Annotated in this window: 54 protein-coding genes, 1 tRNA gene and 1 pseudogene (2 of these 56 running past the window's edge); 29 read left to right on the forward strand and 27 right to left on the reverse strand. The window is 51.1% G+C overall.

The genetic code is table 11. The annotated features are described in order from the left end of the window. From C3708_RS12705 to nfsB, 3 genes are all read left to right on the forward strand, one after another. Nucleotides 1–147, forward strand: partial view of a TetR/AcrR family transcriptional regulator gene (locus C3708_RS12705; RefSeq protein WP_095281130.1) — the 3' end only. 444 nt of this gene lie to the left of the window's left edge; only the last 147 of its 591 coding nucleotides appear in the window; its start codon lies beyond the left edge, outside the window; it ends in the stop codon at nt 145–147. Then, nucleotides 137–505 carry an MmcQ/YjbR family DNA-binding protein gene (locus C3708_RS12710; protein WP_103949493.1) on the forward strand — a complete coding sequence of 123 codons (369 nt, stop codon included), beginning with the start codon at nt 137–139 and terminating at the stop codon, nt 503–505. The genes C3708_RS12705 and C3708_RS12710 overlap by 11 nt, the downstream gene beginning before the upstream one ends. A gap of 119 nt (nt 506–624) precedes the next feature. Next, nucleotides 625–1,278: an oxygen-insensitive NAD(P)H nitroreductase gene (gene nfsB / locus C3708_RS12715; RefSeq protein ID WP_095281128.1), complete on the forward strand. Its 654-nt coding sequence runs from the start codon at nt 625–627 to the stop codon at nt 1,276–1,278. A gap of 29 nt (nt 1,279–1,307) precedes the next feature. Here nfsB and C3708_RS12720 read toward each other — a convergent pair whose 3' ends face one another. The 3 genes from C3708_RS12720 to C3708_RS12730 form a co-directional block, all read right to left on the reverse strand. After that, a complete protein-coding gene (locus C3708_RS12720; RefSeq protein ID WP_095281127.1) occupies nt 1,308–1,937 on the reverse strand; it encodes a hypothetical protein in 630 nt (209 codons plus the stop codon). 90 nt (nt 1,938–2,027) lie between these two features. Next, a complete protein-coding gene (locus C3708_RS12725) occupies nt 2,028–3,080 on the reverse strand; it encodes a DUF2157 domain-containing protein (RefSeq protein WP_103949494.1) in 1,053 nt (350 codons plus the stop codon). A gap of 24 nt (nt 3,081–3,104) precedes the next feature. Further along, nucleotides 3,105–3,983: a helix-turn-helix transcriptional regulator gene (locus C3708_RS12730; protein WP_103949495.1), complete on the reverse strand. Its 879-nt coding sequence runs from the start codon at nt 3,981–3,983 to the stop codon at nt 3,105–3,107. Between the two features lie 107 nt (nt 3,984–4,090). On the opposite strand from C3708_RS12730, the gene C3708_RS12735 reads away from it, so the two are divergent. Together C3708_RS12735 and C3708_RS12740 are read left to right on the forward strand one after the other, a co-directional pair. After that, nucleotides 4,091–5,512, forward strand: coding sequence for an MFS transporter (locus C3708_RS12735; protein ID WP_103949496.1), 1,422 nt, complete (start codon nt 4,091–4,093; stop codon nt 5,510–5,512). Nucleotides 5,513–5,575: 63 nt separating this feature from the next. Continuing rightward, complete coding sequence (locus C3708_RS12740) at nt 5,576–6,820, forward strand: mechanosensitive ion channel family protein (RefSeq protein WP_103946737.1); 1,245 nt, start codon at nt 5,576–5,578, stop codon at nt 6,818–6,820. Nucleotides 6,821–6,823: 3 nt separating this feature from the next. On the opposite strand, the gene C3708_RS12745 is transcribed toward C3708_RS12740, so the two are convergent. The 4 genes from C3708_RS12745 to C3708_RS12760 all read right to left on the reverse strand — a co-directional run bounded on the left by C3708_RS12745 (nt 6,824) and on the right by C3708_RS12760 (nt 11,291). After that, the gene (locus tag C3708_RS12745; protein WP_103949497.1) at nt 6,824–7,801 is read right to left on the reverse strand and encodes a LacI family DNA-binding transcriptional regulator; all 978 of its coding nucleotides are present in this window, start codon (nt 7,799–7,801) and stop codon (nt 6,824–6,826) included. Between the two features lie 75 nt (nt 7,802–7,876). Then, on the reverse strand, nt 7,877–9,019 hold the full coding sequence (locus tag C3708_RS12750; protein ID WP_103949498.1) for a Gfo/Idh/MocA family protein: 1,143 nt from the start codon (nt 9,017–9,019) through the stop codon (nt 7,877–7,879). Beyond that, complete coding sequence (locus tag C3708_RS12755; protein WP_103949499.1) at nt 9,012–10,037, reverse strand: sugar phosphate isomerase/epimerase; 1,026 nt, start codon at nt 10,035–10,037, stop codon at nt 9,012–9,014. Before C3708_RS12755 ends, C3708_RS12750 begins: the two co-directional genes overlap by 8 nt. A gap of 15 nt (nt 10,038–10,052) precedes the next feature. Further along, complete coding sequence (locus C3708_RS12760) at nt 10,053–11,291, reverse strand: MFS transporter (RefSeq protein ID WP_103946741.1); 1,239 nt, start codon at nt 11,289–11,291, stop codon at nt 10,053–10,055. Nucleotides 11,292–11,766: 475 nt separating this feature from the next. Here C3708_RS12760 and C3708_RS12765 point away from each other — a divergent pair, with 475 nt between their 5' ends. From C3708_RS12765 to C3708_RS12825, 13 genes are all read left to right on the forward strand, one after another. After that, the gene (locus C3708_RS12765; RefSeq protein ID WP_095281118.1) at nt 11,767–12,423 is read left to right on the forward strand and encodes a helix-turn-helix domain-containing protein; all 657 of its coding nucleotides are present in this window, start codon (nt 11,767–11,769) and stop codon (nt 12,421–12,423) included. A 322-nt stretch (nt 12,424–12,745) separates the two neighbouring features. Next, a complete protein-coding gene (locus C3708_RS12770; RefSeq protein ID WP_103946743.1) occupies nt 12,746–13,270 on the forward strand; it encodes a fimbrial protein in 525 nt (174 codons plus the stop codon). A 56-nt stretch (nt 13,271–13,326) separates the two neighbouring features. Next, on the forward strand, nt 13,327–14,016 hold the full coding sequence (locus C3708_RS12775) for a molecular chaperone (protein WP_174348645.1): 690 nt from the start codon (nt 13,327–13,329) through the stop codon (nt 14,014–14,016). Between the two features lie 109 nt (nt 14,017–14,125). Continuing rightward, nucleotides 14,126–16,684, forward strand: coding sequence for a fimbria/pilus outer membrane usher protein (locus C3708_RS12780; protein ID WP_233210411.1), 2,559 nt, complete (start codon nt 14,126–14,128; stop codon nt 16,682–16,684). Nucleotides 16,685–16,690: 6 nt separating this feature from the next. Next, the gene (locus C3708_RS12785) at nt 16,691–17,683 is read left to right on the forward strand and encodes a fimbrial protein (protein ID WP_103949502.1); all 993 of its coding nucleotides are present in this window, start codon (nt 16,691–16,693) and stop codon (nt 17,681–17,683) included. A gap of 77 nt (nt 17,684–17,760) precedes the next feature. Continuing rightward, nucleotides 17,761–18,213 (forward strand): fimbrial protein, encoded by a 453-nt coding sequence (locus tag C3708_RS12790; RefSeq protein WP_103949503.1) that lies wholly within the window; start codon nt 17,761–17,763, stop codon nt 18,211–18,213. A gap of 18 nt (nt 18,214–18,231) precedes the next feature. Next, entirely contained in the window at nt 18,232–18,750 is a 519-nt protein-coding gene (locus tag C3708_RS12795; protein WP_103949504.1) for a fimbrial protein, read from the forward strand. A gap of 59 nt (nt 18,751–18,809) precedes the next feature. Continuing rightward, nucleotides 18,810–19,289 carry a fimbrial protein gene (locus C3708_RS12800; protein ID WP_103949505.1) on the forward strand — a complete coding sequence of 160 codons (480 nt, stop codon included), beginning with the start codon at nt 18,810–18,812 and terminating at the stop codon, nt 19,287–19,289. Nucleotides 19,290–19,367: 78 nt separating this feature from the next. After that, a complete protein-coding gene (locus C3708_RS12805; RefSeq protein WP_103946749.1) occupies nt 19,368–19,634 on the forward strand; it encodes a hypothetical protein in 267 nt (88 codons plus the stop codon). Between the two features lie 338 nt (nt 19,635–19,972). Next, on the forward strand, nt 19,973–20,524 hold the full coding sequence (locus C3708_RS12810) for a fimbrial protein (RefSeq protein WP_095281109.1): 552 nt from the start codon (nt 19,973–19,975) through the stop codon (nt 20,522–20,524). A gap of 169 nt (nt 20,525–20,693) precedes the next feature. After that, nucleotides 20,694–23,198 (forward strand): fimbria/pilus outer membrane usher protein, encoded by a 2,505-nt coding sequence (locus C3708_RS12815; RefSeq protein WP_233210415.1) that lies wholly within the window; start codon nt 20,694–20,696, stop codon nt 23,196–23,198. Beyond that, the gene (locus C3708_RS12820; protein ID WP_095281107.1) at nt 23,195–23,914 is read left to right on the forward strand and encodes a molecular chaperone; all 720 of its coding nucleotides are present in this window, start codon (nt 23,195–23,197) and stop codon (nt 23,912–23,914) included. Before C3708_RS12815 ends, C3708_RS12820 begins: the two co-directional genes overlap by 4 nt. A gap of 34 nt (nt 23,915–23,948) precedes the next feature. Continuing rightward, nucleotides 23,949–25,103, forward strand: a complete 1,155-nt coding sequence (locus C3708_RS12825) for a fimbrial protein (RefSeq protein ID WP_158251366.1) — start codon at nt 23,949–23,951, stop codon at nt 25,101–25,103. Between the two features lie 57 nt (nt 25,104–25,160). On the opposite strand, the gene pheP is transcribed toward C3708_RS12825, so the two are convergent. Next, complete coding sequence (gene pheP, locus C3708_RS12830) at nt 25,161–26,549, reverse strand: phenylalanine transporter (RefSeq protein WP_095281105.1); 1,389 nt, start codon at nt 26,547–26,549, stop codon at nt 25,161–25,163. Between the two features lie 149 nt (nt 26,550–26,698). Between pheP and C3708_RS12835 the strand changes: the two genes are divergently transcribed. Then, on the forward strand, nt 26,699–27,619 hold the full coding sequence (locus tag C3708_RS12835) for a M14 family metallocarboxypeptidase (protein ID WP_103949508.1): 921 nt from the start codon (nt 26,699–26,701) through the stop codon (nt 27,617–27,619). A 42-nt stretch (nt 27,620–27,661) separates the two neighbouring features. Here C3708_RS12835 and C3708_RS12840 read toward each other — a convergent pair whose 3' ends face one another. From C3708_RS12840 to C3708_RS12855, 4 genes are all read right to left on the reverse strand, one after another. Further along, the gene (locus C3708_RS12840; RefSeq protein ID WP_103949509.1) at nt 27,662–29,848 is read right to left on the reverse strand and encodes a TonB-dependent siderophore receptor; all 2,187 of its coding nucleotides are present in this window, start codon (nt 29,846–29,848) and stop codon (nt 27,662–27,664) included. 63 nt (nt 29,849–29,911) lie between these two features. Then, entirely contained in the window at nt 29,912–30,997 is a 1,086-nt protein-coding gene (locus tag C3708_RS12845; RefSeq protein WP_103949510.1) for a YncE family protein, read from the reverse strand. 288 nt (nt 30,998–31,285) lie between these two features. Continuing rightward, on the reverse strand, nt 31,286–31,747 hold the full coding sequence (locus tag C3708_RS12850; protein ID WP_103949511.1) for a hypothetical protein: 462 nt from the start codon (nt 31,745–31,747) through the stop codon (nt 31,286–31,288). Beyond that, nucleotides 31,737–32,564, reverse strand: a complete 828-nt coding sequence (locus tag C3708_RS12855) for a winged helix-turn-helix domain-containing protein (RefSeq protein ID WP_103949512.1) — start codon at nt 32,562–32,564, stop codon at nt 31,737–31,739. The genes C3708_RS12850 and C3708_RS12855 overlap by 11 nt, the downstream gene beginning before the upstream one ends. Nucleotides 32,565–33,076: 512 nt before the next feature. On the opposite strand from C3708_RS12855, the gene C3708_RS12860 reads away from it, so the two are divergent. The 4 genes from C3708_RS12860 (at nt 33,077) to C3708_RS12875 (ending at nt 37,810) form a co-directional block, all read left to right on the forward strand. Next, complete coding sequence (locus C3708_RS12860) at nt 33,077–33,517, forward strand: winged helix-turn-helix domain-containing protein (RefSeq protein WP_095281099.1); 441 nt, start codon at nt 33,077–33,079, stop codon at nt 33,515–33,517. Between the two features lie 153 nt (nt 33,518–33,670). Further along, the gene (locus tag C3708_RS12865; protein WP_103949538.1) at nt 33,671–35,599 is read left to right on the forward strand and encodes a methyl-accepting chemotaxis protein; all 1,929 of its coding nucleotides are present in this window, start codon (nt 33,671–33,673) and stop codon (nt 35,597–35,599) included. A 78-nt stretch (nt 35,600–35,677) separates the two neighbouring features. Beyond that, a complete protein-coding gene (locus C3708_RS12870) occupies nt 35,678–36,580 on the forward strand; it encodes an EAL domain-containing protein (RefSeq protein ID WP_233210412.1) in 903 nt (300 codons plus the stop codon). Between the two features lie 276 nt (nt 36,581–36,856). After that, nucleotides 36,857–37,810, forward strand: a complete 954-nt coding sequence (locus C3708_RS12875) for a LysR family transcriptional regulator (protein ID WP_158251367.1) — start codon at nt 36,857–36,859, stop codon at nt 37,808–37,810. A 73-nt stretch (nt 37,811–37,883) separates the two neighbouring features. On the opposite strand, the gene C3708_RS12880 is transcribed toward C3708_RS12875, so the two are convergent. From C3708_RS12880 to C3708_RS12915, 9 genes and pseudogenes are all read right to left on the reverse strand, one after another. Beyond that, the gene (locus tag C3708_RS12880; RefSeq protein WP_158251368.1) at nt 37,884–38,441 is read right to left on the reverse strand and encodes a fimbrial protein; all 558 of its coding nucleotides are present in this window, start codon (nt 38,439–38,441) and stop codon (nt 37,884–37,886) included. 18 nt (nt 38,442–38,459) lie between these two features. Continuing rightward, nucleotides 38,460–39,008: a fimbrial protein gene (locus C3708_RS12885; RefSeq protein WP_103949515.1), complete on the reverse strand. Its 549-nt coding sequence runs from the start codon at nt 39,006–39,008 to the stop codon at nt 38,460–38,462. Further along, entirely contained in the window at nt 39,008–39,580 is a 573-nt protein-coding gene (locus C3708_RS12890) for a fimbrial protein (protein ID WP_103949516.1), read from the reverse strand. The genes C3708_RS12885 and C3708_RS12890 overlap by 1 nt, the downstream gene beginning before the upstream one ends. 2 nt (nt 39,581–39,582) lie before the next feature. After that, nucleotides 39,583–40,581: a fimbrial protein gene (locus C3708_RS12895; protein WP_103949517.1), complete on the reverse strand. Its 999-nt coding sequence runs from the start codon at nt 40,579–40,581 to the stop codon at nt 39,583–39,585. Between the two features lie 2 nt (nt 40,582–40,583). After that, nucleotides 40,584–40,856, reverse strand: coding sequence for a FimD/PapC C-terminal domain-containing protein (locus C3708_RS23905; RefSeq protein WP_233210416.1), 273 nt, complete (start codon nt 40,854–40,856; stop codon nt 40,584–40,586). Nucleotides 40,857–40,895: 39 nt separating this feature from the next. After that, a pseudogene (locus tag C3708_RS12900) lies at nt 40,896–43,250 on the reverse strand (fimbria/pilus outer membrane usher protein); the annotation flags it as partial. Between the two features lie 33 nt (nt 43,251–43,283). After that, on the reverse strand, nt 43,284–43,973 hold the full coding sequence (locus tag C3708_RS12905; RefSeq protein ID WP_103949518.1) for a molecular chaperone: 690 nt from the start codon (nt 43,971–43,973) through the stop codon (nt 43,284–43,286). Nucleotides 43,974–44,066: 93 nt separating this feature from the next. Next, complete coding sequence (locus tag C3708_RS12910; protein ID WP_103949519.1) at nt 44,067–44,630, reverse strand: fimbrial protein; 564 nt, start codon at nt 44,628–44,630, stop codon at nt 44,067–44,069. A gap of 549 nt (nt 44,631–45,179) precedes the next feature. Next, nucleotides 45,180–45,256: transfer RNA gene (locus C3708_RS12915), tRNA-Arg, on the reverse strand. Nucleotides 45,257–45,539: 283 nt separating this feature from the next. Between C3708_RS12915 and C3708_RS12920 the strand changes: the two genes are divergently transcribed. The 3 genes from C3708_RS12920 (at nt 45,540) to fimZ (ending at nt 48,417) form a co-directional block, all read left to right on the forward strand. Continuing rightward, a complete protein-coding gene (locus C3708_RS12920; protein ID WP_233210413.1) occupies nt 45,540–46,256 on the forward strand; it encodes an EAL domain-containing protein in 717 nt (238 codons plus the stop codon). A gap of 10 nt (nt 46,257–46,266) precedes the next feature. Beyond that, the gene (locus C3708_RS12925) at nt 46,267–46,986 is read left to right on the forward strand and encodes a LuxR C-terminal-related transcriptional regulator (protein ID WP_103949520.1); all 720 of its coding nucleotides are present in this window, start codon (nt 46,267–46,269) and stop codon (nt 46,984–46,986) included. A gap of 798 nt (nt 46,987–47,784) precedes the next feature. Further along, nucleotides 47,785–48,417, forward strand: a complete 633-nt coding sequence (gene fimZ / locus C3708_RS12930) for a fimbria biosynthesis transcriptional regulator FimZ (RefSeq protein WP_095281084.1) — start codon at nt 47,785–47,787, stop codon at nt 48,415–48,417. A gap of 51 nt (nt 48,418–48,468) precedes the next feature. Here fimZ and sfmF read toward each other — a convergent pair whose 3' ends face one another. From sfmF to fimA, 6 genes are all read right to left on the reverse strand, one after another. Beyond that, nucleotides 48,469–48,993, reverse strand: a complete 525-nt coding sequence (sfmF, locus tag C3708_RS12935) for a fimbria assembly protein (protein WP_103949521.1) — start codon at nt 48,991–48,993, stop codon at nt 48,469–48,471. 9 nt (nt 48,994–49,002) lie between these two features. Continuing rightward, nucleotides 49,003–50,010 (reverse strand): type 1 fimbria D-mannose specific adhesin FimH, encoded by a 1,008-nt coding sequence (fimH, locus tag C3708_RS12940; protein WP_095281082.1) that lies wholly within the window; start codon nt 50,008–50,010, stop codon nt 49,003–49,005. After that, on the reverse strand, nt 50,003–52,570 hold the full coding sequence (locus tag C3708_RS12945) for a fimbrial biogenesis usher protein (RefSeq protein ID WP_103949522.1): 2,568 nt from the start codon (nt 52,568–52,570) through the stop codon (nt 50,003–50,005). Before C3708_RS12945 ends, fimH begins: the two co-directional genes overlap by 8 nt. A 14-nt stretch (nt 52,571–52,584) precedes the next feature. Then, on the reverse strand, nt 52,585–53,277 hold the full coding sequence (fimC, locus tag C3708_RS12950; protein ID WP_103949523.1) for a type 1 fimbria chaperone FimC: 693 nt from the start codon (nt 53,275–53,277) through the stop codon (nt 52,585–52,587). Between the two features lie 43 nt (nt 53,278–53,320). Then, a complete protein-coding gene (fimI, locus tag C3708_RS12955; protein ID WP_103949524.1) occupies nt 53,321–53,866 on the reverse strand; it encodes a type 1 fimbrial protein subunit FimI in 546 nt (181 codons plus the stop codon). Nucleotides 53,867–53,931: 65 nt separating this feature from the next. Next, nucleotides 53,932–54,495: a type 1 fimbrial major subunit FimA gene (fimA, locus tag C3708_RS12960; protein WP_095281078.1), complete on the reverse strand. Its 564-nt coding sequence runs from the start codon at nt 54,493–54,495 to the stop codon at nt 53,932–53,934. A gap of 306 nt (nt 54,496–54,801) precedes the next feature. Here fimA and folD point away from each other — a divergent pair, with 306 nt between their 5' ends. From folD to C3708_RS12975, 3 genes are all read left to right on the forward strand, one after another. Beyond that, nucleotides 54,802–55,668, forward strand: a complete 867-nt coding sequence (gene folD, locus C3708_RS12965; protein WP_095281077.1) for a bifunctional methylenetetrahydrofolate dehydrogenase/methenyltetrahydrofolate cyclohydrolase FolD — start codon at nt 54,802–54,804, stop codon at nt 55,666–55,668. Nucleotides 55,669–55,671: 3 nt separating this feature from the next. Further along, nucleotides 55,672–55,884 carry a ribosome-associated protein YbcJ gene (ybcJ, locus tag C3708_RS12970; protein WP_095281076.1) on the forward strand — a complete coding sequence of 71 codons (213 nt, stop codon included), beginning with the start codon at nt 55,672–55,674 and terminating at the stop codon, nt 55,882–55,884. A gap of 361 nt (nt 55,885–56,245) precedes the next feature. Further along, nucleotides 56,246–57,671: the 5' portion of a PTS transporter subunit EIIC gene (locus C3708_RS12975; RefSeq protein WP_095281075.1), read on the forward strand. It continues 74 nt past the right edge of the window; only the first 1,426 of its 1,500 coding nucleotides appear in the window; the start codon lies at nt 56,246–56,248; the stop codon falls past the right edge of the window.

The following is a 57,671-nucleotide window of genomic DNA, read 5'->3' on the forward strand; positions in this document are numbered from 1 at the left end:
ACCTTTGGTGATGCGATTTTCTTATCGCTGGCCGAAACGACGATGGAATTCGCCACCCGCGATCCTTCTCGCGCCGCAGATTTTAAATCTCTCGGCTTCGAATCCATGTGGCGCGCGCTCGCCATCGAGGACGTTAATGGACAGTAAATCATTGCAGGAGCACGCAAAAAGCGTCGCGCTGGAGTTGCCTTTCACCGAGCACTGCTGGCCGTTTGGCCCGGAGTACGACGTATTTAAGGTCAACGGTAAAATGTTCATGATCATGGCGGTCGCCCACGGGCGGGCGCACGTCAGCCTGAAATCCGAGCCGGAAAAATCACTGCTCAACCAGCAAATCTATCGCGGTATTGAACCCGGCTATCATCTGAATAAGAAGCACTGGATCTCCCTCTACGCCACCGACGATATCACGTCAGAACTGGTGGCCGATCTGGTTCTCGACTCGTGGAATCTGGTCGTCGATAAGCTGCCGAAAAAAGATCAAAAGCGCATTCGCCCGGCCTGATTGTTCGTCTCTGCCGAACGGTTTAAGCGCATTTATCGCACTTATCTTTTGTTGCTGGCCCTTGTAATCTGCTTTCCTTTCTCGCCTGTGAACGGCGATTTTTTTGACCAGGAGTCGTAATGGATATTATTGAAGTTGCCCTGAAGCGTCACTCGACCAAGGCATTCGATCCCGCTAAAAAGCTGACCGCTGAACAGGCAGAAAAAATCAAAACCCTGCTGCAATTCAGCCCGTCCAGCACCAACTCTCAGCCGTGGCATTTCATCGTTGCCAGCACCGAAGAGGGCAAAGCGCGCGTGGCAAAATCTGCCTCCGGTACTTTCGTGTTTAACGAACGTAAAATGCTGGATGCATCACACGTGGTGGTGTTCTGCGCCAAAACGGCGATGGACGATGCGTGGCTGGAACGCGTGGTGGATCAGGAAGAAGCCGACGGCCGTTTTGCCACACCAGAAGCAAAAGCCGCGAACCATAAAGGCCGCTGCTACTTTGCTGATATGCATCGTGTCGATCTGAAAGATGACGATCAGTGGATGGCGAAACAGGTTTACCTGAACGTCGGTAATTTCCTGCTCGGCGTGGGCGCGCTGGGTCTGGATGCGGTACCGATCGAAGGCTTTGACGCCGCCATTCTCGACGAAGAGTTCGGCCTTAAAGCACAAGGCTTCACCAGCCTGGTGGTAGTGCCAGTCGGCCATCACAGCGTGGAAGATTTCAACGCGTCCCTGCCTAAATCCCGTCTGCCGTTGAGCACGATTATTACTGAGTGCTAATTTGATGTGAGCCGCCGGAATCCGGCGGCTTAAGTTTCGTTGGTTTTTGAAGCAATTTTCGTTTTGCTGATCACCAGCCGACGATGCGGATGAACGTCACGATCGTAACCCCAGGCAAACGAAATCCAGCGCTCTTCAAGATCCGAATAAGAGTCTACCGGCGTCAGCTCCCAATCCTCCGCAATGGTGCCATCGGCCACGCTAATCTGATATTGCATGGTGTAGGCCCAGTCAATCATACGTAGCCAGAAACGCTGACCATCACCGGTTTGCTCGCTGTCTGAAACAACAATGTCGTACTCGCTTAAGATCCACTGGAAAAAATATTGTGGAAAACCCGAAACCACGCGCTGGTGGATGGTTCTTGGCGTACGCCAGACCATAATCTGCGTGGCCGCTCCGTCCGGATAGGTAATTTCGTGGTGGAACTGGAGCTTAACCGCGTAGGCAGTATAGGGTTTGCCATCATCCGTGGTGACGATTCGGTACTCATTCCCCTGACGGGACTTCAGCAGGCGATAGCCGGTAGGCAGAACAAAACCCGGCAGTTGAAATTCAGCCGTGCCGCGTGCAAGAAAGGTTTCCGTATGTTCCACATTTCGGGACATAAGGCCTAATTTCTGGCTGAAGTCTGCAGAATCGATCATCAAAGGTGACATCAGTGCGTTTCTCATAGCTTAACTGTAGTGCACTTTATCACCCTTCGAAAGGTCGGGCAATTTGCTGAAGCTCACTGAAACTCCCGGAGCTCATTGTTGATTATCAACCTGTTTCTGCTGGTTTCCGGCGTGCCAAATCCTCTCCGCATAACGCCCTATCACCGCCAGTGACGCCGCCAGAATCAGGAAGAAAATCACTTTATTCATGCCGTCCCAGAAGTATTCGAAATAGCGGGTGTAGAGGTTGATGGCGAGGAACGTCAGGCCAAAACCGCGCAGCATGCCGTCGTCGGTTTTCAGGCTGATGTAGATGCAGACAATGGCGGCGACCGCGAAAAACAACGCCCACGGCAGCAGCGCGGCGCGGGTGACGCCGTACCAGTTGTCGATATCGTAATTGCCAAAAATCGACATGATCCACAGGGCGACAAACAGGTAGGTCAGCCCCATCGCTTTACTGGTGGTGTACAGGTTGCGTTTGATGAGCATCGTGCGAAGCCACCAGCACAGCGCCAGCAGCGCCCCGCCGAAGAAGATAAAGCGCACCGGGTAGTTCATTCCCAGCCAGTATGCGCCCCAGCCGGACATATACCCGGTTTCAGCGCCAAACCAGTTGCCGAGCGAGAGCAGGAAAAAGAGCCATACCAGCCCCGAACGCCCGAAGAATCCTACCAGCCCGTAAACCGCGCAGCCCGCGAGGAACAGCGGCGCGATGTGTCCGCTGCCGTTATCCAGTCGTTCGCCCAGTTGCCACAGGGCAATGGCGGTGAACAGGACGCCCAAAAACAGGATCGCTTCGGTGCTGTAATGCCACTGGGTTTCCCGCCGCTGGCGGCTGAATCCCCACAGATAGAAGACCACCGCCAGCATCGCGGGCAACCCGATGCGGGCCACAGATGAAAAGGAGAAAAAGGCAATGATACGTTCCATCAATTCGCTGTCGGCGAACAGACTGCCGAACGCGATGATCACGCACACCAGCGCGGTCCAGAAGGCGTAACGGCTGAGCCGCTGCCAGTCCATTGGCACACGTTTTAAGCTGCCCGCCAGCCGCTGATGATCGTCGGCACTGAGCGCGCCTTCTTGTTCCCATTCGACGAGCGCCCGACGCAGCAGGCGTTCCTGTTTGCGAGTCACGTTCATGTTCTGTCCCTGAATGAGTGAAATTTAGTTGAGTATAACAGCCTGTTGCGCCAGCCAGCTGAGTGCGTGTTCACCCGCGTCGTCCACCGGGAGATAGACCAGCAGCCGCGAGCCGTTGCGCGGGGCCGAGTACCAGTACATCTGCTGAAGCTGAAAATCCCCCAGATCCGGGTGGCTAAAGAGTTTGAGCTGATTCTCGACGCCGCGCACGTCGTAGCGCTGATGCCACAGGGCTTCGAACTCTTCGGAGACGGCAAAAAAACGCGCCAGCTGCGCTTCCCACTGCGGATCGCCGCGATGCTCAGCCATTGCCGCACGGAAATAGGAGACAAAAATCGGCAGAACGTCATCGCGTTTGCCGAGCCTGCTGCGCCACGCCGGATGGGTGAGAAAGAGGTAAATGCAGTTACGATCTTCGGGCGGAATCGCATTAAAATCCACGCCCATCAAATGACCGAAACTGTCGTTCCACGCCACGATATCGAAGTTAGGTTTCTGAATGCTGGCCGGTTTCGGCATCAGGGTGTCGAGCAGACGCCGCGTCCCTTCGCTGATCCCCTCGCACGCCACCTGCTGCGGCGCTTCCCCCGGCGGCAGCCCCGCCAGCACAAACAGGTGCCGGGTTTCCGTTGCGGTGCATTGCAGGGCTTTCGCTACCGCCACCATCACCGCACTTGAAGGGTTCACGTCCCTGCCCTGCTCAAGCCAGGTGTACCAGGTCACGCCGACATCTGCCAGCATCGCCACCTCTTCGCGGCGCAAACCCGGCGTGCGACGGCGACCGCTGCGCGGCAGGCCGAGGCGCTGCGGGTCGAGGCTTTCGCGACGCGCACGTAAAAAGGCCCCGAGCTGCTTGCGGTTGTCGTCCTGTAATGCGGAAGTGGGTTCGGTCATCAGCGTCATACGGCCCCCTGCATGGTAGTGCCAGTACCAGTATAAGCAAGAACTGGTACCCGTTTTTGATATCAGTGATGCTACGTCCATCTGCTGAATGACGCAATGGAGTCACCATGAATACGTCTGTTGTTTCACCGGGTCGCGCAGGCCTGATATTGCTGCTCACGGGCCAGATGCTGCCGCTGATTGATACCTCAATCACCAACGTGGCGCTGGATTCGATCACCCACTCTTTACGCGCTTCCGCCACCGAACTGGAGCTGATTGTTGCCCTGTACGGCGTTGCCTTTGCTGTGTGCCTCGCTCTGGGGAGTAAGCTCGGCGATAACCTCGGTCGCCGCCGTCTGTTTATGTGGGGCGTAGCCGCGTTTGGTCTGGCGTCGCTGCTGTGCGGAATGGCCGGAAGCGTGGAACAATTGCTGGGTGCACGCGTGTTACAGGGCGCAGGGGCGGCGCTAATCGTGCCGCAAATCCTCGCCACGTTGCACATCACCCTGAAAGGGACGGCGCACGCCAAAGCCATCAGTCTGTTTGGCGGGATCGGTGGGATTGCCTTTATCGTCGGTCAGATGGGCGGCGGCTGGCTGGTGTCGGCGGATATCGCCGGGTTGGGCTGGCGAAACGCCTTCTTTATCAACGTGCCAATCTGCCTGCTGGTGCTGGCCCTGAGCCGTCATTACGTGCCGGAAACCCGCCGCGAAATGCCGTCGCGCATTGACTGGCAGGGCACCGCGCTGCTGGCCGTGATTCTTTGCTGCCTGCTGTTTCCGATGGCGCTCGGCCCAGAACTCCACTGGCCCATCACATTGCAACTGGCGCTGGTCGCCGTGATTCCGTTGATGCTGTGGATGCGCGCCAGCGCGATACGTAAGCAGCAGCGCGGCGAGCATCCCTTGCTGCCGCCGCGCTTGTTGAAGCTCACCAGCATCCGCTTTGGCATGGTGATCGCTCTGCTGTTCTTCAGCGCCTGGTCGGGCTTTATGTTCTGCATGGCGCTGACCATGCAGGCCGGGCTGGGGATGGCACCGTGGCAGTCGGGGAACAGTTTTATCGCCCTTGGCGTCTCTTATTTTGTCTCCGCCTGGTATGCGCCAAAACTGATTGCCCGCTATAGCATGGGGCGCATTCTGATGACCGGCCTGACGGTGCAAATCGCCGGTCTGCTGCTGTTGATCGCCACCTTCTGGCGCTTCGGGCAGGCCAATACTGCGCTGACGCTCGCCCCGGCGACCATTCTGATCGGCTACGGCCAGGCGTTGATCGTCAACAGCTTTTACCGGATTGGGATGCGTGATATCAGCAGCTGCGACGCGGGAGCCGGGAGCGCCATTCTGAGCACCTTGCAGCAGGCTACGCTCGGCCTTGGTCCGGCCATTTTGGGCACGCTGTTCCTGACTTTTGCGCGTCACAACGGCGGGCATTACCCGCAGGCGATGATCGGTTTTCTGAGCATCGAAGTGGCTATGATGCTGACGCTCGGCGGCATTGCTCTGTGGCTGCGCCATCGACTGGAGACTGGTCCGCTGCCTGCATAGCGTCGCGGGTTGCATAATAAAAGCACAGCCTGCATGATAAAAGGAGGATATTCAGGAGACGTTATGCAGGAATTAATTGCTCAGGTTGAAGAGCTAGGAATCGAAATTAATCACACCACTTCGCTGGTGTTAATCTTTGGCATCATTTTACTCACTGCCGTTATTGTCCATCTGATATTGCACAAAGTGGTGCTGCGCCTGTTTGAGAAACGGGCGCAGGCCAGTTCCCATTTGTGGCTGCAAATCATTACCCAGAATAAGTTATTTCACCGTCTGGCCTTTACCCTGCAAGGGATTATCGTCAACGTGCAGGCGGCGCTGTGGTTACAAAAAGGCAGCGAAGCGGCTGAGATATTAACCACCTGCGCCCGACTGTGGGTGATGGTGTATGCCCTGCTCTCGTTCTTCTCGTTATTAGACGTGATCTTCAATTTGTCGCAAAAGCTGGCTACCGCCTCTCAGCTTCCGCTTAAGGGAATATTCCAGGGCGTGAAGTTAGTGAGTGCGATCCTGGTTGGCATTCTGATGATCTCCCTGCTGATTGGGCAGTCACCGGCGATTCTGATCAGCGGCCTTGGCGCGATGGCCGCCGTGTTAATGTTGGTGTTTAAAGATCCCATTCTTGGGCTGGTCGCCGGTATTCAGCTTTCGGCGAACGATATGCTGAAGCTTGGCGACTGGCTGGAAATGCCGAAATACGGCGCGGATGGCGCAGTGACGGACATTGGCCTGACCACTGTGAAAGTGCGTAACTGGGACAATACCATCAGCACCATTCCCACCTGGGCGCTGGTGTCGGATTCGTTTAAAAACTGGAGCGGGATGTCGGCGTCAGGCGGGCGGCGAATTAAGCGCAGCCTGAGCATTGATACCACCAGCATTCACTTTCTCGATGACCATGAGCAGCAGCGCTTAATTCAGGCCAAACTGCTCAAGCCTTATATGGCGGCGCGTCATGAGGAAATTCATCTGTGGAATCAGGAAAATGGTGAAGGGGAATCGGTATTAAATCTGCGCAAAATGACCAATATTGGAACGTTTCGCGCGTATCTGAATGAATACCTGCGCAACCACCCGCGTATTCGTAAAGATATGACCCTGATGGTGCGCCAGCTGGCTCCCGACGCGAACGGTCTGCCCATTGAGATATATGCGTTCACCAATACGGTCATTTGGGCGGAATATGAAACCATTCAGGCGGATATTTTCGACCATATTTATGCCGTGGTCGAAGAGTTTGGACTGCGTATTCATCAATCGCCCACCGGGAACGATATTCGCTCCCTGGCGGATGCTTTCGCGAAATAAGCTTCAGGTACTGGCGCGGGCAACGTAGCGCCAGTCCATCATTACCCTTTCTGTTGGCGCATCCGGGTTATCGATTTTATTCAGCAGTAAATTCACCGCTTTGCGCCCGATATCCCGCGACGGCTGCTCGATGGTGCTGAGCGGCGGCGAGACCATCTCTGAAAGCTCTGTGCCGTCGAAACCAACTACCGCGATATCCTGCGGCACCCGCAGCCCGGCCTGCTCAATGGCACGCAGTGCGCCTGCCGCCAGGGTGTCTGACACCGCGAACACCGCGTCAGGTGGGTTATCCGCCAGCAGTTTTTTCATCGCTTCCATCCCCGCGCTGGAGCTGAGATCGCTCGCGTATTCCACCACCTGATAATCGAGGCAGCGCAGGTGCAGCACGCTTTTATACCCGCGTTCGCGCAGGCGGGCGTATTTGTAGCTGAGATCGTGGTTGATGAGCGCGATGCGCTGACGTCCGCCGTCCGCCAGCTGGCTGACCACGTGCTGCGAGGCGTCTACATCGTTAATTCCGACGCAGGAAACGGTGCCAGAATCAGCGTATTCTGCGCACTGCACCCACGGGGCGCTTCCGATCAAGGCCGAGAGTTCCGGCAGTTTCGAGAACGCGTCCATAGTGATGATCCCATCAACGATTTTGCCCGACAGCAGGCTCAGGCCGGAGCGTGAACGTTCCAGATCCGAACCGGAATTACAGAGTAAAATGCGATAGCCGTTTTTCTCGGCCTCTTCCTCAATGCCTTTCACCACTTCGCCGCAGAACGGGTTGGCGATGTTGGAGACCATCACGAGGATCATGTAGCTGCGCGCGGTGCGGAGCTGGCGCGCCAGCAGATTAGGCTGGTAGTTACTCTCTTTGATCGCCTGCAAGACGCGCTCGCGGTTTTTCGCTTTCACCGAGTCGCTGTTATTAAGCACGCGCGAGACGGTCGCCACCGAGACACCGGCGAGCTGAGCGATTTTCTGAATAGACATAACGACGATAGATCCTGCAGTGGGCGTTTCACTCAGGCTAACACAATTTTGCTGCCCGGCGAACCGGGCAACACCTCATCGTTCAACGCGAACCCAGCGCTGCTGTTGATGGCTTTTGACAATGGCATCAATGATATACATCACGTTTGCGCCGTCGTGAAAGGTGGCAAATGTCGGCTGTTCCGGCATCGCGCCCGCCTGCACGGCGCGATAAAACTGCGCCATCATGTTCTTAAAGGCATCGGGCCAGCCTTCGATGTGCCCGCCGGGGAAGTGGGCGCTGTCGGCGACGTCCGAATTCATCAGGCCCGGATCGTCCGTCAGAAGCTGATTGGCCCGATCGCGATGACCGATCCACAGCTGCTGCGGGATTTCCTGATCCCAGGCGACGGATTGCTCGCTGCCGTTGATTTCAAAACTCAGCCGGTTTTTGCGCCCAGCGCTAACCTGCGAGACGCTGAAACTGCCTTTGCTGCCGTCGTCAAAGCGGAACAGAATCGAGCCAAAATCCTCGGTGGTGACGGGTTTGTCCTCATACACGGCGGACACATCCTGGGTAAACGTTTGGTTGCCCACCACATTGGCTTTACGCGTCGGCCAGACGCTCGACAGATCGGCCATCACCTCGACGATCCGTCGCCCGGTGACAAACTGTACTGTGTCGCACCAGTGCGAGCCGATATCTGCCACCGCTCGCGAGGCCCCGCCGAGTGCCGCATCGACGCGCCAGTTGTAATCGATTTCGCGCAGCATCCAGTCCTGCAAATAATTGCCGTGCGAGGCGAACAGCCGGCCGACGCTTCCCGCACGCAGCATGCTTGCCGCCTGGCGCACCATCGCAAACTGGCGATAAACAAAGCTCACGCCGTGGACCACGCCCGCCTGCGCTGCCAGCGCCACCAGTTCCCGCGCCTCTTGCGGGGTCATGCACAGCGGTTTTTCCGAGAACACATGTTTGCCCGCCGCCAGGATTTGCCGGTTGATCTGCGCGTGAAGATGATTCGGCGTGCAGTTGTGAACCACCTGCAAACCCGGATGGACGAGCAGTTCGTCCACACTGGCATAAGCGTGAGGCACATTCAGCGCCCGCGCCTTTTCCTGCGCCTGCTCAAGCGTGCTATCGCACAGGGCGACCACCTGCACAAAACCGAGGCGGCGCAGGGCCTCGATATGCGCCGGGCCAATAAATCCGCTGCCAACGATCCCGACGTTAATCATTCGTGCCCCCTGCGGCAAAATCGTCAAACGCGCGGCCCGAAACTGGAATGATATGGCGGCGGATAAATTCGCTGCCCTCGCTCGCGCCTACGTCCCCATCCTTCATGCAGCATTCCCATTCCAGCACCGCCCAGCCGTCGTAGTCGTACTGCGTGAGCTTGCTGAAGATCCCTTTGAAATCGATCTGCCCGTCGCCAAGAGAACGAAAACGTCCGGCGCGGTTGATCCACGGCTGATATCCGCCGTAGACGCCGCTGCGCCCGTTGGCGCGGAACTCAGCGTCTTTGACGTGAAACGCCTTGATTCGGGTGTGATAGAGATCGATGAACGCCAGGTAATCCATGTGCTGCAACGCCATGTGGCTTGGATCGTAGAGAATGTTGCAGCGCGGGTGGTTGTCGACCAGCGCAAGAAAACGCTCGAAAGTGACGCCATCGTGCAGGTCTTCGCCCGGATGTAGCTCAAAGCAGAGATCGACGCCGTGCTCATCATAGCAGTCCAGAATCGGACGCCAGCGCCTGGCGAGTTCAGCAAACGCGTCGCGAAAACGCTGCTCGTTGTGCGGCGGCCACGGGTAGAAAAACGGCCATGCCAGCGAGCCGGAAAACGTCGCGTGAGCGGTGAGCCCCAGCTTTGCCGATGCCGCCGCAGCCTTTTTGACCTGCGCCGTTGCCCACGCCTGTCGCGCCGCATCGTTTCCGCGCACCTCAGGCGGCGCAAAGTGGTCAAACGCCTCGCCGTACACCGGATTCACCGCCACCAGTTGGCCTTCCAGATGCGTCGACAGTTCGCTGATGACCAGCCCGTGTTCGGCCAGTTTCCCCGTGATGTCATCGCAATACGTCTGGCTGCTCGCCGCTTTCTCCAGATCAAATATCTGCGGATGGTTGCACGGAATTTGCAGGGCTTTGTAGCCCTTGCCTGCCGCCCAGCCTGCCAGCCCGTCGAGCGAGTTAAACGGTGCGTGTGCCCCGATAAACTGTGACAGAAAAATACCCGGTCCCTTAATCGTCCTCATACCACCTCCAAAAAATTACGCCTTGTCATCGTCATATTTAAACGAGAACAGGAAAATCAACGCGATAACAGCCGCAGCCACCGCCGGGATCCACCAGAATGTAACCCACGCCTGCGGTACGGCCTGCCCCGCTACCAGGCGGTTGTACAACGCGCCAGAAATTTGCGAGCCAAGCAGCATGCCGATGCCGTAGGTGAACATTACAATCATGCTCTGCGCCTGGCCTTTCACCTTTTCACCCGCCACGCGGTCGGTATAGATAAAGCCGACAACAAAGAAGAAGTCGTAGCACACACCGTGGAGCAGAATGCCGAGATACAGCAAGAAACGCCCCTCTTCACTCACACCGAGCGCAAAAAACGCATAGCGCACAAACCACGCCAGCATGCCAATCAGCAGCATGTATTTGACGCCGAGGCGGCGGAACAGCAGCGGGATCACCAGCATAAAGACGATCTCAGACATCTGCCCGAACGACATGGCGGTGCTGACATCCTGAATCCCTGCATCAGCCAGATATGACGCGGTGTAGGCGTAATACGTGCCGAGCGGCACGGAGATCAGCATCGCGCACAAGGAGAAGATAAAGAAGTGGCGGGTTTTGAGCAGCGCAAAGGCATCCGCGCAGAACAGATCGCGCACGGCAACCGGCAACCCTTTAGCTGGGGCTGGCGTGTGCGGCAGCGTCAGGCTATAGGCGGCCAGCAGAACAGAACTGACGGCTGCGACCTGGAAAATGGTCACGCTGGCTGAAACACCCGTTACGCCAATGAAAATCCCGGCCACAATCCAACCGATGGTGCCAAAGACGCGCACCACCGGGAAGGTTTTATCGACGTTCGCCAGGCTGTGAAACGCGATGTTGTTGGTTAGCGCCAGCGTCGGCATGTAGCAGAGTGTGTAGCCAAACAGCAGGCCAATCAGCAGAGCGCCGTTTTGGGCGATCAGTGCGCCCGGCACGAACCACAATATCGCCGCGCCGGCGAGGTGCATTACCGCCATCACCTTTTGCGAGGGGAAGAAGCGGTCTACCAGCATCCCAAGCACAAACGGTGACAGAATGGACGCAATCGGACCTGCGGAAAACGCATCACCAATGAGCAGCGACATGTTGTGCTGAGTCATCACCAGGCCGAGCGTGACCGACCAGCTACCCCAGATAAAAAACTGTAAAAACATCATCAGCGACAGCCGCGGAACCAGCAGCCGGTGCTGCGCTATCGCCTTTCCACCACTTTCAGTTGTTGACACCATGATAAGCCTCACCTGTAAAAAAGTAATCGATTACAAAACACATCAAGCAAAAAGTAATCGATTACAAAACAAAGATCCTGCTGATCAAAACAGAACTGCGAGAGCGGTCACGATCTAAATTTTTGTGCCGGAATTGTTGTCGCGAGCAGGAAACTCGACGCTCGGAACATAAAAGATAAACCCCGTCAAACATTGAAATGAGTAATATCCTGGTTAACTTTGGGTATTTGTGAGCCTCACAGCAAAACTTTTCTTCACCTCACCGTGTCTGTGTCGAATAACGCTAATTCCCTCAGGTATTTATTGCAGAATTAGCTCAACAAAAGTTATTGTCATTCAATAATGGACGAATAGGGTTTTTTTAGTACAATATAGAATCATAGAACCGTGACTTTAAAACAAGAACGGATCTCATCAGTAAACATTTCAGCTATAATTCCAGCGTGACTGCACCAACCATGAAGAACACGAAACCATGAACAAAATCGCAATAACAGCTAACTTATATAAGCATAAACCTATTAAGCCTCTGGATATTATTAATAAATTAATTAATTGTTTTTCAAAGCATTCACAACCCCTACTTGGACGCTACGGCGACGATCGAATCCCCTTCATAGATGATGATGGAAAGTCTATTGTTACCCTCATCACCTCTGGGCAAGTCGATATCTGGCGCAACCATGACAACCTACTTGTCGCGACGGTGATCGCCCCGGGTATATTGGGGTTACAAGGGTCTGATTTTCGTTATCATACGCATACTATCCGTCGTCAGGGACTGAGCGATATTCTATATTTGACGCATGAAGCGGCAATGAAAATAATCAATGAAAACAACCTCGCAAGTGATGTCATGACCTATCAGGCTTATATCGGCGATCATCAGAGCTACCGTGATATCGTGATGGTCAACAGTAGCACCTATAGCATCGTCTGTATGATGCTGACGGAGCTTGCGCAGCACCCAAACCATGCCGAAATGAGCGTGGAAAAATACATCCTTACGCGAACACGGCTGGCCCGTAGTGGCGTTATGAAGATTCTATCTGATTTGCGTTATGGCGGTTTTATTGAGATGGAGAAGGGTAAACTAATTAAGTTAGGAATCCCCTTCCCTAAAAACTACTAAGCACAAACTTCTCGACGGAGGCTATGTTTCTTAGTACTGGCATTATGCTTATCCTATTTTTATTCCAAACACGCCTTAAACACCTCGCTATTCCAGCACCAACTCAGCACTGATGCGTACTGTCCATTTTTGGACACCAGTTACGTCCAAAAATAGACGCTTACATTTTAAATTCCACCGAAGTATAATTTTTTCCAGATTTAGCAGTTCAAAATATTTATTCTTTAGAGCTCTATGATCTAAGTAGCCTCCGTCAAGTTTCTCTTATTAACTGGATTTATAAGAGTTCTCGAATATCGTTTGTATAAATAAGGAAATAGTTATGTCTTCTCGTAAAGCGTTAGTTAGTCTTGCTTTGGTTCTGTCAGCTTATGGTTCAGCGGCGATGGCTTCTGACGGCACCGTTAAATTTAGCGGTGATATCGTCGATACCCCATGTGTTGTTTCAACCGACAGTGTCGATCAGACTGTTTCGCTGGGTAAAGTCAAAGCCTCTACTTTCGCGAAGGTAAAAGACACCTCTGCGGATCAGGGCTTCACCATCAAGCTGGAAGAATGTGATAACGCCGTGAAGAAAACGGCAAGCGTCATGTTTACCGGTTCGCAGGACAGCACGGATAACACCCTGCTGGCTATCAGCAACGTTTCTGGTGCAGCGACCGGTGTGGGCATTGAAATCCTGAGCAACGCAGGAACTGTCATTCCTATGGGTACCGCAAGCGCCGACAATTCACTGCAAACGGGTGAAAACGTCCTGAACTTCAAAGCACACTACAAATCCACTTTGGCATCTGTAGGAGTGGGCCCAGCCAACTCACAGGCTGACTTCCAGGTCACCTATAAGTAATCCTTGCGGTGCGGTAATCCTTTTTTATCGCACCGTAATTTCCAGAAGGTCTGTACATGAAATTAAAACCCTTATTCGCAGCGACAGCATTGCTGTTTGCTTCGCACAGCGTATTTGCGTCTGACGGAATTGTATTGGGCGCAACGCGCGTGGTTTACAGTGCGGATGCAAAAGAAGCCTCTCTTACCGTCGATAATCACAGCAGCAAGCAATATTTTTTAGTGCAATCTTGGGTCGATGATAAAGACGGAAATAAAAAAGTTCCGTTCAGTATTACTCCACCATTATTCCGTCTGAATGCCAATAAAGAAAATATGTTGCGCATTATGAAAACGGGTGGGCAATTACCCAACGATCGTGAGTCCGTTTATTGGCTCAACGTCAAAGCCATTCCTCCGGCCCCTGAAGCAGGAGAAGCGCAGAATGTACTGCAACTGGCTATTAAAACACGGATAAAAATGTTCTACCGTCCGGCGGATTTACCGGGCAAAGCAGATGAATCACCAAAAGCGCTGCAGTGGTCTGTTCAGGGTGGCGAGCTGATTGCCAAAAATCCAACGGCCTATTCCGTCACGCTGGACAGCGTCAAACTCAGCGGCAATGAGATTAAAAACGTCAATCTGGTGATGCCGAAAAGTGAGGCCCACTTCAAATTGCCAGCTGGCGTACAGGGTAAGCAGGTCGTCTTTACCACCATTAATGATTACGGCGGTGTGACTCCCGCAATTACCGCAGCGGTGAATTAAGACCACACCAGCTTCTGACTTTTTCCTTTTCTTTTAGCGAATGCCTGACGCCATGAATAATAAGCAATGGAACAGAAATACTGCGCATAAACTTACGCGCGACAGCGTTATGCATCGTTATGTTCTCAGCAGTACCCTCTCCCTGCTGCTGTGTTCCCCGCAAAGTTTTGCGGATGCAGGATTTAACCCGGCCTTTATTGAGCAATCCGACAGCGGCGATACCGTGGCCGATCTCTCCGCGTTCAGCAAATCCAGCGGTGGGCAGTTGCCTGGGAAATATCTGGTCGATATCAACGTCAATAACGAAACGGTTGACCACCAGGAAATCACCTTTTATGCCGACGACAGTGGCGCGGATAAAAATGACACCGGTTTATTGCCCTGCCTGACGCTGGAACAATTAAAAAAATATGGCGTGAAAGTTGACGCTATCCCGGCTCTGAGTCAACACAGTGCGGGGACAAAAAAAGAGGCGGTAACAGACGCAGCAGAATGCGTCAATTTTTTGCAGGCTATTCCCTCTTCCAGTGCCGCTTTTGAGTTTGACAAACAACGCCTGGAGCTGAGTTTCCCCCAGGCGATGCTGTCGCAAGCGGTGCGTGGCTACGTTGACCCGGTGTTATGGGACGACGGCATTCCGGCCTATTTGCTGGATTACAACTTCACTGGCGCCAACGGCACCAATGAAAACAACGGCACTACCACGCACGATGACAGCTACTACCTGAGCCTGCGAAACGGCCTGAATCTCGGCCCGTGGCGACTGCGCAACTATTCGACCTGGAGCGACAGCAACGGTGAACGGCAGTGGCAGAACATTAATACCTATCTGCAGCGCAGTATTATTTCGCTGCAATCCCAGCTCACGCTGGGCGACGGGTATTCCAGCGGCGACGTATTTGACAGCGTGCAGTATCGCGGTGCACAGCTGGCATCGGACGACTCCATGCTGCCGAACAGTATGCAGGGTTTTGCCCCAATCGTGCGCGGGATAGCCAAAACCAACGCCCAAATCACCATCAGCCAGAATGCCTACACCATCTATCAAAGCTACGTCGCGCCGGGTGCATTCGAGATTACCGATCTGTACGCCAGTTCCGGCAGCGGCGACTTAACGGTCGATATCAAAGAAGAAGACGGCTCAACGCAGCACTTCGTGCAGCCCTATGCTTCGGTGCCGCTGCTACAGCGCGAAGGTCACCTGAAATACAGCGTGACGGCAGGTCAGTATCGAAGTGGCTACGGTAGCGAGAATCCGGACTTTGGCCAGCTTTCACTGATTCGTGGTTTATCAGGCGGGATGACGGTGTATGGCGGCGTTCAGGCGAGCGACAAGTATCAGGCGCTGGCGCTGGGCATGGGGAAAAATATTGGTGACTGGGGCGCGGTTTCCATCGACGTAACCCAGGCCAAAACCCAGCTGCCAGGCGATGTGGAGCAGACCGGTCAATCGTACCGTTTTCTGTATGCTAAATCCTTTTCTGATACCGAAACCGATTTTCGTCTGCTGGGTTATCGCTACTCCACCAGCGGGTTTTATACTTTGCAGGAGTCAGTGGACCTGAATGCTGAGGACACGGACAGCAACGATTTCGAGATCAATAGCCATAAACGTAGCCAGGTAGAAGGTTCGGTAAACCAATCACTGCCAGAAGGCTGGGGCTCGTTCTATTTTTCCGGCAGCGTTCAGGACTACTGGGGTACCAGCGGCACCGAGCAGACCTTGCAGCTCGGGTATAACAACAACTTGCTGGGGGCAAGCTACAGCGTGACGCTGAGCGATAACTTCACCCCGGACGAACCGAGTGACCGCCAGGTGTCGTTCAGCGTTTCCATTCCGCTTGACCGTTGGGTAAAAGGCGCTTGGGCGACATACAACCTCAATACCAGCACCCGCAGTAGCACTCAGCATCAGGCTGGCATCAACGGGATTACGGATGATGACAAACTGAACTACAGCGTCAGCCAGAATATTGCCAGCCAGAATCAGGGTGGGAACGGTAACGCCAACCTGAACTACAAAGGCCGCTACGGAAGTAGCAACCTGGGCTACAGCTATAGCGACAACTCAAAACGCTGGAATTACGGCCTGGAGGGTGGCGTCGTCGTCCACAGCCAGGGCGTGACGCTGTCCCAGCCGCTCGGCGATACCATTGCGCTGGTGGCGGCTCCCGGCGCTGACGATGTGAAAGTGCTGAACAACAGCGGGGTTGATACTGACAGCCGCGGTTACGCCATCGTGCCGTTCACCTCACCGTACCGTCGCAACCGGGTCGGGCTGGACACCACCACGCTCGGGCCGAATGTCGACCTCGATGAGAGCGCCAAAGACGTGATCCCCACGCGCGGCGCGGTGGTACGGGCTGATTTTAACCCGCACGTCGGCTATCGGGTGATGATGAATTTGACCCAGGCCGATGGAAACGCGGTGCCGTTTGGCACCACGGTCAGCCTGCTAACAGAAGACCGTAAAAATGCACCCGATGCAGGGATCGTCGGCGAAATGGGGGCCACGTATTTGAGTGGCTTGCCAGAAGAAGGGCAGCTGATTGCCCAGTGGGGTAAAGCGCCGGACCAGCAGTGCCAGGTACATTACCAGTTAACCGGGCAGGATATGAAAATCAGTCTGCCAACAATTGCCGGTCGCTGTTTGCCGGTGAGAGGATGATCCACGATGTTTAATTTTAGAAGTTGGGTGTGGCTTGGATGTTTATTAGCCTCTGTCATGGCCCCCGTTCACGCAGCGAAGTTTCCCACAGAGACCATTAATATTAGTGGAACAGTCAATGTTAATAAAGATCCAACAGACAATGGGAACGTGCCTTTTGGACGGTATATTTTTGTTGGAAGCTCACAATATACTGGACCATCCAGTCTTAATAGCCACATGAGAATGCAATTCGATCCTAACACTACTGGGACTATTCATTGGGGTCACATTGATGGCCATATTGGCCTCCCGATTGGTAACGGTTTTTATTTGGTCTTCGGCATCAGGGATGAGCGCGGCGAAATTTGGCAAAGTGATGAAACTCAATTAATTAACGTTGCTGTAAAAAGCCCCGGTGAAGTTATGGTATCAGTTGTCACTGATGAAACCGGAACTGACTATGTGGGCGATTTTTCTTATAACGCTAATAGTATTGCATTTATTAATAATGACGTTACCTCCAGTAATGCTGTATGTCAAAAAAATGCAGCGTACGCCAATGATTTTATATGCGCTGTTGTGGGTATTAATTTACACTTTCATGTCTCGAACTCGACGTGTCAAATAATCACCGCACATAATATGGCTTTTATCTGGGCCTCATTATCCCCCAGCGAAATCAGTAATGGCTCAGCCGAAACTAAAACTGCGCCTGTCACTATGCGTTGCAGTAATTCGGGTGGCGTTGAACCTATCGCTGTGACCTTTACCTCCAGTACGGGAACCTACGATGCCGATCAGGGTATCGTGAAAACGAGCCGGGCTAATCTGGGATTACAGCTGTCCTGGGCCAGTAATGGGCAGCCTGTCGTCATGGATAAAGAGATCGATATTCCGGCATTTGCCACTTCAACGGAAGACCTCAGCGTTAATGCTAAGCCTGTGCAGCTAGGGAGCGAGACCATTCTCGGCGGCAATTTCTCGACCCAAGTGACAATGAACATTGAATATCGCTAAAGGAAAGATAATGCACATCATTAAGACATTATTGATAGGTTCCTTATTCATTAGTATTAACTGTTTGGCTATTCCGGTTGTCGATCAAATTTATCTCAACTACAGCGGTACAGTGGTTATCCCCCCCCTGCACCATCTCCGTCCCCTCTGCGGTGGTTGATTTTGGCACTCTTCCGATAACGGATTTCACGACCTCTGATTCAGCGACTGACTGGAAAGAAGTGAAGATAAATTTAACAGAATGCGCAGATGTCAGTGAATACGATGTGACTATCAATGCCACACCGGATAGCGAGAACAACTTATATATCGCCAATGAAGGAACCGCAGAACATCTTGCGGTGCAGGCCAAAATGGAAATTCCTACCGTCATGCCAGCTTACGACGGAGTTACTATCCCGGTACGCCTGGCCCTGAAGGAAACAATCTCGCAGACGGCTTTTGATTTTCGCATTCGTAATAATGGTTCGGGAGCGGCAACCGCAGGCAGTGTGAAGTCAGTGATCACTTTAGTTTATACTTTTAAATAACCGTAAGCGGGTTTAACAATGAATAATCGTTTTAACGCTATTGCCGTAGCAATAGCACTTCTCGGAATATCTACGGGCACAGCACAGGCAGCAAATACGACAATCATCACGGTGATCGCCAATATTGTGGCGTCTCCGTGTACCGTCAGCACAGAGACTTTAAATATTGATCTGGGCGATATTCAGGCATCCGCGCTGGAAGCGGCGGGCAGTACGACGCCCTGGTCACCCGTGAACTCGATTTTACTGACGGACTGTCCTGCCGGGACGAGCAGCGTCATTGCCAGTTTCCAGGGAACTCCAGCCACGAATGGCGACAGCGACGGATACAAAAATGAAGGTGCAGCCCCCACCATCAGCGTACAGCTGGCAGACAATGAATCCACACCGAAAATGCTCAGCACCGGGAAAACGGAAAGTCTGAACATCGTGAATAAAGCGGCTCAGGTCGACGTGAAAGCGCGTCTGTATAGCAGCGGCGTGGCCGCTCCGGGTGCCGTAAAAGCGACCATTAACGTGGAATTTGAATATAAATAGTGACCACTATGCATAGTATAAACAGGCTCTTACACACCGTTTTGTGGTGTTTACCGCTAGTGCTGAGTGTTGGCTCTCCGTTTGCTCAGGCCGCTGGTGCCGTGGTCAATGTGTCAGCCGTCATTAAGGAGTCATCCTGCAAGGTCGCTGCGAGCTCGATCGAACAAAGCGTCGATTTAGGTAAGGGTCGGGTGGCGGACTTAAAGCAGGCCAATGCGGCGACAGAGTGGAAACCATTCAGCGTGGAGCTGACGGATTGCCCTGACTCCGTGACTCAAGTGGTGGCAACCGTCAGCGGCACGCCCGATAAGGACCGCGCGGAAGACTTCCTCAATACGGGAACGGCTAAAAAAGTGGCGGTTGAAGTGAAAAACGCCGCGGATGACGCACAAATCAGCAATGGCAAAACCGTCACCGCGACGGTGGATCAAGCGCACAACGCGGCGCTGCAGTTTAAAGGACGGATGATCACGCCCACCGGAGGTGCGACCTCTGGTTCAGTCGCGGCGTTGATGGAGTTTTCCTTTGAATTCAAATAAGTATTCTGAACAGAATTAAAGTTTATGCCATTGCAAATACAGTGGCGAGAATGAATGAAATAATGAAGGAATTACCGTATGAAGTTAATTAAAAATGAATCTGAATACCGGGACTGGATGATTAAAGATTACCATCATCTCGAAGATGAGTCGTTTCTTTACAGCTATTTAAGCCCTGAAGAACTTGACGATGAGCTGATAAAAAACATGCCCTTGAAGTACCCTTGCATTGGTCTTATCACCTACGGGAATAGCACCATAGAACCTGCGGTAACACAATTTTTGTACCAGGATCAGATTGAAGAATGGGCAAATATCATGAAACAACTAGATAATAGCCATTGAAAATAGAACAGTGTGTTTCATGAATTAAACATTAGTCCAGGATTACCTCAGAGAATCTTATCTTTGAGGCCTTAAGGATTTCCTTTACAAAAATGTTTCAAACATGCTCACACTACGATTTTTTATTGTTAATGTTTTTCGCACTCCTTGAACATCAATAATGCAACACTCTGTTTTTACGAGACAATTAGCCCAGCTTAATAAATTACTTATAATTTACCAACTGGTGCCAATTATTATTTCATTTAAACTATCAACTCTCCCGAGCAATATTCCAATGTGTGAATTGTTCTCACTATTTTTCAAAAATCATTTATATCACAGGTTTAAAGAACTTTATGAAAACTTCAGCTCTATCTTTCTTTGCTATGACTATCTGCGCATCTCTTTTTGCGACAGAGGCGGCCCGTGCCAGCGATGGTGATGTGACGTTTAATGGGAAAATCATTGATTCGGCCTGTACCGTCAGCGGTGTAAATGGTAGCGGCAATGCCAACGGTACCATTGTCACGTTGCCAGATATCACCACCGGAGCCTTTGATGCGACCTCTAAAATGGCAGGCGTCACACCGTTTACCATCGATCTGACCGGTTGCGATGTCACCACGATGCATAATGCTACCGTCCACTTTTCCGGCACCGCGGATACAACCGATACCACCATCCTCAAAAACACCAAAGCGACCAACGGAGTCGGTGTGGCCATTCTGGAAAATGATGGCGTGACGCTGGTAGACATTAATACCGGTACCTACTCTAAACCTCAAACGCTGGCCACCGGCAGCAATGCACTAAAATTTAAGGCCGCTTATAAAGCGAATTCCACCGTAGCTTCCGTAACGTCAGGCGACGTTCAGTCCCGAGCGATTTTTGACGTTTCCTACCAGTAATTACCTTTATATCGTTTCGTTTTAACCAGTCTGACTCCACCTTTTCACACTTTAAGTGGGAAAAGGTGGCCTTACGGCTGCGTCCATATATCACATTAATCAATGGGGGGGGAGTATGCAAAAATATACCTTAGTAGCCCCTTCCCCCCTTCTCATTATTTTATCATTAATGGTTTTCTCTGCTCATGCAGCAGACGAAACACCTATATTTGACCCTGAGTTTTTAAAGCAAGGGAGCGTAGACACTCGCCTTCCATCAGCATTTTATCAGGCTGATGCGATCAGCAGTGGTATGAAGGAAATCAACGTCTCCGTCAATGGCGCGGAAGCCAAAAAAATAAACTTGGAATATATTTCAACCGGCAATGACGGTAAATCAGCCCCCTGCTTCACCTCTACAATTCTGAATCAGTTAAATATTAACCCCACAGGATTAAATAAAGCGGCATTCACACCTGCGAATAAACTGCCGGGAGAAAGTTGCCTCGATATCAGCGCAAAATGGCCCGAGCTGCACTTTAGCTATGATGAGGGTAACCAGAACGGAACCCTTACACTGCCGCAGTCCGCTATTCTGGAGAGCAATCCCTTGACTGCCGTCAACCCAGCCATGTGGGACAAAGGGGTCAACGCAGTGCGCGTTAACTATAGCGGTTACACCTACCACACCAGCAGCCACGGAGATAACCAGAATTCAACCTCAGACACCAGCTACCTAAGCCTCAATTCCGCCGTCAATCTCGGCCGCTGGCGCTTATACAGTTTCGATACCTTTAACAAATCTGATGGGCAGCAATGGGAAGATAACCACGATCGTGCTTACGGCGAAACGGATATCAATAGCTTGCTGTCGACACTGACGATGGGAGATGTCTACAGCTACTCGCCAGGAAGCGTGATGGGGGTGATACCGATGAAAGGTATCGCCCTGGGTACCAATACCCAGATGTTGCCAGGTGAAGCGTTTAGCTACACGCCAGTTATCCGTGGCGTGGCAAACAGCAATGCAAAAGTGGTTATTCGTCAGCGCGGCAGCATTATTTACAGTAAAGCCGTTCCGCCAGGCGCGTTTGCCATCACCGACCTGACCAGCGGCCAGCGGGGTGCAGACCTCGATGTCAGCGTTGAGGAAAGCGATGGCAGTAAGCAGGATTTCAGCGTTCCCTACACTTCACTGCCGGATATGATCCGCCCCGGCAGCTGGCGATATAACGTCAGTGCCGGGCAATATCGCAGCAGCAACTCCCTTAGCCATTCACCCGGACTTGCTCAGGCGAGCATTGAATATGGGTTAAATAAATTGACCCTGAGTAACGTTGTATTAGCCGGTGAAGGGTATCAGTCGCTGGCTGTCAGTAGCGCATATGATTTGGGATTCTGGGGCAGTATGTCCCTCGACTGGGCTATCGAGAAACAAGCGAACTATGCGCGTAAAGATGAAGACGACGCGAGCGCAAATCAGTCTCCGGGCCAGGCCGTCAGGGTGCTCTATGCCCGTCAGTTTGACAGTACCAATACGTCATTTCAGGTTTCCGCCTATCGTTTCCGTACCCCCGATTTCCAGTCATTCAGCGAGTATGCCGATCAGCGATGGGGCGACGCTGACAACAACACGTCTCATCGTAAAAATGAGATTGAACTCACGTTAAATCAGGGACTTGGGGAACTGGGGAGCAGCTATCTTACCGTTGATAATCAAGAATATTATCCGTATGAAGGCGAAACGCAAAGCAACCAGCGCTCGATCACTTTGGGTTTCAATACCCAAATAAAAATGGCGTCGTTGGGCCTCAGCGCCAGCGTTAACCAAAGCCCCGGTGAGATCACGGATAGACAGCTATCCTTGAGTTTGTCGATGCCACTCGACTTTGGCGCTCATCACAACACCAGCCTGTCGCTGATGTCGAACACCAGCAAGGGCAACAATAGCCAAATGGCAACGCTCTCTGGATCAGAGCTGGATAACACTCTGGATTACAGCATGTCAGTACAGCGCAATCAGGGTGGCGAATACTCCCCAGGCGTGTCAGCAAACTATCGCACACCTGCTGCAAGCTATAGTGCCAGTAGCTCGTTTAGCCCTGACACCAGCCAGTACTCGCTGGGCATGTCCGGCGGTGTACTCGGTTACAGCAACGGTGTCATTTTCTCGCAGAATCTGGGGGACACAGTGAATATTGTTGAAGCCCCCGACGCGGACAACGTCGCCATAGACGGACAGCCGGGCGTTCGTACCAATAAACAGGGTAAAGCTGTCGTGCCTTACGTGACGCCATACCGCGAGAACACCATTTCACTGAATACCCGCACCGCCAACCAGAATGTGGAGCTGGTCAACAGTGGGATGAACGTCACGCCGACACACGGCGCCGTGACAGTCACCCATTTTGTCACCCGTGTCGGACGCCGGGCGATGGTAAAACTCACGCTGGAAAACGGGCAGAACGCACCGTTTGGCGCTTATGTTTATCAGGACAACGTCGAAGTCGGCATGGTAGCCAGCGACGGTAAGCTCTATTTATCCGGCGTTTTAGCCAAAGGCGAGACGCCTCTGTTAGTCCACTGGGGAGATAAAGGCGGTGAAGAGTGTCATTTCATTTTGCCTCCCGCGACGGGGAAATCTTCCGACTGGTATCAACAAACTCAACAAACTTGTCATACAGGTGCACTATGAAACACACGTTCCGCTCACACTTTCTCATCATGATGGGAATGCTTTCACTCCTGGCCACTGGAAGTACGTTGGCCGCCGTCAGGCCAGAGGCAACGCGCGCGATTATTTATATCAGCGATAAAGAAGGCAGCGTGCAGATGAAAAATGACAGCAAAGATACCACCTACCTGGTGCAGTCATGGCTCGAGGATTTAAAGGGCAGTGATAAAAATATCCCAATAGTCCTCACTCCCCCGTTATTTAAAATCGATCCAAATAAAGAAGCCCGCCTCAGATTACTGGTAATGCCTGGCTCGCTGCCAACCGATCGGGAAACCGTCTACTGGCTGGTCATGCAGGAGATTCCACCGGCACCAAAAGTGAAAAGTAACCAGCTCGTCCTGGCCGTTCGCTCCCGCATCAAGGTGTTTGTTCGACCTGCGGGTCTGGAGGGAGATCCCAAAGAAAGTGTCACTAAACTTCACTGGAGAACGGAAAGCGATGGGGGTAAACGCTGGCTGGTGGCACAAAACCCAACGCCATATTACGTCAGTTTCTCAACGCTGACGCTCAACGGCCAGAGTGTTATCGACAAACATCCGATGGTCCCTGCAAAAGGGGAAATGCGCTATGAAATTCCGGCCAAGGCTGCAACTGGCTCGGCTCAGTTGAGCTACTCTGCCATTAATGATTTTGGCGGTGAAACAGCCATTCAACATGCGTCGCTCAGCAATTAATCCTTTGTCGAACCTGAGGGGAAGTGAGGGATTTATGAATAAGACCTTTAACACGTTATCTTTATTGGTGGTCAGCAGCTTTGCTTTCATCAGCGTTGATGCATTCGCTTCATCACCGACCTGTCAAATTGATACCGGCGGGGTGAAACCCTTTAGCCTGATGACCGCCGATCAACCGATTACTGTTGATCCCGGAACGCCGGATGGCACCGTCGTTAAGCACTGGGATTTCGGTGAATTTTTGCCAAGCATGCGAATCTCCTGCACGACCAATGGGGAGTATTATGATTTCCCGGACGGGTTCAACGGTGAACTCTGGATGGCACTTTACCTTATCAATAACGCGGTTATGATCCCGGTTAAAGGATGGGGTTTCACCTCAAATTCAGGGCTATATCTTAAACTTTATCTCAAACCGCTTTCCGTCAGCGGCGCGACGGTGACCAACGGCTATCCGCCCGCTGAGCTGGTGAGCGGTAAAGCAATGAATGAGACTTACCCTATTGGCACCAAAGCAGATTCGGTAGCCTTCCAGTTTGGCGGACAGTACAACGACAATAAAACAGCCTGGCTTTACGATCCGACAAAAAATTATGCCGTCCAGGCGATGGCTGCGGATTTAATCAAAAACGGTACCGTCGCCTATGACGGAATGCCGGTGATGATTGGCTCGCAGCTGCGTTTTGATTTAGAGAATATGAACTCTGGTTCCACTTCTGTTTACGTTAACTTAGGGACTGGGGTCTATATCTCACAGTCCAGCTGTAGCCTTGTCGATAAAAGGCAGACGGTTCAACTGCCGGACTATACCAAGCAATCTACCGGGGGGTTCCCAAAAGAAGGGGATCACGTTCCCTTTGATCTCTCGTTCAGCTGTGGAGCGGCATTCAGCAATTTGGATATCACCTTTACCGACGCTAACGTCGGCGGGAGTTCTGAGGACTACCTCAATGTCTTTAATGCACAGAACAATAAGGTGATTGATGGACTGGGCGTCAAATTGTTCGATACTGCGGGAAGCGCCATCCAGATTGGTGAGAAAGTTCATACGGGCAGCGTTAATGAAGGCGTCTCCAGTCATCGCTTCTATGCTGCAATGACGCAAACTGCGGCGAAGGTGTTGTCCGACGGACAAAATTTTTCCGGCGATGTGACCGCCAAAGCCGATATCACGATGACCTATTATTAAGAAAACAAGGGGACCGCTGTACACAGGTCCCCTTGTTATGCTCATACCCTGCGATGCTTAATGACGTCGCGATAACTTAAATGCCACGAATAAAAACACCACCCACACCGGCAGCAGTAACGCTGACAGTCGCATATCGTCGAGGGTGCACATCAGCACCAGGATCATTCCAAGGAAGGCGATACACAGGTAGTTACCCGCCGGATAGAGCAGCGCTTTAAACTGTGTTTCACGCCCTTTGCGACGCATCGCCGCGCGAAAGCGCAGGTGCGCCAGGCAGATCATAATCCAGTTCAGCAGCAGGGTTGCCACCACCAGCGCCATCAGCAGACCGAAGGCCTCTTTCGGCAGCAGGTAGTTGATCAGCACCACCAGCGAGGTGATCCCCCCGGACAGCAGCAGCGAATTGACCGGCACGCCGCGACGGCTCACGCGAGTTAAGAACTTCGGCGCGTTGCCCTGCACGGAAAGGCCAAACAGCATACGGCTGTTGGAATACACGCCGCTGTTATAAACCGACAGTGACGCAACCAGAATGACGAAGTTCAGCGCCGAGGCCACCAGATTGCTGTTCATGTCGTGGAAAATCATCACGAATGGGCTGCTATCGGATTTGACTTCGACCCACGGATAGAGCGCCAGCAGGACCACCAGCGAACCGATATAAAACAGCAGAATACGGTACACCACCTGGTTGACCGCTTTCGGAATGCTTTTGTGCGGATCGCGCGCTTCAGCCGCCGTGATGCCGATCAGCTCCAGTCCGCCAAAGGAGAACATGATCACCGCCAGGGACATAATCAGCCCCTTCCAGCCGGTCGCCAGGAAGCCGCCGTGTTTCCACAAGTTATCGATGTTAGCGCGCTCGCCGCCATGACCCGAGAACAGCAGCCACAGGCCAAAGCCGATCATGCCGATAATCGCCACCACTTTGATCAGCGCAAACCAGAACTCGGTTTCGCCGTACAGACGGACGTTCACGAGATTCACGGCGTTGATGATAATGAAGAAGGCGGCGGCCCAGATCCACGTCGGGACATCCGGCAGCCAGTACTGCATATAAATGCCAGCGGCGGTAAGCTCAGCCATGCCGACCAGCACAAACATCACCCAGTAGTTCCAGCCAGAAAGAAAGCCCGCAAACGGACCCCAGTATTTATAGGCAAAGTGTGCAAAAGAGCCGGATACCGGCTCTTCGACGACCATCTCGCCGAGCTGGCGCATGATCAGAAAAGCGATAACGCCCGCAATGCCGTATCCCAGCAGAACCGCTGGACCGGCCATCTGAATCGCAGGCCCGATGCCGAGAAACAGCCCGGTACCAATCGCGCCGCCGAGGGCAATTAACTGAATATGTCGATTTTGCAAACCACGTTGCAGCGTCGGTGTCTGTTCCGACGAGCCTTCAGAAACCGCATTGTCTGAAGCGGATGACGCGTCTCTCACGTCTGACCCCTGTGTATTTTTATTGAAGGGGCACCTTTTAACACTTCGAGTCTGCAGGAGCAAGTTGCAGGCCGGCTCGCAAAGACCGGGATGAATTAGAAATCATGGCTGGGTATGATGTTGAAAACCCAAACCAGACAGAGTGACCTATGACTGTGAAACCTTTTTACCCTATCGGAACCCCAGGCAAGCCCTGGACCGCAGCCGAAAAGCAGCAGTGGCGCGAGAGCCAGACGCGTTTTCGAAGCTATGAAACTGACGTGCTGAACGCCATAAATGCGCTCAAACCTCGCTATGACGTGAGTCAATACGGCGAATTGCACTATGGCGACCAGACATTCCCGCTGATGGCGCTGAAATCGCAACACTGGGACGACAGCCTGCCCGTCGCGCTGATCACCGGCGGCGTCCACGGATATGAAACCAGCGGCGTTATGGGGGCGCTGAGTTTCCTCTCTGAATATCAGAATGAGTACGCGGGGAAAATCAATTTGCTGGTGGTGCCGTGCGTCAGCCCGTGGGCGTATGAGCATGTGACCCGCTGGAACTATGATGCCGTGGATACCAACCGCCAGTTCTGGGCACAAGGTGAAGGTGAAGAAGCCCGCGCGCTGATGGCGTTTACCGCCCCGCTGAAAGGCAAATTCCTGCTGCACGTCGATCTGCACGAAACCACCGACAGCGATGAAAGCGAGTTCCGTCCGGCGAAAGCGGCGCGAGACGGCGAGCCGTTTGAGCCGGGAACCATTCCAGATGGCTACTATCTGGTGAGCGATACGCAGAATTCGCGGCTGGATTTCCAGGCGGCCATTATTGCTGCCGTGGAGAAAGTGACTCACATTGCCCCTGCGGATAAGAACGGCAACATGCTGGACTACCCGGTCGTCAGCCACGGTGTGGTGGAATATGACAACAATGCCTACCACCTGTGCGCCACCCTGACAGGCGCGCCATTTACTACCACCACCGAAGTGTATCCCGACAGCCCGGACGCCACGCCTGAAGCCTGTACGCGAGCACAGGTTGTGACCGTTCGCACTGCAATAGAGTTTGCGTTAGCACACGCTTAAGAATGGATGGGGCATCCGTGCCCCTGATAACGAGGGTAACGCTTAGAACTCGTAGCCGACGGAAACCTTAAAGGTGCGCGGCTCGCCCTGGAACACGTAGGTTCCAGAGTCGTCTACGCTTGCCCAGTAGTTTTCGTCTGTGATGTTGTCGATACCCGCACGCACGGTCATCTGATTCTGGTTATGGTTCACCGCGAAGCGATAGCGCATACCCAGATCCAGTGTGGTGTAGCTGTCGAGCTTTTTGCTGTTCGCCAGATCCGCGTACTGAGAACCGGAGTGATTCACGCGCGCCGTCGCCGTCAGGCCGTCGATCGGTTTGATGTCATATTCCGCACCCAATACGGCGTAGAAGTTCGGCACGCCGATGACCTTATTACCCTGATTGAGACCGTTATTGGTTTTGGTCATCTCCGCCTGCAGCCAGGTTGCGCTGGCGTTCAGACGCATTCCCAGCATCGGCTCGCCAAACACGTTCAACTCAACGCCACGGTTACGCTGTTCAGCGTCCAGACCATAGTGTTTAGTGACGCTATCGAGGATCGCCGACGGCATTTTGATTTCGAACAGCGCCAGCGAGCCGCCCACGCGACCAAAGTCCGCTTTCACACCCACTTCGTTCTGCTTAGAGTGAACAATGCCGGTGCTCTGACCGTAGTTAGTAGCGGTATTCGGCGCGGTTTTACCCGGCTGCAACGCTTCCGTATGGTTGGCGTAGAGCGAGAGTTCTTCCCACGGTTTGTAGACCACGCCATACGTTGGCATCCAGCGGCTGCCGTCAAAGGCGTCAGCGTCGCTTTCTGCACCGGTCTTTTTGTTGTATCCGCGAATCACCACTTTTTGATGGCGCGCGCCAGCGGTGAACAACAGTTTGTCGTCCAGCACGCCGAGGGTGTCGCTCAGCAGCCAGCCCTGCGTGCGGGTGCGGCCGCTGGTGAGGGGATCGCTGTAATTGCCGCCAGAGCCATTGAAGTTGGTGCTGTCAGGCTTATCGACGCCGGTGTTGTGATAGATGTTGGTGACCGGGTTATCCGCCGCCGCCGACATCTTCCAGGCGATTTTTTCGTTTTTGGTCATCGCCGAGTAGCCAACGTTGACTTTGTGCGAGACAAAACCGGTATCGAAGTTACCGCGAATGCCCGCCATGCCGCTCATGGAGTCGCTGATGCGGTTGGTGTCCAGACGCGTCGCCGTGGCTTTACCGCTCTTATCCATCAGCTTCGCGCCGCTGTACAAGCCCTCTTCGTGGGCGTGCTGTGCGCCCAGCCCGGTGTAAGCGGTCCAGTTATCGGTGATGTCATACTCGCTGCGCCACATACCGAATTCGTTTTCGATATTGCTGTAAGCCCATTTCTGCGAGTAGTTGCGATCGTTTTTCGGTGGTGTCGGCACAAAATCGACCGCCGAAATGTTCACGCCCGTTTCGCTGCCGTGGAAGGTTTTCTTCTGATAACCCATGTCGACAGAGGTGCGGAAGTTGTCGCCTTTGTAATCCAGACCGGTGGAGAGCAGCGTTGTGCGGCGGCGGTCGTTGGCAACCGGCGCCTCGCCTTCACGGTGGACCAGATTCACGCGTGCGCCAAACTGATCGCCTTCGCCAAAGCGACGGCCAGCATCCAAAGTGGTGCCGATTTGCGAATCGGAGGTGTAATCCACACCGATTTTGGCCTGCGGCGTGTCGCCTGCGTGTTTGGGTTCCAGGTTGATCATCCCGCCGACGCCGGAGCTTGCTGCGCCGTTCATCAGGGAGTTTGCGCCTTTGAAGATCTCAATGCGATCGACCATCTGGGTATCAACAACCTGACGCGGCAGAACGCCGGACAGACCGCCAAAGGTCATGTCGTCGCCGTCGAATTTCAGACCGCGAATGCGATAGCTTTCGGCGCTGTTGCCGTAGCCCTGCACCGATTGCACGCCCGCATCGTTGGCGACCACGTCAGCAATAGTTTTGGCCTGCTGGTCTTCAACCAGTTTTGCGGTGTAGCTGATGATGTTGAACGGCACATCCATCGCGCTCTGCTGGCCGAGCATTCCCATGCGGCCGCCGTTAGCGACCTGCCCGTCGAGAAAAGCCGGAACCAGCTGATCGCCGCCCGGTTTGAACTCACTGGCTGGAGCGGACTGCACCACAATGGTGTCTTCTTTGGAGGTTTCCGCCGCGAAGGCGGAGTACGTAACCGCGCCGATAGCGAGTGCCAGCAGCGTTTTATTTAAAGGGGTGTTGGTCATAACTAACTCGTTCAATAGTCGCGCAAAAATGGCCCGTTTCCGGGCCTGATTATTTATAGGGGTTTATTTCAGTGAAATTCTGACTACGCTGTCCGGCCCGTTGGTCGAATGGTCTTTGTTGAAAGCCTGTTTAACGGTGACGTACAACGTCTGGCCATCGTCCGACAGCAGCAGGCTGTTCGGATTCGGCGGCAGTTCCCAGGTTTGCTTCACGGCATACGTGGTGGCATCCAGGCTCAGCAGTTTTCCGCTTTCGCGCTGGGAGATGTAAAGCTCATTGCGTTTGGCGTTGAATTTCACTGCCAGCGAATCGCCTACATCGAGCTGTTTCAGCACCTCGCCCGTGTGGATATCCAGCACCAGCGTGGTTTTGGCTTTGGAGTTGTCGGTCACGAACAGGCGGCCAGTGGCTTTGTCTTCTGCCATGTTCAGCAGCAGCGCCGGTTTATCACCGAGCGGTTTCCAGCGTTTTTCGATGCGATTAGTGCGCGGATTGATGATCAGGATTTCGCCGCCGCCGTTGGCAACATAGATGCGCTGGGTCTGTTCAGACCACAGCAGCCCGGTGACCCACTGCCCAGCGTTTTTGATGGTTTTTTTCAGCTTCAGCGTTTCGGCATCGACTACCCAAACCACCGCCGGATCGGCAACGCCGCCGATATAAAGCGTCCCGTCATGGAGCAACACCTGGCGCGCACCGTACGGGAAGCCCTCTTTGTTGCGCTCGGTAAACAGCAGACGCTTTTTCACTTTGCCGTCAGCGGTATTGATGGCGCTGATGCCACCGTCCAGCGAGTTGGTCGCGTACACGGTGCTACCGTCTGGTGAGATCGCCAGCGCAAAGTTTTTCAGATCGGTGTGGCTACGACCAATGGTTTTCAGCGTGGTCGGATCGAGTTTGTAGACTACCCCGCCCTGCACATCTTTGAAGCCTTCGGAACTGGCGACATACAGCGCGTCACCTTTCGGGCTGAGCACCATTTCGTACAGGCCATCGGCCAGTTCACGCTTCAGTACGCCCGTTTCTGCCGGAGCGGTCACCGTGGTCTGGGCTTCAGGAGCGGGAGTCGGTTTTGCGGCGTGCTGCGCGGCGCAGCCGGAAAGAGAGGCAGCCACCAGCAGTGCCAGCGCGGACAATTTTTTTGTCATCAGGAACATCCTTTACCGTTCAAAAAGAGAATCAGGCGGGAAACTGCGTCGCATGCTGCTGTGCGATTAAGGTTGTATTGACAGGCTGTGAGGCCGTGCAGAATCCACCGTTAACACTCAGTGTTCCGTGTGAGATCTGCGCTCACTGTTTATGCGGGAATTGTCCGTCTACGCCCACAAACACTAAAGAGAATGAGAACTATACTCATTATCTTTATATGATCAAGCGTAAATATGGGAAACAAGATAAAACGGCCTGAATAGAGAAGGACTTAGCGAGACCGATGTTTATCCTTTAGTACAATAAAGAATAGGGGCATTGCCGTAGCTGATGAAATAGCTTGAAGCGTTAGCGGGTGTTATCTGAACCCGGATTCCACGGTCACGTACATGATAAAAATCAGGAATGCTCAGTCTGTAGGCCTGATTTTTTTTAGGTCGCTCATTGGTTTCAGTCGAGACCATAATAATGCTGTCGGCTTCTCGCCAGTAATTAAAGGCAATTTTATTGCTGATTGCCACGACAGGCTGCCCAGGCTGGATATAATCGCCAGACGTCTCATACGTCCCTTCCCCGCCGTTAAATGAATAATCAGCAATAATATCGAGAACATAATTATCATCAATAACCGTGGTGTGCGCTTCGCAGCTGAAATGATTATGCTGGTAATGAATATACCAGGCGATAAGGAGCGGAGCCACAATCGCAAGCGCGATGAGTGTCCAGCGAAGCGTCATTTTATTCATCATGATTTTGCTGCCTGTAAATAATAGAATCACACTGCGCATTTTTATCCTGCGGCATCCTATCGCAGACAATAACCGAGCTTCCTTGCTGCGCAAAATTGAGCGTCATCCAGGCTGTGCCCCCTGCATTACAATGAATATCGTAGCGCTTTGTCAGTGCGGTAAACATCTCACGGCTTTTAGCCTTATCACGCCAGGAAGAATAAACATCACACCCGTTGAGTTTGCCAATCGGCTGGTAATTTTCAACCTCAGACTGCCCCTCTTTCATCACTGAATACAGTACGGCGCAGGAGAGAATAAAAAGAATTCCGGCCAGAGTATAGGCGCGAGATGAATTGAAAAATGGCGCTCTGCGCGGCGCGTCAGGGATGGCGACAGCGGCGGCTTGTGCAATGGCAGATTCCTCGGATGAAACGGAAACCGGAGAGGTTTTCTGCGGCTGGATAAACATATTCAGCTCCCCTTTTTTCAGGTTTGCCGTCGCCTTAAACCCCTCTTTTGGCAGCGTTTTAATGATATTTTCTTCTATTCCGCCAGATTTCAATACCTTGCGGATTTGCGAGATGGTTTGATACAGCGCGTTGGTGGTGACGACCGCACCCTGCTTTTCCCAGACGGAGGCAAAGAAAACGCGTTGAGTTACCACCTGATCGTTGTGTTCTAGCAGCAAAAGCAGGCACTCACTGACCGGCCCGTGGAGGGTGACCGCCCTGTGCGGATAACCAACCAGCGGTCCAATCCGTCGCACATCAGGTTCAAACAGTAAGGTCTCGTTAATAAGGTACACTTTCTTCATGGCACTTTCGGGAGTTGTCATAAAAAACCTGATTCAGAATTTAATTATTATATATCAGCATGTTGATGAAACCACTACCGAACAAAATTCACTTTTTTTGCGCTGCGCCTCCTGACCTTATTCAGTATAAATCATATAACTTCACTCCTCTTTTTGTCAGGTAATTCTTAAAGTTATGATTATCGAATACAGGGGCTGGAGGATTCAAAACCATAGACTCGTACAATCAGCGATTCATGCTTGAAATCAGTGAAAATTCACGACTTAATGTTGAGCATCTGATCAAGTACGCATTTTCAGCATAAAAAGCTATTTAATCACGACAAACAAGGACATTAACACCACCAATGTATCTTATGGAAATATAAACTCTATTAACGAAACTTAAACACAGGGTTTCTTATAGTGCATAGGGTTGTGTATTGGAATGCATTCATAGCAGCCATATAATCTACCTTATAAAATGTATGGTTTATGAAAAGATTATTTCTTGTGGCGCATGTCAGGTTTACTCTACATCAGGTATATAAGAGATGGGCTATCGTCTATATGGTTTTATGATCGGTGACGAAATTCATTTTGATATTTCTAATCGCAGGCTATACCGACTTTCCGGGAGCCATAACGATAAAAGCGTGGCATTTGCCTCAATATATTTTAATGAAACTATGTTACGGCTTTTTCTGTATCTGCTGGAACATGGTCGCAAAAAAGTGGTCGCCAAAGAAGAACTGTTTGAGAAAATCTGGGAGGACAATAACCTCAGTCCTTCCACCCAGCGGTTATGGCAAGTTCTGCATAACCTGAATAATAAACTCAATCTTCTAGGGCTACCCGAAGACTTTATTCGCAATATTCGTGGGCATGGTTACATCATTAATTACCAGGATGTCATACCCGTTTATTATAGAATGAGCGAACTCCCTGCTCATTCTGTCAAAAAAAAGGAGAAGTCTGATACCCTGAGTGAGTGATGTCAATTCAGCGGTTTTTGCCCTGCGCACTTGTGTAAAGGGCTTTTTTTTCTTCTCTCCAGCACCCGTTTTTTAATTCCGTTAATGATGGTCCACATAGCATAAAACATTGTCGTTCGGTAAAAGCCGACACTGGAAAAAATGATGAGCGTAATGAATCGTTTTGAGAATTTAAAAGTCAGCAGGAAATTATTATTAGGTTTCACCACCATTCTGCTGGTCACCCTCGCAATCTTAGCGTCCGGCATATTGGGGATTTCCAGCATCCAGGATCGCGTAGAGAAAAACGAGCATACGACAGGGCTATTTAACACCTTGTCTGCCGTACGCCTGGCCCGTTTAAACTACCAGTACACCCTTGACCAAAAGTACCTCGATCAAACCAATGCTGCCGCACAAAGCATGCAGGATAAAATCGCACAGCTGGAAACCTTCACCTGGACAGCAGAGGGTAAAACCAGCGTGGATAACACCGATGCTGCAGTGAAAGACTATTTGATGTCCCTGACGCCATTCACTAAAGCGGTATCTGAAAAGAAAGAAAGTGAACGCCGACTCAGCACCCAAAATTTATGCGACAACTCGGAAATCGCCTCTAAACTGAGCCGCAGCAACGACCTCACTCCCGAGCAGGCGCTGGTCGCTGCGCATGTCGCTTTTATCATGAGCGATATCGATTCACAGGTATCAACCTACAAACAAAATCCGACTGAAGAACTCAAGCAAGGCATTCTTTCGCGTCTGGAAATCGGTAAATCCGACTCAGAACAACTTTTAGCGTTTGTAGCGCAAGACCAAAAAGCCTGGATCAACACCGGCCTCAACGATATGAGGAGCATTGCCGGAGAGCTGGATAATTACAAAGCCGTCTGGACGGAACAATCGACGCTCTCGACCACCTTAACAGGCAAAGCCGTCGTCTTAACGCAGTCTATCCAGTCGATGTTTACCAGACAGCAGCAAAAAGTGGGTGAAACCGTCAACAGCGTTCGACTGCAAATGAGTATCGTCGCCGCCATCGGTATCGCTTTAGGTATCTTACTGGCGATGATGATCACCCGCTCTATTACCCGTCCACTGATTGAAACGTTGCGCGTCGCCGAGCAAATCGCCAAAGGCGATCTCACTAGCACACTGACCAGCACTCGCCGCGACGAACCTGGGTTGCTGATGCAGGCCGTGTCGACCATGAACGATAATCTGAAAAACATTATTAATGATGTTCGCGATGGAGTGGAAAGCGTTGCACGATCGTCCACTGAAATTGCCGCAGGTAATATGGATTTGTCGTCGCGTACCGAACAGCAGTCTGCCGCCGTCGTCGAAACAGCCGCCAGCATGGAAGAGCTGACATCCACCGTCGCCCTGAATGCTGAAAACGCCAATCAGGCACGCCTGCTGGCGGAAGAAGCCTCGCAAAATGCCAGCGAAGGTAGCCAGATTTCACAGAAAGTGATCGATACCATGAAAAATGTGCGCCTGAGCTCGCACCGAATTTCAGAAATCACCACCGTCATTAACAGCATCGCTTTCCAGACTAACATTCTGGCGCTCAATGCCGCCGTAGAAGCGGCGCGCGCGGGCGATCAGGGTAAAGGTTTTGCGGTCGTCGCCGCAGAAGTTCGCACCCTGGCCCAGCGCAGTGCGCAATCGGCAAAAGAGATTGAAAACCTGATCCACGAATCTGCGGTTCACGTCGATACCGGCTTTAACCTGGTAGAAGGGGCGGGAGAGGCGATGGCGAAAATCGAGAAATCCGTTGCTCAGGTGCGCGATATCATGAGCGAAATCGCCAGCGCAACGGACGAACAGAGCCGTGGGATTTCTCAGATTGCTCAGGCGATGGCAGAAATGGACACCACCACGCAACAAAATGCGGCGCTGGTCGAAGAGTCTTCTGCTGCCGCCAGCTCGCTGGAAAACCAGGCCGTACAACTTGAAAAAGTCGTGTCGATTTTCCGCGTGTCGAAGACGCCACAAACGCGCATCGATGTGCGCCCGGCCACGAAGGGCCACGTGGTTTCCCTGAATGCCGCCAAAAAAGATGCGGCTCGCGATCAGAACGACTGGGTACAGTTTTAATCCCGGTCCACTGATTTACTCCCCACCCTCGTCAGGCTGTCTCAAACGGATTGTCTGACGACATTGCGATGAAAGTGAATGATGGAAAACATCCTTAAAAAAGAACACGCGATCCTGACCGGTATGGGTTCCTCATGGACCCGCGCACTTTCATGGCTCAAAACCTCGCAGATCGACCCGACGTTGAGAACCCTGAAAGCGGCTATCGCTCAGCGTCATATCACTCCTTTTTATCAACCCTTCATCAATGCAGAGACGGGGCAAGTCGCCGGTATCGAGGTGCTCGCCCGCTGGCGCCACCCCATTTACGGCTATGTTTCGCCTGACGTATTCATCCCTATGGCAGAGAAGCACGATCTGATTGTGCCGCTTACCCATCTGCTGATTCAGCAGGTGATTGCCGATCTTGAGCATCAAATTCATCTCTTCCCGGTTGGGACATATATTTGCATCAATATCAGCGCACAAAATTGTCTCGATCCGAACTTTGAAATCGACACATGCGAGCTTCTACAAAAATTCACAGCGAATCAGAGCCATGTGGTCATGGAGATTACCGAAAGGCATCCGCTACATTTCACTCCGCAGCTCAGCAATTGGTTTGCCGCGCTGAGGCGTTCTAACATCTCCGTGGCGCTGGATGATTTTGGCACCGGCTATTCCAATCTGTCCTACATTTCCGCTCTAAATCCTGAGTTTATTAAGATCGATAAAATGTTTGTAAGCCAGATTGGTGTCAGCGACGATACGCGCCTCGTTGATAGCCTGATTGCTCTGGCCAAAAACATGCACCTAAAAATCATTGCTGAAGGGGTAGAGACGCAAGCTCAAGCTGATTACCTGTGCGAAAAACAGATCGACTTCCTGCAAGGGTTTTACTTTTACAAGCCTGTGCCAGTGAGCGAGCTGATCCGTGTGGTGATGGCGAAAACACTTCCCCGCATCGCCTTAAAAGTTCACATGTATCAGAAACAGCTTTAAATGTACCTGTAGGTCTATTTCATTAATCATATCCGGAATAGGACATATCGCCACTCCCCCGATAATAAAAGGGCTATAGCTGTTTACCTCGCTAATTCAGCAAAGTGAGCTATACTCCATAATTATGGATGTGTAGTTTATTATAAGCACATTAAATTATTGCGGATTATTTTTATTTCACTTTATTTACTTTTGATGCATCATTTAGCCTCAGATAAAAAACGCATCATTAGTTTATATTTTGCTCAGACCTACTGCTCAGGAAGAACATATATCATGCCGAATGACAAAAACACATCAAATTTTGAACGTATACATAACTTTGACTTCAATTTATTATTGGTATTTGAAGCCGTATTCATTCATGGAAGTGTTAAAAAAGCAGGGCAGACATTAAACAGTAGTGGTTCCGCTATTAGTCAATCATTAAGCAAATTACGATTATACTTTTCCGACCCTTTGTTTGTTCGTACTGGACAAAAAATAGAGCCAACTACGGTTGCAATAAACCTACATGCTCATATTTCTAAAAACTTTGGCGGTATTATAGAATCCATCATTAATTTTTCTAACCAATCCACCCCGCACCGCATTGTTATCTATGCTCCACCTTATTTAGCCTTACGCATGCTACCCGATCTCTGTGCAGACATTCAGCAAAGTGAAATCCCCTGTGAAATAGTCCATTTATCTTCGGACTCTTTACTGGATAATGGTGAGGATATTCTTGCCTACCGTAAGGCCGATATTGTCCTGGATACCCACACCTACTTTAGTGCCTCTGTTATTTCCAGGCTCTGTATGAAAGAACACGTGGTGCCGGTATGCAGAAAAGAGCATCCTCGCGTTGAGAAACTATTAACGCGTGAAGCAATAAAAAGTGAGTCTGCTACTTTTCTGAATGTGAACACTGTAGGGCTTAAGCGTGTACAACGTGATATCGATGAGAATCTTCAGGCACGCCATTTTGCATTTAACAGCAGTTCGATATTTGTCAACGCGTCCGTCTCAGCAAAAACTGACAGCTTAAGCTTTGTACCAAAGTGGTTTGCTGATAATTTTGCCGATTCAATGGGCTTAAAAATATTACAAACGGATTTTGATATTGAACCTGTGGATTTTTACATTAATTATAACAAGAGTGCATTGGGGAACGAAAATTTCGTTAAGATTATGACAAAAATTGAAGAGCATTTCATTTCGAAAATGGCGGAAGAAGATAAACAGTAATCATTTAAATATTTGGAGATGGTGATTTTGTCTCCATCTCACTTTACCTCACCCGGCTCAAATTTCTTTGGCACTATTTATACTCAACCGTGTAATCAATATGCCCTGCCACTGCCCCAGCCGTTGCGCGACCAGTTGGGGTAATCATCCTGGCCTGCACGTTAAAAATAGCCTGATGGCTGGTCCTGTTAACCGTCGTGACCATTTGCGAACCCGTGCTTAACTGCTCGTTACCCACTTGAGGAGCAAGCTGAATAGCCACATGATCTGCAACAGTCGTCCCTTCTGATGCCACGGCCGTATTCTTATAATAGAGCGCGTTATCCGGGTCAGGTTCACCGCTAAAAGTAATCGTGGCATTAGTCATACCAATTGGACAATGTTCTAGCCCGATGGTAAATGCTTTCCAGACCCAGGCAGAGTTTGAAGAGTTGAGTATTGCCGGACTGGCAACGCCTAGATCCACCGTTTGCGAAGAGCCACCGACAACAGTACAGCTTGAACCGGCGACTGTGCCATTCACTGTGATCTGCACATTGCTCGAGTTCACCGCCAGAGCAGTTCCCGATGTAAACGACACCATCAGAAATAATAATAAGGTACTTTTTGGCACAGCCTTGTAGTATTTCATAGTGGCCATCTCTAAAAACTATTTATAGGTTAACGTTAAATTGATAACGGAATAAACGTCGCCGGGTGTAACGCTACCCTTCACTGTATATAAACGTGCCGCCAGAGGAATATCAACGGTGTGATCGGCCTTAATATCCGTCGTGATCACATCGTTATTGTGCAGCATTTGCTCACCGGATTTCAGCTGCACGCTAACGCCCGTAGCCGGGCTATCTGCAGCACTCTGATTCTTGAAACCGTTATTATCATCATCATCCATGACGCCACTCACAGTGGCATCCACGCTGTTGGTGCCACCAAAACAGTTGGATAATGTAATGACTTGACCAGGCAGTGCTTGCCAGTCTGAACTGCTGCCAGCTGTCTCTAAATCCACGGAATTCATATATAGATTAAACGTAAGATTGGATGTATTCACCGTACAAGACGAATACGTTAAATTCGCCGTAACATTAAAGGTGTAGTTTGTACTAGCATGTACGGATAATGGACAAATCAACCCTCCTGATATAACACCAAACAGAAGGCTCCGAAGAATAGATACACCGGGAAAGTTATTCATCATTAATTATACTCAACCGCCATAGTATAAACACCGGTAATTTTTCCGGATTCAGGTGCAACACCATTTAAATTTTTAAAACTAAATTTAATTGGCAGATTATAACTTGTTGCCGTCTCCGATTCTCGCTGCTTAGGAATAATATTAAGCCAAGCGTAATTCTCAGCTGTATCGTACATATTGACCTCACCTTTATCTGCGTTCACAAAAACCTGAAGGCCAATATTGCTCAGTAATTTTGACTGGGCATCAAAAACACCAAAAGTTTTACTGCTTGCTGATCCCCATGTATTTCCATTTATTGCGCTGCCAAGTGAAATTACTGTCGATACATCACAATGCGAAAAATGAATCTGGTAGTTTAGCCATGGGGTAATAGCACCCTGCGTTGAAAGCGTCGCAATATCTACATCCCCCATATCTAACGTGGTTGTGCTACCGATGGAAATATCACAGGGTTGGGAAATAACCGTACCCGTGTAGTGCAGTAATACCTGGTTAGGTACATCAGCAATAGTCTGTAATGAGAATAATGTCGACATTAACAGAGTTGTACTTAAGAGTGTTTTATTCATCTCTACTGAAACTCAATGTTCATGGTGACGGTAGTGTCAAACTGCCCGGCCTGGAGCGTGTCAGCGAGCATTGATAACTTGACCGGTTTTGCCATGACCGTATAATCCCCAACCCCTGACAACATACTGTGGTTTACCTGATCTAATACTAACGGCGGTAATGCCGGGTTAGCCCACGACAGTTTTAAACCCAGATTAGCCAGGTTAGTCCTCACGATGCCATTAGCTGCATCAGAAAAACCATTTGTCGAACTAAAGCTAATATCGATGGGCAGCGGCGTGTCTGATTCTTTGCCACAAATTAATGACAGACTATAGGGTTTGGACTCCACCGCCCCATTAATAATATCTGCTTTATATAAAGACGGCCAATTAATGACTGATCCTTGCTTTGATTTTATCCCACATGAAGTTTCAATATAATTTACCGTTACATTATCCAGGTATGCTATAGGATGATCCGTAGAAAAATCTTCATTCTGAAATGCTGCATATAATACTGGATCAGATACATTATATGAAATGCTCCCGCCCTCTTGATTAAGGGAGGGGTTCAATGTAACCAAATCTATGCTCGAATAAATAGGTACTGATATTATCCCCGCTCCATTGAAAATACCGTCTGCATAAACAAGGCCAGGCCAATTGCCAGTTCGCATAGAGGGTTCAATTGCAAATTGAGGCGTCACCTGCTGCTGTGCTCCTGTATTGGGTAGAACCCATGCAGTATTACCTTGAATATCTACTGATTTGGATAATGACTTCGATCCCGTAACACGTACATACCCCATCATTCCATTACAGCTGATATCGTCTTCCCCTGTAAATTTATAATCACCTCTTTCCATTGGATAGTTGGTCCCATATTTTGAGATATGAAGGGTTACCACCCCAGATATATGTACTGGTTCAACCGTACATGTCGCATTTGCGGCCTGAGCAAACAAAATGAGTAGCGTGTTAATAGCAATCGCTATTCCATATTTTAGTTTAATCATCATATTTAGTTCACTCCCGTCTCAGGCAAGCATTTCGCCTGCAAGGTCATTAAGGAATTGTCTTCTTTGGTGATATTCAGTTTGTAAGTCACTACGCAACTTTGGCTACCTTGTTTGCCCCAGGACGCAATGAGTTTTCCTTCTTCCGGTAAACCGCTCAGATAGGTTTCACCACTATCGCCAACAATTGCAGTGTTCTCGTCTTCTTGATCGCTGGCCAGTTGGGAAACCGAGGCACCAAACGGAACGGGTTTACCGTCGGCACGCAGCAATGTCATTAATACCCGGTAGCCGACATGGGTATTAAATTTTGCCCGGACAACTGCGCCGCGCGTTGGGATCACATCTTTGATGTTATCGCTGATATCCACGGTATTGCCCATCGTTGTGGTATCAAGCCCTACGCTGGTTCGCCGATAGGGCGTCACATAAGGCAATAACGCATAGCCCCGGAAATCGGTTCCGACTGTGTTGTCGTTGGTGGTGTTCACGTCACTGGCACCCGGTGCTTCAACCAGCACCATCGTTTCCCCCAATGGCTGAGAAAGCGTCACTCCATGGGCATGTGCAATAACCCCACCAGACAACCCGTAGTTCAGGCGTTGAGAATCCTGCGTATAGCTATAACCCACATTGCTATTACCGTGATTGCCACGGTAGTTCAGGCTGGCGCTCCCCCCGGTGCTGTCGCCCTGGTTACCGGTATTACCATTGACGCTATAGTCGAGTCTTTCGTCCATAGCCTGACCACTCAAACCTGCCTGCTGAGTCGCATGCCCATTGCTGTCATGATTTATGCCATAGGTCGCGTAAGCCCCTTTCAGGAACCGGTCCAGTGGTACAGAGATATTCAATGACACCAGCGTATCGGTCGGTTCATCAGGATTGCTGGTTTTACTGACCGCAATGCTGTAACTGATACCGTTAAAGCTGTTGTTGTAGCCGCCCTGCAACGTTTTCTCTTTGCCGCTCACGCCTCAGTAATCTTGCTGACTGGCAGAGAAATACAACGACCCCCAGTTTTTGGGCAACGTTTGCGTTATCGACCCCTGGACCTGACTGCGTTTATGGTGGGTACGGTTGTAATCAGTATCATCGGTATCCTGATTATTCATATCCACCGCTTCCTGCATGGTGTAGAACCCGCTAGTTGAATAGCGGTAGCCCAGTAGACGGAAATCAGTACCCGTGTCGACAAACGATTTGGCATACAGGAAACGATACGACTGCCCTTTAGATGTATCCCCCGCAGGCAAATCTGCTTTGGCCTGCGTCACATCGATAGAGACAGCGCCAAGGTCACCGATGTTCTTGCCCACACCCAACGCAGCAGACATATAGTCTTTGCTGCCCTGAGCGCCGCCGTAAAGTGTAAGGCCATGTGAAAAACCTCGGATAAGCGTTAACTGGCCAAAATTAGGTTTATCACCGCCACCGTAACCACCACGATACTGCCCCGCTGTCAGGCTGTATTTCAGGTGCCCTTCACGCTGCAAAATAGGTACGGCGGAATAAGGTTGGATGAAATGCTGCGAGCTACCATCTTCTTCTTTAATGGTGATATCCAGGTCACCACTGTCACCGCTGGCGTAGAGATCGTTGATCTCGAACGCTCCCGGTGAAACGTAGCCCTGATAAATGGTGTAGCCGTTCTGTTTGATAGTGACCTGGGCATTGGTTTTAGCAATGCCACGCACAACAGGGGCAAAACCTTGCTGACTGTCTGGCAGCATTTGGTCGTCGGAGGCAAGCTGCATCCCGCGATATTGAGAACTGTCAAAAACATCACTGCCGGAATTGCCGTCACCCAGCGTAAGCTGGGATTTCAGAGGGATAATACTCCGCTGAATATAGGTGTTTATATTCTGCCATTCGCGCGTGCCATTTGTATCATTCAGGGTTGAGTAATTACGCAAACGCCAGGGGCCAAAATTAGCACCATTACGTAAGCTCAGATAATAGCTGTCATCGTGTGTTTTATCTGAACCATCGTACTTGCTGGTATTGTTAGAACCCGTGAAGTTGTAATCCATCAACAGAGCATTAATACCTTCATCCCAAAGGGCAGGGTCAACGTAACCGCGTGCAGACTGCTCAATCACCGCCTGAGGAAAGCTGAGGTTTAATGCTTGTTTGTCAAATTCAAATGCCGCAGAAGATGATGGGATAATTTGTATAAAATTAATACATTCATCAGTATCCGTGGATACATCTTTATCAGGGGTGGCAGCATTTGAGGCTTCTTTTTGCTCACTGGCTTTTTTATACAATGCGGCTAATTCAGGCACCGCTTCAATTTTTACGCCATATTGTTTTAATTGCTCAAGCGTCAGGCAAGGAATAAGCCCACTGCCTTCAGGATTAATATTATCTTTATCTTTATAAAAAGAAATTTCTTTATGATCAACCGGAGAATTATTAACAAAAATATCAACAGTATACTTCCCCGGAGCCTGATTACCGCCCTTTGTGAATACCTCCAGATCAGATGTTTCTCCGGGACCTAAATTCTCCAGCAATAATGGGTTAAAACCTGGGTCAGCAAAACACATTCCTGAGTAACTTATCAGAAATGCCAGGGTTTTCATTTTAAAGTAATGACGAGACCTCACCGCAGACAATAGGCGACGCTCTACTAAATTACTTGATTTGTGCTTATTCTCTGAGGTCATTTTTTGCCAGTGTTACCTATGAAGCAGCAGTGATTAATTAACAGAACTAGTAAGCGGTTCGGTCAAGCCACCGAAATCATTAATACATCTGTAAGACACGGTGCTCACATGAGCAGCGTCCAACTTATAATGTGTTTCGCTTTGTGGAAGGACTAATTTCGTATCTTTGAGTTCTTTACCATCCACTTTGATGTCATTAAATGATGCAGAATAGGCTGTTGGGTTTTTCACAATCAGCTCATTACCCTGTTGACGCCATTCAAGTTTTTTTGGCGTTTCGGCAGCATTACCTGGTAAACCGACAGGACGGTAGAAAAGTTTTATACGCGTTTTCACCGCTAACTGGAGCGTGTTCTGTCCATTAGCCTCAGGCGCTGGAGGAATAGCCTTAACGTTGACCCAATAGACCGACTCGCGATCTTTAGGCAATCCATCACCGGATTTAATAATGCGCAGCATGTTTTGTTTATTTGCATTTATACGGAAAAGTGGAGGGGTAATCGTGAACGGAACAGTTTTATTGCCCTTACTGTCATCAACCCAGGATTGAATCAAATAATACTGTGCTCCACTGTGATTAATCACCGCAAGCGATGCTTCCCTGCTGTCAGCATTATAAACGACACGCGTTGCTCCCACGGCAATACCGCCGGTTTCCTCTGCTAAAACAGCAGGAGAAATGACCATAGCTAATAACACTGAAAGAAGAGTGAGCTTTTTCATAGAAAAAAACCTTTAATTAACATTGAAATGAGTAACCAGTTAAAAGACAACCGTGCTGCTATAAACAACACGGTTGTCTATTTAAGAAACTAATTACTCGTATGAAACGGTAAAGTCAGCGTGACCATTTGCCAGGCCTGGAGATACAGTAGCAGCGGTAGAAATATACTGAGCTGCATAGTTAAGATGCATTTCTGGCTGGGTAATAGGAACAGCTGCACCCTCTACGCCCAGGGCAAGAGGAGTTTTGCTGCTCCCCTCTGAAATCTGGATACCCACACCGGTAGCTACAGGCTGACCAGAAGTATCCTGGCCCGCATCAGTACCTAAAGATTTTTTATCATTGGCCATATAACCACTAAAGGTGACTTTTGCGGTATACGGGTCATCGATAACAGTACAGTTGCTCAGAACAATAGTGAATTGCTTCTGGCTACCACCAAGTGTGCCGGCTGTCGCCGTAAAGTCAGCAACAGGGACATTGCCTAAATCTACTTTCAGATTCTGATTGGCAGCGGTAATTGAACACGGCGTATTTACAATGATACCAGTAAAATCAACGGTACCAGTGCTTTTACCAAAATCAGAAGCCATGCTTACAGAAGAGAACGCGAGAACAGACAGACCTAAACAGATAACGCTTTTATTGAAAGACATGATTATATTTCCTTATGTGATAAATTTCAGTATCCAATATTCTGGATAATAGTGTTTTAAATAGCTAAGACAAACCACGCCTATCCAAATTAAAAACTGGAAAGAAGTTAATTTAGTCCTTCTTCATATAACCACTAATTTCGTCGTCTCCTATGAAAATCACATAGGCTACTTAAGAGCTATATTCCGTTTAAGGACTATATCTGACTAACCCAGTACTGGGAAGATACCCAGAATATAGAAAACAAAGGCAATGTTATATTTTTCAATGAGTTATTGGTTATTCATCACTGCTTATTTATTCATGATGAATGGGTAACTATCTATTATTATTTTTTAAACACTCGCGTAACAATGCGGCATATTTTTTATATCCTAGATATTTACCTTAACCTGGATAGTGGGAATGTAAATAAGAATAGAACGTTGAGGTATTTCCGATGGATGGGTATTTATGGCGTAGTTCATGCAGGATTTAATGATGGCATATTACTGAAATTTCAGAGAAAGCGAAGCCGAAATCGGGAGATGCAAGGGAGAGGGAAGTTATGGTACGCCCTGTAGGATTCGAACCTACGACCTACGGCTTAGAAGGCCGTTGCTCTATCCAACTGAGCTAAGGGCGCACTGAGATGTGCACTTGTGGTGTGAAACGCCTGGAATTATACGGTCAATGACCAGTGAGTCAATGCCTTTTAGCGCGATCGCCTGCCTTCTCATCTTCCTTCTGCCTTCCCCTTGAAAATATGCCTGTTTTTTCGACACTGCTCTCATTTTTCTGTCACTGCTAACACTGCGAAAAGCCTTAATGCTCTTTAAGTAACGCCTCCTGTTTTCGGCTTCCAATCCCCAGCACACTAGCCTATGGTATCCCGGCGCCAGGGAGCCGGAAGATAACAGGATAGTGTTGTGCCCCTCTCAGCCCCAACAGAAAACGATATCTCTACACTGCGCTGCGTATCGCAAGAGATTATTGGTATCAAACTTGAGCCGATCGTCGCTCTCCCCTCTTCCCGTATCGTCGGTATGGAAGTGCTCAGTCTTCTCAAATCTCCCGAACACAGTGAAGCATACTTTCAGCATCAATCTGTGAATCAGTGCCTTACGTTGCTTGAGATACAACTCGCCGCCTTAAAAAACACACGTTACGCTAATGACCTTTTTATCAACCTGCCGATAACCGTATTTATTGAGCCGGAATCCTTCGCCCGAATCCTGCCGCTCATGCATCCCGGTCAGAATATTGAAATTGTCGAGCCGGGTACTTTCTTTCAGTTGCCTGCCGAATTACGCCAACGCGTCGCCCGGCACTGGGGGATGCTGGCCGATCGCGGTTGCCACATCTGGCTGGACGATGTAAACACGGCCTTAATCCGCCCATTTTTATCCTGTCGTTTACCTTTAAGCGGCGTCAAGATCGATAAAATGGCGTTCTGGCGTAAGCGGTCAACGCCGGCACTTACCGAACTGGTGGGCCTTTGCACACAGGTTGCGCGCCATGTGCTGATAGAAGGTATTGAATCAAAAATGGATCGGGAGTGCGCACTACAGGCTGGAGCGGGATTCGGTCAGGGTTATTACTGGCCATCTACTGGCTGGTCTGAGAAGAAAAGGACGTTAGCCTGAAAGAGACTCTATGCGCATGACCGTACGCCGTTACCGGCGTCGTCGACAAGGAAGCGATTCGCTGGGATTTTCACAATCGCATTCCAGCGCCCCTTTTTTTGATCGCCTTGTTTACCTGAGTCAATCCATCAATCAGACACGCAGACCCGACACTCCCTTTATTGTGCTCGTAACTCACGATCATTTTCTGTACGCCGGAATTCAACGTGGTCCCGCCCCCCTGCGCCATTGCTGCGGATACGACACGCTTGAATCCGCGTTCAGCGCACTGGAAACCTGGCCGTCAGCAAGGTTAGTCGTCGATATTGAAAGCAGGACGATGCCGCTTATACAGATGCTCGACATGCTACGGCGGATTATTCTGTATCCCCCTTTTACTGCCGTCAGCCTGCTGGTGCGCGCCGATGATTACGATACCCGCCTGCTCTGTAAAACCAGCGGCCCTTTCGACGTGCTTGAACGCCAGCTCCCGGCTCTGGCGTTGCAACAGGCGTTAACTGCCATCAGCGCTCCCGTCAATAACCGTAGCATCTACTTCAGCAGGGAAGAGTGGACCATCCTGCAATATTTATCCCAGGGGGAATCATTGCGGAATATTGCCCTTTTTCGTCAGCGTCCCTATAGCCGCATTGTCTATCGCCTGGGCCGAATCTTAAGTAAGCTGGGTCTGCATCATCGTCAAGAATTACTGCATCTTCTGCATCGAATCTCTCTATCCCCTACCCGATAACCTCTTAATTCCTAAAGAACTTTAGGAAATTACTTACGTAAAATATTAAAATTATGTTTTAAATTAACATTTTTATAAAGATTACAACTATTCCTAATCCGCTGCTTCTATCAACGTAAATCTCTGAAAAAGTTTTGATACTCAGCATTTTCATCCAGAAGTTAAGATCCTGACAAATCAGTTAAGAAGATGATAAGGATGTAAAAACGTGACTATTCAATGAGTCGCAGAAAGTGCAAACCCTTGTGGGCAGGAGATCCTGCTGTCTATTGCACTGATTTTTGCTGAAAGGTGAACAACACTTTCAAATGAAGGTATCGCAGGGGTGGCGGTAAAAAAACTTCCGCCAGAGAGGTACCCTGAGTTCCGCTAAAACGGCTTAAAATGACAACATTAAATTAACATTGAGGGGATTCTATTATTTTTTGCAATTACATAAATAGGATAATCTTTACTAAGAGGAATGCATGGTTATTTAGACCGAATTTAAAATAATCACTTTCCGTCTCCAGAAGATCATAATAAGAAACACTCTCTGGATAATTTACAGGCTTTTCGGAAAAAACTTACAAGGTATAATAAGCGTATTCCAAATGAGAATAAGAAATACCTTTACTCATCTGGGAAATTTAAATTCAGCCATCACACTGAAGCCATTTTTCATCGCAACGTAAACAAGGATGCTTTCGCTTTATCCAGGGAAATCCCCCGTATAAGGAACTGCAGAATTATCCTTCCGGCTTACCAGGCGCTTTTGCACAACGCTCAATAGCGCTTTATCAACCTGAGGCATAAAAAATGAAACCGGCATCCGTTATCATAATTGACGAACATCCCATCGTCAGAATGTCAATTGAAGTTCTGCTCCAGAAAAATAAGAACATTGAGATTAAACTCAAATCTGGAGATAGCCACCAGGCGCTGGACTACATCCGCAATCACCCTATCGATCTGGTGATCCTCGACATCGAACTCCCAGGCACAGACGGCTTCTCTTTACTCAAGAGAATCAAAAACTTAAACGAAAACATAAAGATCCTGTTTTTGTCTTCAAAGTCAGAATCATTTTATGCCGGTCGTGCCATGCGTGCCGGGGCGAATGGTTTTGTCAGCAAGCGGAAAGATTTGAGTGATATCTATAACGCAGTGGAAATGTTACTCGCGGGATATTCGTTCTTTCCCTATGAAACCTTGAGTTTTATAAACCATCAGGGCTCAAACAGAGGGGCGGTATCTGATATGCCGTTATCTAACCGGGAAGTGACTGTGTTACGATTTCTGGCGAATGGATTATCGAACAAGGAAATTGCACAGCAATTATTACTTAGCAACAAAACAATAAGCGCTCACAAGTCTAATATCTATTCTAAATTAGGGGTACAGAGTATCGTTGAGCTTATTGATTATGCTAAAGCCCACGAACTTCTGTAATCTGAAGGCACTCCCTGCCGCTCAATCGAGTATCAGGGAGTGCGGTTAGTCTCAATTATAATTAATCATAAAGGTCGCATCGGCATCGGCACGCCCCGGCTGAGGATTATTAGCTGTGGCAATATAATTAGCATAAAAATCCAGAACCGCATTTCCCTGTGCATCCACCACCACGTCCTGGCTGGCTTGCTGTAGCGGCAGGCGCGTTTTGTCCCGATCGCGGATTTCTACCGCCACGTTGCTCGCCTGACTGGCATCGTTTAACGCCAGCAGCTCAGGATCACGCGGATCCACTTTGCCTGAAAATGTCACCGAGGCCGCGCCCGGCGGACAGCCAGTCAGCTTTAACGTAAAGGGCATCGCCTGAGTTCGGCTCCCCGTGGTGCTGAGCTGCTTTGTCGGCCAGGTGCCCAACGTGACCGACTTGTCGCTGTCACTGCCTTCGGCCACACAGGTAAAATCAACAATGTTGCCGTAAAGCACAATGTTGATTTCCCCCAGCGCATTGGCCGCCTGTGCACCGCTGCCCGGTGTCAACGCCACGGCCATCGCGGCGAGTAAAATCCGTATGCGCATCGCCCCTCCTTAATCGTAATCGACGCGAAGATATCCACGTGACGTGAAACGTCCTTCGCTCGGTTTATTCCCAGTAATACTCACCGGCCACGCGCTAATGCCAACTACCGCCGACGCATTGTCGTCCAGCCGGAACGGAATTTTACTGGCAAGATTGTTGGGCGTGAGCGGCGTACCGCTGGCACTGGCGACGATAAAACCTAAATCAGCGTTATCAGAAACAATCGCGTTACCGGACACCTTCTCTGCCTCGACGCGCATAGTGAGATAAGCGTTGGCCTCAACGTTGGTGCATTTAATCGCAATAGTCTGCGTTTTAGGGCTGATGCCCTGTGGACGATTGCCCGCCCCGGCCTGGCTAAACAGCGAGGCCCCGATATCGCCAAAATCGAATTCCACCACCTTCCCGGCGTTAATGGCGCAGCTTTGCGGCACCTGAATGGTTCCGCTGTAGCTGATGGTATAAACCGGCGTCGACAGCGGATCAGATGAGGTCGTGGTGACATAGACGCGGAACATCGTCTGACGCGGGATCTCCACCATATTAATAAACCGCCGCGTCACCTTCAGGCGAAACACCAGGTTCGAGTCTTTCACACCAAACGGCTGCCCCTTCGAAACGTTCGGGTGGCTCCCCATCTGGATAAAATTCTGCGGCGGATAAAACACGCCAGAGTAACTGTCAGTGATCTTCATCGCCCCATCCAGATACTCATTCAACTTAAGGTATTTGTACCCGTCAATGGTGCTGGTAATCGGGAAATCGGTGACGTAGCTGCGCTTGGTCGTGTTACCCGATGTGCCTTTCGGACACACCGCGTTGACCCCCACCCACTGCGATTTTTCAGCGAGCGTCACAATCTGCCCAATCTGGTTATTGGAACTGTTAAATTTATCCGTCAGATCGTAATAAATATCGGTCGCCACCCCGTTTTCGTTGGCACACACCGTCGCCAACGCCTGACCGGCGGGCAAGCTGGCCAGCAACGCGGCGGCCAGGTATCGAGTTTTAATCACAGCGGATCTCCTTCAGCGTGATTGCCTGTTGCAGGCTCTTTTCAGGCAGAGTGTATGGCGCACGACACTGCGCGTTTGCGCCATTGCCCCACTGGACCAGCAGCTCGCCGGTCAGCGGCAGTCCGCTCAGGTAAATCTGTCCATCGTCGCCCACCATGCTGGTCACGCCGCTTGTGGTTTCGCGTACCACCGCGCCAAAGGGAACCGGCTGATTGCCACGCATCACGGTAAGCAGCGCACGCACACCGATGCGCGTATCAAAGCTGGCACGCACCAGCGCACCATTGGTTGGCACCACGCTGCTGACGTTGTTTTCGATATCGGTATTGTTGTTCATGGTGTTGGTATCCAGCGCCACACGGTTATAGCGATACACCGTGGCGTAAGGCATCACGGCGTAACCGCGCCAGTCGGTTTTCACCCCGGTCTGGTTTTCGACGTTCACGCCGGACGCGCCCGGCGCTTTAATCAGCACGTTGGTGTCGCCCAGCGGCTGGCTGAACGTCACGCCGTCCGAATGGCCCACCACGCCGCCTGACATTTGCCAGTTGAGATCGTGCTGATCGCGAGCGTAGTTGTATCCTGCGCCAAAGGTGCCGTAGGCCGCCTGCCAGTTGGCGCTGGCACTGCCGCTCGCGCCGTTGTTACTGGTGTGTCCCTGGCTCACGCTGTAGGTCAGGTTTCTGTCTTCCAGCAATGTCCCGCTGATCCCGGTCTGCCAGCTGTTATCACCATTGCTGTTACGACTGGCCGAAGCCGTAGCGTAGGCACGATCAAACGCGCTATCCCGGCGATAACCGTGTTGGGTAAACAGGCTAAATGGAACCGACACATTGAACGAAGCCAGCTTGTCCGTACCGCCAATGCCTACCGCCTGGTTCCACGACCAGGATACGGAGTAACTCACGCCGCGAACGCCACCGGCATAGCCCAACTGATACCAGACGCTGGAATCATCGGTTCCCCAGTAGGTTTGCTCGCTGCCAGACACGTAGATCGAGCCGTAATCTCCCAGCGACTGGGAAATATTCACCTGGAAGCGGCCTTTTTTATTCCACGTCAGGTTGTGATAGCTCTGCACATCCGACACGCCGTCATCGTTTTTGGTGTCACTGTATTGATAGCCTTCCATCGATTTCCACGCCACGTCGTCCAGGGTGTAAAACCCTTTAGTGGAATAGCGATAGCCGAGCAGCTGGAAGTTGGTCCCGAAACCGTTCAATGATTTGGCGTACAGGAAACGCAAGGATTGTCCTTCGTGACGGCTGTCATCGGCGAGCTGGCTGCGGGCCTGAGTGAAATCGAGTGAAATTGCGCCCCAGTCACCGAGGTTTTTCCCCGCACCGATCGCCAGTGCGCTGTATTTCTCGGCGAGCTGCGTGCCGCCATACAGGGTGTAGCCGTTATTCAGACCCGCAATCAGCGTGCCCTGGGCAAAAGAAGGGGTATCCTGTTCGCTGTTGCCGCTGCGGTAATCCCCCGCCACCAGATCGTATTTCAGGCGGCCTTCGCGCTGCAGTAGCGGCACGGTGGAGTACGGAACGGTATAACGCTGCGGGTTGCCGTCTTTCTCTTCTACCGTCACCTCAAGGTCGCCGCTCGACGACGTCGGGTTCAGATCGCTGATAGCAAAAGCCCCGGGCTGAACATAGCTTTGATAGATAACGTACCCGTTCTGGCGGATAACGACTTTCGCGGGCGTTCGGGCAATACCGCGCACGGTCGGGGCGTAACCCTGCATACTGTCCGGGTACATGTTATCGGACGAGTAGAGTCGCAGACCGCGAAAACCGAGGCTGTCGAATACGTCGTTGCCGGTATTGCTGTCACCCAATACCAGCTCGCTTTTCAGTGGAATCACCGTGCGCTGTGCGGAGGTACTGATGTTCTGCCACTGACGATGGCTTTCCCCGTTACTTTGGGTATAACGCCATGCACCATTATTTCGCAGACGCCATGCGCCGTAGTTCAGCCCACTTTGCAGATTCAGGTAATAGCTGTTGTCATCGTCATTGCCCCGGTTGCCGCTAAAGCTGTAGTTCAGCAAGAGAGCAGGAATCCCTTCATCCCACTGTTCAGGTGGAATGTAGCCACGCGCGCTGTTCTGCATCGCCACCTGCGGCAAGCTGATGTTCAGGCGCTGCGAGGCAAAATTAAAGCCAATTTCAGTACCAGGAATCGCCGTCGCCAGCGGAATGCAGGTCTCACCGGTAACGTGGGTTAGCTCCGGGAACGCGCTGATATTCACGCCAAAACGGTCAAGCATTGCACGCGTGATACACGGCGTCAGCCCGCCCGCAACAGGCGAGGTGTTTTCTGCCGCCGTTTCAAAGCGGACATCCTGCGTGCCGATAAACTCATCGTTACGCCAGATATCCACGCGATAGGTGCCGGGAGCCTGCTGATGTCCCTGCTCGAAGCGTGACAAATCCGCAACGCCTGCCGTGTCATCAGACAAAAACGCGGGATTAAAATAGCTCTCTGCCCCGGCGATGACCGGGCAAAGCGCCGCCATCAGCGCCAGCGCACACGGACGGTAACGCCATCGTGGATTATTCATCACCCTGACTCTGCTCAAAGACTGACGCGGCGCGCGGGAGTGATAGCACCGTAATCATTCACGCTTTGCCACGAAAGCGCACCGCTGGCCCCGGTCGGAAGGGCTTGCTGCGCTGAGTTCTTCGGCGCAATCATGATATTTTCCAGCTTCTGCCCGCCCAATTGCAGGTTCACCAGCGTGACGTAATAGGGCGAAGCATTGCTGACTTTAAGGTAGTTTCCCGCCCGCTCAAATCGCAGCTGCGACAGCGCCTCTTCGGGCGGCATCGCCAGATTTTTTGGCCGGACAAACAATTTAATGCGCGACAAGATCGCCAGTTGCAGCACGTTTTTCCCTTCCATATTCTCTTTGTTCACGGAAGGAATGGCTTTCACGTTCATGAAGAACAGGGATTCACGGTCGGACGGCAGCGGTGGTCCCGCATAGATAATGCGCAGCGTGTTCTCGCTATCCGGCTCGCTGACGAACAACGGCGGCGTGACTGCAAAGGTTTTTTCTTTTTGCCCGCGATCGTTTTCAATCCATGCATTCACTAAATAGCGTTCTTGCTTATTGCTGTTGGTAATGGCGAGCGAGGTCTGTTTGGCATCCGCCGGATAAATAACACGCGTAGCCCCCAGCGCGATCCCACCGGACGCACTGACGGGCGCAGAAATCATCATTAAAATAAACGAGAAGATCAGTCCTGGTTTTATTAAGGTGCTCATCACATCAATACCTTTATTATTAAGTTCGCAGGCGTGTACGACGTTATGGATAAATCAACGTAAACCAGACATCCGACTGAATATTGCCCGGTACAAGGTGTTCTGAAATAGCCCGATAGCGTGCGCTGAAATGAAAGTTCAGCTCACGGGTGTCGATTGGCAGCGTATTTATAGCGGTGGCGTTGGGGATAATTTGGCGCTTCTGCGAATCAAACAATGCCAGCCCTAATCCGCTGCTCACGCGGCTTTCGCCGGGCCGGGATGTCGCCAGAAAAACCTGCGGATCTTCTGCGGGCGTAACGCCCTCGAACATCATCCCTACCGTACGTGAAACGTCGACGCTGCAATCCACCAGCCGCAAGGTAAAGGGCACTTCAACCGTCGAAAAGCTGCCGACACCGGCGAAAGTGTTGGTGCGATATTGCCCCATTTCTACTCGCAGGCTTTGGCTTTCAGGCGCCACGGCACAACCGCCGTTGACCAGCTCGCCTTTGATATGTACCCGCCCGCCATCCACGACCACCGTATGGGCCATCGCCGGCAGTGCGGCGCAGACTATCAGCAGAAACAGGAGCCCTTTTCTGGTCATCCTTAGCCCTCGATTTGCATCAAACAGGCCTCCTCCCTGAGGCCGTATCATCCCTGAAAGCGGGTTTATTCGTATTTCATTACGAAGGTAGCATCCGCGTTTGCCTGGCCCGGTTCAGCAGTCGCCGCAGTGGATTTATAACGTGCGGTGAAGTTCAGGGTGTTGGTGCCTTCAATCAGTGCTTTAGCCGCAGAGAAAGTCGCGCCGTCTGGGGTCAGAGTGGCGGATTTGCTGTCGAGGATCTCGATACCTACGCCTTTCGCGGTGTTGTCGTTGCTGCCAGAGGTGACAGCCAGCAGGGTTTTATCTGTGGAGTCAATCTGGCCGGTAAACGCAACTGAAGCGCTTGCAGCAACGGCTGGATCGCAGTCATTCAGTTCAATGTTGAATGGAATATTCGACGTGGTGTCGCCCACTTTGGTGAATTTAGCCGTACGATATTGTCCCAGATTAACAATCTGATCCGCAGATTCAGTATTTACCGCACAAGCGGCATTCACTAATTCACCTTTAAAGTGAACGGTGCCGCCATTAACGGATACCGGAGTAGCAGGATCTTCTGCATGAGCTGCACCGGCAACCAATACCAGAGAAGCAATAACGGAAGAAGCAATATTGCGAAGTTTCATATCTGTTCCTTTGAATATAAAAAGCCCTTCCCGCGTTTATTCGGGAATAGAAAACACAATCAATTGCACAATTGAATGTTTATTTTGGAGGAGACAAAGTAGCCCACACGCAAATAATAAAACAGGTCAAAACGCTGCGATTAATCCAGGCTGCATCCTAATTTCAGTTAGGAAAAGACCACCTAAAGAGCAAGGTTTAGCGCCTGATTGTGGAAATCTCTCAATGGGTGACTGACAGCGGGCCTCGCTTCTGACAAAATATAGGCAATCCCCCTTTCAAACGTTACAGACGGAATCCTCTCTCTGATGGCAGCAAAGATTATTGACGGTAAAACGATTGCGCAGCAGGTGCGCTCTGAGGTCGCGGAAAAAGTGAAGGCGCGTACAGCGGCCGGACTTCGCGCTCCAGGGTTAGCCGTTGTGCTGGTTGGCAGCAACCCGGCATCGCAAATTTATGTCGGCAGTAAACGCAAAGCATGTGAAGAGGTGGGCTTCGTCTCCCGTTCCTACGATCTGCCAGAAACCACCAGCGAAGCAGAACTGCTTGAGCTGATTGACACCCTAAATGCCGACGACGCGATCGACGGCATTCTGGTGCAGTTGCCACTGCCTGCGGGCATCGACAACGTGAAGGTGCTGGAGCGTATCGCGCCGGATAAAGACGTCGACGGATTCCATCCATATAACGTCGGACGCCTGTGCCAGCGTGCACCGCGTCTGCGTCCGTGCACGCCGCGCGGTATTGTGACGCTGCTTGAGCGCTACAACATCGATACCTACGGTTTGAACGCCGTGGTGATTGGCGCGTCCAACATCGTCGGTCGCCCGATGAGCATGGAGCTGCTGCTGGCGGGTTGCACTACCACCGTGACGCACCGTTTTACCAAAAACCTGCGTCAGCACGTCGAGAATGCCGATCTGCTGATCGTCGCGGTCGGTAAGCCGGGCTTTATTCCTGGCGAATGGATTAAAGAAGGCGCGATTGTTGTGGACGTGGGCATTAATCGTCTGGAAAACGGCAAAGTGGTGGGTGACGTGGTTTACGAAGACGCTGCTGCACGTGCGTCTTACATCACACCGGTACCGGGTGGCGTGGGTCCAATGACCGTGGCAACCCTGATTCAGAATACATTGCAGGCATGCGTTGAATATCACGACGTAAAGGAAGCGTAAAAGATGGCAACATTTTCATTAGGTAAACACCCGCACGTAGAACTGTGCGATCTGCTCAAACTGGAAGGCTGGAGCGAAAGCGGCGCCCAGGCGAAGATTTTCATCGCTGACGGTCTGGTCACCGTCGACGGCGTGGTCGAAACCCGCAAACGCTGCAAGATTGTCGCCGGTCAGACGGTGAATTTCCAGAACCAGAGCATTACGGTTATCGCCTGAGTCCCCTGATGCCCGGCGGTGCTTCACTTGCCGGGCCTACGATTCGTAGAGTGTTTTTGTAGGCCGGGTAAGGCGCAGCCGCCACCCGGCATCATCCCGCAGTACGCTGATGCCCTCACCCCAACCCTCTCCCACGGTAGAGGGCGAAAACACTAGAAACGGCAACTTTGTTGCCGTTTTGCATTCACCTCTATAACGGTTAATTCTCGATCAACTTCAAAGAATCACTATTTCGTCTGTTGAAATGTGAAATTTAAGTTGCGCGAATTTCAGGCTTCTCGCACGATAAGTAGAACGTTCTACTAAAACGTTCTACTTACAATAACAGCGCCACTCAAAGCGCTTCTCGGGGGAAATCAGCATGAGTCTGATATCAGGGTTTGTTAAATCGTTGTCAAAGCTTTCCATGATTGGTCGCGCATTAATGCTGCCAATTTCACTGCTTCCTGCTGCCGGTCTGCTGTTGGCCTTCGGCGATAAATTCCACATGCCGCTGATGATGAACGCGGGCGGGGTTATTTTTGATAACCTGCCGATGCTGTTCGCCATCGGTTCTGCCGTCGGTCTGGCGTCAGAATCCGGGATCGCCGCCCTGTCGGCAGCCGTTTCGGTATTTGTCACCAATATCACCATCGGAACCGTTCTGAGCATCACGCCAGAAATGGCTTCCCAGGGCGGAAAATACGCTATGGTGGTCGGCATTCCGACGCTGCAAATGGGCGTTTTCGGCGGCCTGATCTGCGGTATTCTCGCGGCATGGTGCTATAACCGCTTCCATACCATGCAGCTACCGGAATTCCTCGGCTTCTTCTCCGGCAAGCGTTTCGTGGCTATCGCTACTGCATTCCTGTCGTTCGTTCTCGGCCTGCTGTTGCCCTACGTCTGGCAGCATATTCAGGCGGGGATCGACGCTCTGTCGGTTATCGTCAATGGGGATAATCAGGCGGCATCGACCTTTATCTTTGGCCTGGTAGAGCGCGCATTAATTCCGCTCGGCCTGCATCACATCTGGTATCCATCGTTCTGGTACTCGTTTGGCGATTACACCACTCAGGCAGGCCAGGTTATTCACGGCGACCAGACAATCTGGTTCAAAATGCTGGAAGAAGGCACCAAATCCTTCAGCAGCGACACCTACCAGAACGCCGGTAAATTCATGCAGGGCGAGTTCCCGCTGATGCTGTTCGCACTGCCTGCGGCCTGTCTGGCGATGTACCACGAAGCCCACACCAAGAACAAAAAAATCGCCTTCGGTATCCTGTTCTCGGCGGCACTGACCTGCTTCCTGACGGGCATCACCGAGCCGGTAGAGTTCACCTTTATTTTCGTCGCGCCGATTCTGTACGTCTTTAACGCCATTATGGCGGGTCTGGCCTACATGACGATGTATCTGCTGCACGCACACATCGCCAAATCGTTCTCTGCGGGCCTGATTGACTACATTTCGTTTGGCATCCTGCCGTCGTTTAACGGCTATCAGACCAACTTCCTCAACGCCGTGATCATCGGTATTCCGATGGCGCTGATTTACTACTTCACCTTCCGTTTCGTGATTCGTCGTTTCGATGTCAAAACGCCGGGCCGTACCGAAGTCACAGCCACCACAGACGACAAAACCGACACCGAAATCGCGACCGAAATCATCGGCCTGCTGGGTGGCGCGAAAAACATCGACTCCGTAGGTTCGTGTATCACCCGTCTGCGCCTGGAAGTGGCAAAAAGCGATGTAGTGGATAAAGACGGCCTCAACGGACTGGGCGCGCGTGGCGTCGTCTTCGTCGGGGATA

Origin of the sequence: Lelliottia sp. 7254-16, from assembly GCF_002922995.1 — a bacterium.
GTDB classification, from domain to species: domain Bacteria; phylum Pseudomonadota; class Gammaproteobacteria; order Enterobacterales; family Enterobacteriaceae; genus Enterobacter; species Enterobacter jeotgali.

Bases quoted from the DNA above. Each gene is read 5' to 3' on its own strand.
- C3708_RS12880 (WP_158251368.1), bottom strand. From the start codon at position 38,441: ATGAAATACTACAAGGCTGTGCCAAAAAGTACCTTATTATTATTTCTG.
- C3708_RS12770 (WP_103946743.1), top strand. From the start codon at position 12,746: ATGTCTTCTCGTAAAGCGTTAGTTAGTCTTGCTTTGGTTCTGTCAGCT.
- C3708_RS12890 (WP_103949516.1), bottom strand. From the start codon at position 39,580: ATGAATAAAACACTCTTAAGTACAACTCTGTTAATGTCGACATTATTC.
- C3708_RS12750 (WP_103949498.1), bottom strand. From the start codon at position 9,019: ATGATTAACGTCGGGATCGTTGGCAGCGGATTTATTGGCCCGGCGCAT.
- C3708_RS12710 (WP_103949493.1), top strand. From the start codon at position 137: ATGGACAGTAAATCATTGCAGGAGCACGCAAAAAGCGTCGCGCTGGAG.
- C3708_RS12725 (WP_103949494.1), bottom strand. From the start codon at position 3,080: ATGAACGTGACTCGCAAACAGGAACGCCTGCTGCGTCGGGCGCTCGTC.
- nfsB (WP_095281128.1), top strand. From the start codon at position 625: ATGGATATTATTGAAGTTGCCCTGAAGCGTCACTCGACCAAGGCATTC.
- C3708_RS12760 (WP_103946741.1), bottom strand. From the start codon at position 11,291: ATGGTGTCAACAACTGAAAGTGGTGGAAAGGCGATAGCGCAGCACCGG.
- C3708_RS12855 (WP_103949512.1), bottom strand. From the start codon at position 32,564: ATGACAACTCCCGAAAGTGCCATGAAGAAAGTGTACCTTATTAACGAG.
- C3708_RS12730 (WP_103949495.1), bottom strand. From the start codon at position 3,983: ATGACGCTGATGACCGAACCCACTTCCGCATTACAGGACGACAACCGC.
- C3708_RS12735 (WP_103949496.1), top strand. From the start codon at position 4,091: ATGAATACGTCTGTTGTTTCACCGGGTCGCGCAGGCCTGATATTGCTG.
- C3708_RS12885 (WP_103949515.1), bottom strand. From the start codon at position 39,008: ATGATGAATAACTTTCCCGGTGTATCTATTCTTCGGAGCCTTCTGTTT.
- C3708_RS12850 (WP_103949511.1), bottom strand. From the start codon at position 31,747: ATGATGAATAAAATGACGCTTCGCTGGACACTCATCGCGCTTGCGATT.
- C3708_RS12780 (WP_233210411.1), top strand. From the start codon at position 14,126: ATGCATCGTTATGTTCTCAGCAGTACCCTCTCCCTGCTGCTGTGTTCC.
- C3708_RS12755 (WP_103949499.1), bottom strand. From the start codon at position 10,037: ATGAGGACGATTAAGGGACCGGGTATTTTTCTGTCACAGTTTATCGGG.
- fimZ (WP_095281084.1), top strand. From the start codon at position 47,785: ATGAAACCGGCATCCGTTATCATAATTGACGAACATCCCATCGTCAGA.
- sfmF (WP_103949521.1), bottom strand. From the start codon at position 48,993: ATGCGCATACGGATTTTACTCGCCGCGATGGCCGTGGCGTTGACACCG.
- C3708_RS12825 (WP_158251366.1), top strand. From the start codon at position 23,949: ATGAATAAGACCTTTAACACGTTATCTTTATTGGTGGTCAGCAGCTTT.
- C3708_RS12845 (WP_103949510.1), bottom strand. From the start codon at position 30,997: ATGACAAAAAAATTGTCCGCGCTGGCACTGCTGGTGGCTGCCTCTCTT.
- C3708_RS23905 (WP_233210416.1), bottom strand. From the start codon at position 40,856: ATGACATTGCTGCGTGCCGACGGTAAACCCGTTCCGTTTGGTGCCTCG.
- folD (WP_095281077.1), top strand. From the start codon at position 54,802: ATGGCAGCAAAGATTATTGACGGTAAAACGATTGCGCAGCAGGTGCGC.
- C3708_RS12925 (WP_103949520.1), top strand. From the start codon at position 46,267: ATGCGCATGACCGTACGCCGTTACCGGCGTCGTCGACAAGGAAGCGAT.
- C3708_RS12775 (WP_174348645.1), top strand. From the start codon at position 13,327: ATGAAATTAAAACCCTTATTCGCAGCGACAGCATTGCTGTTTGCTTCG.
- C3708_RS12910 (WP_103949519.1), bottom strand. From the start codon at position 44,630: ATGTCTTTCAATAAAAGCGTTATCTGTTTAGGTCTGTCTGTTCTCGCG.
- C3708_RS12840 (WP_103949509.1), bottom strand. From the start codon at position 29,848: ATGACCAACACCCCTTTAAATAAAACGCTGCTGGCACTCGCTATCGGC.
- ybcJ (WP_095281076.1), top strand. From the start codon at position 55,672: ATGGCAACATTTTCATTAGGTAAACACCCGCACGTAGAACTGTGCGAT.
- fimI (WP_103949524.1), bottom strand. From the start codon at position 53,866: ATGACCAGAAAAGGGCTCCTGTTTCTGCTGATAGTCTGCGCCGCACTG.
- C3708_RS12835 (WP_103949508.1), top strand. From the start codon at position 26,699: ATGACTGTGAAACCTTTTTACCCTATCGGAACCCCAGGCAAGCCCTGG.
- C3708_RS12740 (WP_103946737.1), top strand. From the start codon at position 5,576: ATGCAGGAATTAATTGCTCAGGTTGAAGAGCTAGGAATCGAAATTAAT.
- C3708_RS12810 (WP_095281109.1), top strand. From the start codon at position 19,973: ATGAAAACTTCAGCTCTATCTTTCTTTGCTATGACTATCTGCGCATCT.
- fimC (WP_103949523.1), bottom strand. From the start codon at position 53,277: ATGAGCACCTTAATAAAACCAGGACTGATCTTCTCGTTTATTTTAATG.
- C3708_RS12870 (WP_233210412.1), top strand. From the start codon at position 35,678: ATGATGGAAAACATCCTTAAAAAAGAACACGCGATCCTGACCGGTATG.
- C3708_RS12860 (WP_095281099.1), top strand. From the start codon at position 33,077: ATGGGCTATCGTCTATATGGTTTTATGATCGGTGACGAAATTCATTTT.
- C3708_RS12765 (WP_095281118.1), top strand. From the start codon at position 11,767: ATGAACAAAATCGCAATAACAGCTAACTTATATAAGCATAAACCTATT.
- C3708_RS12795 (WP_103949504.1), top strand. From the start codon at position 18,232: ATGAATAATCGTTTTAACGCTATTGCCGTAGCAATAGCACTTCTCGGA.
- C3708_RS12875 (WP_158251367.1), top strand. From the start codon at position 36,857: ATGCCGAATGACAAAAACACATCAAATTTTGAACGTATACATAACTTT.
- C3708_RS12805 (WP_103946749.1), top strand. From the start codon at position 19,368: ATGAAGTTAATTAAAAATGAATCTGAATACCGGGACTGGATGATTAAA.
- fimA (WP_095281078.1), bottom strand. From the start codon at position 54,495: ATGAAACTTCGCAATATTGCTTCTTCCGTTATTGCTTCTCTGGTATTG.
- C3708_RS12785 (WP_103949502.1), top strand. From the start codon at position 16,691: ATGTTTAATTTTAGAAGTTGGGTGTGGCTTGGATGTTTATTAGCCTCT.
- C3708_RS12815 (WP_233210415.1), top strand. From the start codon at position 20,694: ATGGTTTTCTCTGCTCATGCAGCAGACGAAACACCTATATTTGACCCT.
- C3708_RS12745 (WP_103949497.1), bottom strand. From the start codon at position 7,801: ATGTCTATTCAGAAAATCGCTCAGCTCGCCGGTGTCTCGGTGGCGACC.
- C3708_RS12865 (WP_103949538.1), top strand. From the start codon at position 33,671: ATGAATCGTTTTGAGAATTTAAAAGTCAGCAGGAAATTATTATTAGGT.
- C3708_RS12895 (WP_103949517.1), bottom strand. From the start codon at position 40,581: ATGATGATTAAACTAAAATATGGAATAGCGATTGCTATTAACACGCTA.
- C3708_RS12945 (WP_103949522.1), bottom strand. From the start codon at position 52,570: ATGAATAATCCACGATGGCGTTACCGTCCGTGTGCGCTGGCGCTGATG.
- C3708_RS12820 (WP_095281107.1), top strand. From the start codon at position 23,195: ATGAAACACACGTTCCGCTCACACTTTCTCATCATGATGGGAATGCTT.
- C3708_RS12720 (WP_095281127.1), bottom strand. From the start codon at position 1,937: ATGTCACCTTTGATGATCGATTCTGCAGACTTCAGCCAGAAATTAGGC.
- C3708_RS12905 (WP_103949518.1), bottom strand. From the start codon at position 43,973: ATGAAAAAGCTCACTCTTCTTTCAGTGTTATTAGCTATGGTCATTTCT.